Here is a 57,671-nt window from a genome sequence, read left to right on the forward strand (position 1 = left end):
CCACACGCGGCGCTTCCGTGCCGACTGCATGCGGGTGTTCCGCTTCGAAAAGTTTCTGGTCCAGCCGGAGCTGTACGAGCTGTCGCGCCGCGACTTCGTGCCGGGTGCCGACGAGATGGCCGTCAAGCGTGTGCAGGCCGTGCTTCAGTACTTCGGCCCGGTGCCCCAAGAGGTGTTCACGGGGGCGCTGGCGCCGCGTCACTCGCGCCGGCGGGCGAACCTCTCGGCCGAGGAGCGACAGTTGCTGGCCACTGTCGCCGCGCAGATCGAGGCGGAGGCCCAGGCGCAGGCCGACGCCGGTCCGGATGAGGACGCCGAGGGTGGGGAGGAACTGTTGTGATGGAAATGGCGCAACGCGAGCTCGGTCTGGCGGGTGAAGCAATGGTGGGAGCGTCCGGTCGTGGGCCAGTGGGTGGGAACGCGTCCGGTGGTGAAACAAGGGGTTGTCAAAGCATGAGTGAACCAAAGGCCTTTACGGGTAGGGGAGGCGGCGATGGCGGTGTCGATGCGCCCCCGACCGAGGAGAGGCGGTTACTCGCCGCGCTCGATCGGGCGCATCGCGCCCAGCGCCAGTTGGTGGAGCAGACCAAGCGGGTGGTGGGGCGGCGGTTCTACCTGGCGTTGCACAAGCGCGACTCAGGGGCCCGCTTCGTGCGTTGGCGCGATACCGGTCGCGAGGGCTCGAACGTGCCGTGGTACGAGGTGCCGGAGTTCATCAAGCGCGAGCCGGCGAGCCTGCACGACTGGTATCGGCGCATCAATGAGCATGCGCTGCGTCTGAACGACGAGGAGCAGCTGCGCCGCACGGAGCTGACGCTGTTCGCGCGTCGCCAGGCGCGGCTGCGCGGAGACGACAGCCTAGAGCGACCGGGAGCAAGGCGGCGAGGAGGCGGTGATGCTGGCAACAGGCGCTGAGACAGGCACCGGGGGCGCGGACTGCGCCGTGGGGCCGGCGCTGCCCTACCACGGCGGCAAGTGTCGCCTTGCGCAGTGGATCGTAAGCCACTTCCCCGAGCGTCGCACCTACGTGGAGCCGTTCGGCGGTGCGGCCGATCCGGCAGGAACTGCGGCCGTCACCAACAAATCTTGGGCGTGAGGCCCGAAGGAGAATAGGAATGAGCGAGTTCCAGCGTGAACACCGCTACTACGTTGCGAAAGTGAGCGATGTGAAGAAGTACCTGACGGATTGCGAGCGAAGCATCCTCGCGGCTCTGCTCGGGAAGCTTACCGCAGGGCGCGTGCAAGACGACAAAGACCCGCTGATCTGCGCTGTCGTCGAGCGTGACTGGCCGGAGTACGAGCCGACATGGGCTGCGATTGAAACCAGGATGACGTCTTACCGCGAAGCTGTGTGGCCGGTAAGCCGTGCAGCGGATTGAGGGTCCGGAAGCTTCTTTCTCGCGAGCGCACGGCGCCGGCGACGCGAGGTTTCTTGTGAGGCGCCAAGGAGAGTGAAATGCCGAATCGATTCGAAGGGAAGGGGAACGTGGGCAGTGCGCCGACGCTCAAGACGGTGACGGTGCGCGGCGAGGATCGCCAGGTCGCCGAGATGCGGGTGTTCTTCGACGAGTACAGCCGCGGCGAGGACGGTGAGTTCGAGCAGACCGGCGGGATCTGGCTAGCCGTGTCGGTGTGGGGCCGGCGTGCCGAGCAGGTGGCTCGTCTGCTGCGCAAGGGCGCGCGAGTGATGGTCCAGGGGGAACTGCGGACGTTCGAGTACACCCCCGATGGCACGGATGTGAAGGTGCCGGGCTTCCAGGTCGTGGCTGACGACGTGCTGCTCACGCTCGCGCGCGTGGAGTCCGTGGTCTTCGCCGCGAAACGGGAGGAGGCTGCCGCCGCCTGATCGCGCACCTCGGGCTCGCCAGCGCACCGGCCAGTCACAACCGATGAACTGCTGGAGAGACCGATGAGCATGACTGCTGAAACAGCGTATCCGCGCTTCGAGGATGCTACCGCCGCGCTTCTGACCGAGCGCTCTCGCCTGGACGCCCAGGCGATCGTCAGAGCGCTGAAACACTGCCATGCGTGCAGCGCCCACGACAAGGCGCTTGAATTGCTACACCGTGTCGAAGATCAAGTTTCGGCCTGCTCGGGCCGCATCGACCTGACCGATCCGTGGGATCCGTCCGGCTTCGATGACATCGAGCACTACAACCGGGCGCGCGGCGCCAAGCGCGACGCGCTCGTGGCGATCGCGGCCGCTGCTCTCGCGCCTGCGCGCGCTGGGCTATTTCATTTGTCACGAGTTCATGTCGCCATGGCAGGGCTGAGGCAGGTGTGCGCCGGCGCGAGAGCAGCGGCGCTGGCGTCTGTTCGGATTCGAGGATGAAGCGATCGAGGACTACATGCGTACGGATTGAGGCGGGAGCGCAATTGACATCGTGTGATGGTGATGGCATTTTTTAAGTGCTTTGGAGAGCCCCTCGCTAGCTCTCGACCTCCGCCTCTGAAGCGCTTCACTACTACCCAAGGAGATCATCATGACTAGCGAGACAGTCATTGCCTTCGCCTCTCATCCGAAGATTTTCCCCATCGGTGCCATCGCGCGCCATCGGGAGCATGGTGTCGTTGACATCATCGCGCGCACCGGCGCTCAGCGCTTCGTGCGCTGGTTCGAGCACATCCCACTGCCGCTGTCCGCGGACGACCCTGAGGCGTTGTTCGAGGAGGAGATCATCGAGCACGAAGCGTGGGCGGACGTTACCGAGTTGCGGCCGATGTCGCCGTACAAGGATGTGGGGCGCGACATGATCAAGGCTGTGTTCGACGAGGCGCGCGAGAATGCCTTGCGCATCACCAGCGGCGAGCTGCGCCTGGTCGATTGGAGGCCGGAGCAATGAGCGCGATCGGAATCCTGCGCATCTGCGCCGACGTGGATCTGATCGAAGTGTGTCGGCAAAAAAATGCAAATCGGGCGCTGAGGTGCATGCGATGATTTCGATCCTCGTGACCATGGTGATGTTCGGCGGGTGGTGGGCCGTGCGGTGGTACGCGCACGGCAGTGGCCCCGATCAGTTCCCGGTTGGGGCCGCCCACAGTCTTGCGCTGGCCGACGGTGCCGCCCGAGGCGTGTTGTTCACGCCGCCACCGACTTTTCAGGGCTGTCTCGCCCTTGCGACGTTACTTGTGCTAGCCGTGGTCAGAACGAGAAGGTGGCGCACTCAAACCTATGACGTTGGCCTGGGAGCTTGACATTTCAGGTGTCGAGGAATAGAAAGTCGTCATGAATTCGCTTCGGCGATTCTGATCCGGTCAGCCTCTTTAACCGGAAGAGCCCTTCGGCTCCGAGGCATCGTAGTTGTAACCCGTATGGGAGATCCACTCCCGTACGGGGTGCGATCTCCCTTTTTTTGTCTGAAAGGAGATCGCATCATGACTACCACCGAAACCCGTAATCCGACCGACGACCAGGGTCAGAAGGAATACTTCGACTTGCACACGTCTGGAATCGGCTACCTCTCGCGTATCCGAACCGTCACGCCGAAGGGCAGTGGACGCAAGTCCGAACCCATGCTGTGCTGCGCCATCAACGCCATGCGTGGCGAGGTTGGGGATCCTCAGTATTCCTACTTCGACCTTCGGGTCACCGAGCTGGAGGCGCAACGCCTCGTGCTGCGCTGCGAGGATGCCGTCAAGGCCGGCAAGAAGGTCATCGTGGCCTTCATGATCGGCGACGTCTACATCCACCCCTACGTCAAGCGCGTGGAGGGCAAGGATGAGCACCGCGCCATCCTCAAGGGGCGTCTGTTTCGCATCAGCTATATCAAGGTCGATGGACAAGTCGTCTATCGTCGTGATGATGCCGCTGCGGGCTCCGAGGCCGACAGCCAGGGTGGCAGTGCCGTCCACGGGAGCGGCGAGGCAGGCTGACCGTGGCGAGATTCATCCGGACGTTCGTGCTCAGTGGCCATCTTTGTTGCCTTGGAACTCGTTGCCCTTCGCGTCCTCAAAAACGTCGATGGCAACGAACCAACGAAGGAGCGATGATGAAACTGCTCGAGTATGAACTGGTCTTCGCTGCGACCGTGTTCCCCATCGGCCTGGCTGACGTGTGGCTGGTGCGGCAGAGCGAGAAGCACGAAGATCTGGCGAAGCACGGCGATGGCAGTTCCCGCCACGCAACGTAAGTAGCCCTCCCGAGAGCCCGTTTCGACGGGCTCTTTTCTTACCGCACGTGAGTCGCAACACTACCGCCGCGAAGCAGTGATAAAGTAGCCACGTTCGTCCGTTTCGACGGGCGCTTTTCCGAGCACCGAGGCTCGGAAAAGCGCCTTCAACAGGTTTCCGCCGTTTTGCATGTTTCGGTCGAAAAACATGCATCCGACCAGGTCGGTCAGCCCTGTAACCGACCCCAGGGGCATCGTATCGCGGAGAAACTGCTACTCAGATTCCGACCCTGCTGGCAGTAAGTACCTGCGTGACGTGTGGAAAGCGGCACATCGTTTCAAAGCCATGTGCCGGCGCCGCGTGCCTCGTGCTCGCAGCGCCGGCCTCAACCCCGGGTTTCAGCCCTCTTCAATCTCACGCCCGCCGGCTAGATCATCTGTCCCGCGGTGTCGTTGATTTACTCCACCCGCCGGGGCTTTCGCCCGGCGCGGCGGCCTCCGGCATTTCCTTGCCAACCATGGAGGCCATCATGACCGTGACCGTCAACGGCACACTCACAATCAAGATCATCAACGGGCGCAATGGCGATTTCGCTGTCGGCGACCTGTCCACAAGCATCGGGCAGTTCTCGGTGAAGGACGCGGTGCTCGAGCAGTTCGCTGCCGGTACCTATACGGGCCAGTTTGTCATCGAGGAGATCTACCCGTGGTCGTACTCGACCCGCGGGCGCTCGGTGATCGAAGTGCGCGCCAGGCTTGCCGATCTGCTGATCGACGACGAAGGCGATGCAAAAGAACTCGAGCGCGATGCCGAGCCCGATCCGGCAGACGAACGCCCGCTGGGTATGGCGCCGGCACCTGCGCCAGACTTGGTGCAGCCCGCCGACCCCATGCCGACACCGGCAAGCGCCGACGTGGCGGATGAGGCGGATCGTCCCGACGGCGAAGTGCCACCGGCGCTGATCAATGTGTTCGGCGACGAACTCGCCGGCATGATTGCCGGTCGCCATCCGGTCAAGCTGGACTCCACCGCCGATCGCCTGCGCTTCCGGGCGCAGCGCGATCGGCTCAAGGCCGAGCTCGACTACGGCTTCGTGCCCGACGATCAGACCTGGTATCCGAAGGAGTCGGAGACCTATCTCAGCTACCTTGAGCGCCGCGGCAGCAGTCGCTAAGCGCAACCCTTCCCAACCAGCCCGCTCACGCGGGCTGCCCTGAGCGCTGCCGGCGCGTTGAGGGCAGCCCGCGTCTCCGGGTGACGTCCAAGCATGGACGGCCGCGCGTCCGAGGCGCGGCGGCATTTGCGGTGCGATCGCGTCGATCGCCCTGAATCGGCACCTGGCCTCCATCGACGGTGCCTCGCTGCGGCCCTACGGCCGCAGCGTCGGAGGCGATGTATCCAAGCCCTTCTTCAAGCCATGTGGAACCGATGCGGTTCCCCAAGCGGATGGTCTTCGTCCGCTTGGGGAACGGGCATTGGAGCGGCGCGTAAGCGCGTCACCGATGCGGCCTGTCAATCCCTGAAACAGGCACCGGGGCAACCCGCGGGATTCCCGTACCCATCACCTGGAGACCTACCATGTCCACCACCTACTTGGCGAACATCACCACGCGCCAGCACGGCCCGCTAATCGTACTCGCCAGCGCACGCGACGGATTCCCCGTCATCGACCTCTACAGCGACGATCCGCTCAACGAGCCGGTTGCACGCTTGACGATCCGCGTGGCAGGCACCGACGTGCTCGGTACCGACGAGTTCTACCTCGATCCCGACAAGAGCGCCCTGCAGGACGATCTGATCGCCTCCGGGCTGTTCGAGCCGACCGGGCGTCTCATCCATGACGCGCACAGCAGATGCCCCGTGCCGGTCTGGCGTATCCGTCGCAACTGACCTCGATTTTCCTTACCACCCTGGCGGGATCCTCCCGTCAGGGAAGGGCCGCCGCCTCCATGGAGACACAGATGGCTCTCATCTTCCAGCGCTTGGCGCGCAATTTCATCAAAGCCGGATACTTCCCGACCGACGAGGCCACCCTGGCCGGCATCCTGCGGCTGCTCGACACCGACGCCGCGCAGCTGCGCATCATCGATCCGTGCTGCGGGGAGGGCGTCGCCCTGGCCGAGGCCAAGGCCCACCTCGAGGACCTGGGCGCGCGCGTCGAGGCCCTCGGCGTCGAGTTCGACCGAGAGCGGGCCTGGCATGCCAAGGAACTGCTCGATGCGGTGATACACAGCGACATCCACGACGTGGTGATCGGCCCGCGCACGGGCTCACTGCTGTTCCTCAATCCGCCGTACGGCGATGCAGTCAGTGACAAGGCGCAGACCGGCGATCGGGCGAAGGCTGATCGGCTCGAGAAGATTTTCTTCCGCTCGACCATCCGCTCGCTGCAGTACGGCGGCGTGCTGGTGCTGATCGTGCCGCACTACGTGATCGACGAGGAGTTCGCCACGGTGATCGCACGGGGCTTCGAGCAGGTGCGCTACTACCGGGCGCCCGAGCAGCGTTTCCGCCAGTGCGTGATCTTCGGTGTGAGGCGTCGCTCGGATCGTCCCGACCAAGGCATCAAGGCGGCGATGCTGGCCGCCGCCCGAGGCGAGGCCGATGTCACCACACTCGACGAGAACTGCGCCGATGTGCCGTACCTGGTGCCACAAGCGCCGGCCGACGCGAAGCGCAAGTTCCACGCGGTGCGGATCGATGCGCCGCAGTTGATCGCGGAGTTGCGGCGGCTGCAACGCCACACGCTGTGGTCACAGTTCGCCACCCAGTTCGGTCAAACCGGCCTGTCGGTCAGGCCTCCACTCAAGGCGCTGCGTCAGTGGCACCTGGCGCTGGCGCTGGCCGCCGGCCAGATCAGCGGCATCGTCACCGCGAAGAGCGGACGTACCTTGCTGGTCAAGGGCGACACGATCAAGTCGCAACAGCGATCCGTGAAGTTCATCGAGGAGGCCGACGGTGGCATCACCGAGGAGACCACGATGACCGACATTTTCGTGCCGGCCATCCGTGGCATCGACCTCACCCCAGGGCCGGACTACGGCGCCATCGTCACCATTCGGTAGGAGGGCAGGGCATGAAGACGCAACAGCTCTACCGCGTGCGCTTTCTGCGTTACGGCTACAGCGCTCGGGGTGTGTTCCACCCGGCCGCCTGGACGGTGCGCATTTTTGCGGCAGCCAACCCCCGTCAGGCCATCGAACTGGCCCGGCGGCGTTACCAGCGTGCCGAGCAGTTCACAGTCGTTACATAACGTAACCATTTATCATCCGTGCTCCCGCGGGGACTGTCCCCCTGCGGGAGACCCGCGGCAGCACACCACGCAAGAAGGAGAGAGATGATCGACGAAGATTCAATCTGGACGCTGGTGTGCGACCGGGATGTGATCGACATGTCCGAGGCGGTGGGCAAGCCCTATGCCCTGGATCAGTTCGTGCGGTTGCGCCTCGCCATGCTCGGCAGCGGCAGTGTTCTGGCCGTCGAGCCGGCGCGGCGTATCAATGCCTGGGTCGATCGGCGCGGCTTTGCCGCGCAGATCGAGGTGTTGCGGGATCATCAGTACCACCAGATCGCGCAAGGGCTCGCCCAGATGCAGGTCTATGTGGGGCTGGAGCCCGGGGCGCCCCCGGCGGCAGAGGACCACCGCGGTATCTTGCGTTCAGGCGCTGCGCTGTTGCGCGCTGCCGAGGCGCGCCTGGCCGCCGGCGGGCAAGAGGCAGACCGGCTGGCCGGCGAGGCATTTCGGCGAACGGTGGCCGACCTGTCGCAGATCCTCAGTGGTGCGGTAACGCCCCAGAGTGTATTTGCCGACATCACCCAGCCGGTGCCTTCGGCGCAGTTGCCCGATCGTGAAGCAGTTGATGAGGCGGTCGCGGGGCGCTGTTTCCTCGTACCCGTCAGGCTCAAGCGTCAATAGCCTGCACGTGCCGGTGTCGGGTGCCACAGAAGATGCATCCGAGCGACTACTTCTCTCCGAAACCTGCCGGATAGCCAATTCACACAACTCGGCCAATGCCGACCTTGGGCCTGCGGGCTCTGTCGGTCGGCAACACTTCGGTTACCTGTCATTCTTTCGGTGCCTAAGAGAATGCGCCTACGGTTACGTCACCAGGCCCAGTTCGCTGTGCCAGGCCGCAAGGCGAGAGGGGTCCTGCAAGGCTGCCGCCAATGTCTGATGTACTTCGTGGTGGGGTTCGCTGGGCACCAGGTCTGCCTGCCATTGCTGAACGTAGGACTGAATCTCGGCCAGGGTATGCCGCGCTTGTGCGTTCTGGATTCGACGCTGTTCCCGACGACTCATCACATCTTGATGCCTGGCGTATTCAGCCTTGAATTCGCGCGTCCACCGGCTGGCCAGGTTGAGTAGTGCATCCAGATTGGCTGCTTTGGGCTGATCAGCGGGAGGAGCGGCTGAGCACTGCACGGAGAGCTCGGGCAGTACGTAGTCTAGTTGCAAGGCCCCATTGCCCGGACGCAGATAAGGGTGAAACCAATCCGCAAAGCTGCCAGCGGAATGCACGGGCTTGTCGCCCTTGTTCGGCGCCTCGTTGCAGGTGCCGCAGATCAATTGCAGGTTGTCCGCGCACACGCTGAGTAGCGGAAAGGCGCTCTTGATGATCCAGTGGTCAACGTGCGGCGTGTCGCCGAGCGGACCGCCGCACAGCACGCAAACCTCGCGGGCATCGGGGGTGGGGTTCAGGCGGTGCGCATTGCGGAAAGCGCTCACGTAGTCGGCGTAGTTGACGCCACCTGCAGCCGTGGGTGTGCCATTGGGCAGGTAGGGCAACCCGCCGCGAAATCCCTTTTCGTAAAACGCCTCCATCAGCACCTTGAACGCCTTCCAGTCCGACTCGCTCGCAACGGGTCTGTTGACCGGCCACAGGGCAGGCGCGGGCTGAAACTGCGTCGGTAGCGCCGAGACTGTCTGCACCCAGGCGGCCAACGCAGCCTTCTGCGCAGCAGGCATGGCCGCCAGTGCCTGTGCTCGACTCAACAATGATTGCCCGGCATCAACGCGCTGAAGAAATTTCCACAACCAATTCGCTTCGATCCCACTCGCTAAAACTGGCGGCTGTAAGCCTTGCTGATTGAGGTGGGCATCTGCGGTGGCAGGATCGCACAACCACAGCGCAAAACGCTGCATCAACCGCTGGCAGGCGGCCAACGCCGGAGAACAAGCAACGCGATGGATGGGTTTAAGCATTGCCACCCCGCCAAGTATTGAGCAATGTGCGCAGCTCGCTGCGATAGAAGCCCGATCCCATCCGGGCGATCAGGCGCTCTAGATCGGCGATTTCGGCTGGTGTGCCGGTGGCTTGCCGAAGCTTGTCCTCAATGAACTCCTGGGCACGTTTGCCAATGCTGTCCTCGGCGCCGAACACCGTCATCATCAGTGCGCTGGGGTCGGTGGCAAAGGTGGGTTCGTCCACACTGCGCACGGTCGAGCCATCCTGCGTTTTCTGCACCATCACGATCTCGTTGTTGAAGACATCCGAGAGAACGATGGCAGAGTGGGTGGAAATCAGCACGTCGTTGGTCGTCTCGCGAATGGCATCGTCGATGATATCGACGATCTCGCGTTTCCACTTGTCGTTGAAATGGGTCTCTGGCTCATCGAGCAGCAGCAAGGCGTCCTGCTGCCCTTGCAACAAGTGAAACAACGCCATGCGGCCCAGCACCATTTGCTCGCCGTCCGAAAGTTCCTCGTAGCGCAACACGCCGATGTCGGCTGAACCGGGTTCGGCGCTCTTGGCAGGCACGGGCTCGCGGCGCAAGCGCAGCAGCACATCGTCAAACAGGCCAGCCTGGTTCAGCTCCAGCAGGCGGGAGAAGAGATCAAAGGCACTGGCGTCCTTGGCTCCGCCCAGCAAGGCCCACAAGGCTTCGCCTTGGCTGCCACAAGTTTGCAATTCGTCGCGAGCGGATGAGGCGAAGGACGGGCCTTGCGCATCGAAAGGGCCTTTGAGATCAAACAGCAGGGTGCGGCGCGACTCCACCGGGTGGGGCTCTGCAACCACCTCGCTGGCGCACAGCCACCAGTCGTGCGCGGTTTCACGGAGCTTTTGGTCCCATTGGGCCATTTGCAGGCGCGAGCGGAAGGCCACCGACACCAAGTGGTGCCAGCCGCCACGTTCCAGCAGTTCTTGCAGCGCGTTCTTGTTGTTGTCGCGGCGGCGGAAATTTGCCATCGCGGCATCAACCTCGGCGCGCCCGGGGTATTCGCTTGTCTCGACAAAGGCTTGCGGCAGGGCTACGGCCAACAGCGCGCACTTGAGCAGCGTGGCGTCCAGCAGCACCGGGCGACGAAAGCTGTCGCCCTCAGCAACGGCACCGCGCACGTTTGGCCGGGGGGGCTCAATGCCTGCTTGCAGGGCCGCCTGCAAGGCGTTTTCCTGAGCGGCGGTCCAACCCGCCGGGCGTTCGTCGCCTTGGGCATCGTCGCCGGTTTCCAGCAAGCCATCGGCCTGCTGGTTGCGGCTCCACACCGAACGCCAGGGGCGCTGGTCGCCCGTGGTGTAGGCCAGCACCGCCGAGGGCAGCGCAATGATCTGTGGGGTCACGGAGCCGGATGGCCACTCTCCCTTGCGAATCAGCGGATGGAACTCCGCAGGAATATCGCTGGATTCAGTTGAAAAGCAAAGCAATACCTGCTCAAACTGGTCTGCCGTGAAATTGTCTGGGAATAGATACCTCTCTCCGATCCACAAGCTCGCAGATTGCCGGCTTCCAGACCAGTCCAGCACCAGCGTTCTTGAACTGGACGAATCGCGGTGACCAAGTTCATAGACGAGTTGGACGGGAAAAGCGGCGCGGCGCCCATCGGCCAGCGCTAGGAACACCTCGGCGACCGCGCGCAGCAGGTTGGATTTGCCACTGCCGTTCACACCCACCACAAAACGGATGGCGCATTCGCGTGCCAGCGGAGAGCCACTGGCGAAGCACACCTTGATATCCGAAATCGGCGGGTAGTTCTGTAGGTGTAAATAACGCAGGCGCATTACACAACCTCCAGATCAACTTGCCCCGCCTCTACCTTGAGCGCACTGGCTATGTCGTCTTTGAGCTCGTCGAGAGAAGCGTAATGCAGGCCTTGATCGACAAGGTGGGTGAAATCCTTGCCGTCCTCATCTTCAAGCGAAATGACCTGGAACATCCCACCCGCGCCAGCGCGCTCGGAAGTCTCGTAATCCAAGTGCACCTTGAAGTAGTAATGCCGTTGATCGCCCCCTGCCGACAATGCCTTACGCAGCGCCTGAACATCGGTCATGCGGGTGAACTCATCGGGCCGCAGCGGACGGAAGGCCTTGAGGTAGTCGCGCTCGCCACTCTCGGGGTCTTGCTTGGGCAAGGTGACCTTGGCGATCAGGCCCAGGGCTGCCAACTGGCTGAGCGAGCGGCGAACGCGGTTGCCATGCGACAGGCCGAAGGCCTGCAGGCTGTCGGTCACGGCCGCATCGTCGCAAAAGCGGGCGAACTCCTCCGGGTCTTCGACCAGCAAGGGCTGGCCACTTTGCTGGCAATACTCGGTGAAGGCCGCCAACACCTGACGCTGGAATTCGCTGAGCTCGCCCAGCAGCCAATGGCGGGCGGGGCGCACCGTGAGATCGGCTTGTGTCGTGGCGGTGGCCACCACGCTGGAACTCTGAGTGAGCTTGGCGCCGCGTTCGCGCAGAAGGGCATCGCGTGCGCGGGCTGCTTCGGCAATTTCGGCGGAATGCATTTCGCGCCAAGCTGCTGTCGCATCGCCTGTCAGCCCTTCTATCTGCAACACTTCCAGCATTGCAGAATACTGCTCACTAGCCGCCCGAGACTTTTTTAACAATTCCAGCAGGCCGGCTAGGCGCCTAGCGAACTCCTGCTGGAGTGGAACGGGCGGTTTCGGAAGCTGTATGCCGCGGACGATGTCCAGGTTAAGGTTCTCTTGCTGCCCCCCGCGTCCAAGTGCCCGTACGGCTTCGTAAGAAAGCTGCAGCCAAATCCAAAGATAGTCCGGAAGCAATTCATCACTTGGTAGCAGTGCGGCACACGCCTGATTGCACGCGGCATCGATCAACAGCTTCCCTGTGCGTCCTCGCGTCTGCCCCTGCCCATACATCGCCAACATGACCGTCTGTTTCGGGTAAAGCTTTGCGTTGCTGCGCTGAATGCCAAGCTCTGACACCCGCTCCTCGGTAGCGACGATCACGTTGTCTTTGAGATCCGTGGATTTCACCCAGGCATGGGCAGTCCCATAACTGTCCGCTTGCTCGCGGGATGGCGTTCCACCCGTCGCGACAGTGACAAACTTTCCGAGCTTTACTACCGGCCAGCGCGCATTGATCTTGGGGTTTGGATCGCCAAACATTTCGATGAACAATTGACGCTTGGTTCTCGCGAGCAACTCATCGAATAGGTTCCGCAGTTCCGCCACCACATCTGCCTGCCGCAGCACATCGACGATGCGCTGCTGTTCGGGGAGTGTGGGGAGTGGCAACTTGAATGAAGCCAGGGTGTCGCTTTCAATGCCGGCCTGACTGACCCAGCGCTTTGCGCGGGTCTTGGCGTACCCCATGGACCAAAGCAGTTGAAGATAGCCCGCGAGATACTCAGGACAGACCAAATCGCGATGTGCGCGCAATCGCGTCATGTGATTGGAAAAAACATATTCGCCTTCTTGGTCAAAGACGGCTGTTTTACCTACCCACTCCTCGCTGTTGGTATTGTTGAAAACGACGTCACCCACTGCAAGTGAGTAGCGTGCCAGCTCCTTTTCACTGGCGGTGATGTGCTTAATGCCCTCCAGGCTGATCTTGCCATCCGGCGTCACGTTGTGAGTGCGAATCTGGGGCGTTGTGCCTTCGTCCTCCTCGCCTGGCTTCTGCGCAAAGCCGGGCTGCAAGTCTATGACAACGGAGCGAACCGTGGTCTCGATCCAACTCTCAGGAAGCCTCATTCCCGCCCCTCCAACATTGCCAGCAGCTTGTCCAGGCCTTGGATGATGTCCTGCTCGGTGGTTTTGAGCGCCCCGATCAGCTCGGCCACGCTCTTGTCGCTCTTAAGCTGGGTGAAGTCGAAGGGCTTGTATTGGCCGGCGGACAGATTCCACTCTCGGGCCTCGATGCAATCGGGGTCGAGCAGCCCGTCTTTGAGCGCGCCCTTGTCGTCATAGAGGCCGGCGTCCAGCATGGCACGCACATAGGCCGGGCGCACCAGGCCGTCGGCATCATGCGAGCCGACCGGTTCGCCATCATCGCCTTGCCATTCATCGTCGCGCGCCCAGGCGCGCACCGGTACTACCCAGTGCTTGGCGGCCTTGAGGTCGGAGGGCTGGTCGACGGCGAGGCTGCGCAAAGTGACGTCGAAGCCGTCCAGCTTGGCGACTTCGCGGGCAATAGCTTCCAGTGCCGAGTTTAGGTCGGCTACCGGCTCACGGGCGGTGAACTGGACGGTGGGCGCTTGCGTGGCAGCGCGTTCATGGAACGATAGCCCGGCGTTGAGCGCATCCTTGACCATCTCCTTCCAAAGCGGGAGCGCCGAGCCATCCTCTGGCTCAAAAAAGCGCTGCACATCTCGGGTGGCGCGGTTGAACTCCTGCTGCGCTACCTTGATGGCTTTTTTCCACTCGGCCAGCGCTTTGTCGCTGTCCATCTGTTTGGCGGCGGTGCCTGCGTCTTTCCATTTCGCCCACACCGCTTGGGTCGGTTCGGCAAAGAACTGGATCACCAGGTCGTAAAGCATCGAGCTGGCGACGTTACGTACTTGTATCTCTGCTGCTTTTGGATCACTGGGAATATCTCGGAAAAGCTCATGCATTCCCCAGACGTGCCCGTCCCACATGCTGGTGTCGGGCAAGGAGGAAAAGGCTTCACCGGCGGGTGTGAGCTTGTCGGCTGTGTCGCGCATCAGCGCTTGCCGCCAACGCTCAGGCCAATAGCTCGGCCGTAGCAGAGTCTTCTCGTTGCGCGTGGCGCCGTCACGGCCATGAGCTAGCCAAGCTTTGAATTTCTCCAGTGCATCCCACAGGTCGTTTTGCTGGCCAGGCAGCGGGTTGCGTTTGGCATTGTCCGAGTAGCCGTCCTTCTCTACCTCGTAGAACCAGACATATTCAGTGCGCGGGGCTGCGGTGCCGGTGAAGGATTGCTTGTCGTCGCGCCGGGTTTCCTTGCGGAAGATAAGAATGGACGTCTTGACGCCAGTGTAGGGCTGGAACACGCCACCGGGTAAGGAAATGACGCCTTCCACCACATGCTCGGTGAGCAGCTCCCGGCGCAAGCGGGCGTGGGCGTCGGTGTTGCCGAACAGCACGCCCTCGGGAATGATCACGGCGCAGCGCCCACCGACGCGCAGCAGGTCGAGCATCAGCCACAGGAACAGCAGTTCGCTCTTGTTGGTGATGGAGTTGTCTTTCTTTTTTCCGCCACCGCCAACGCGGGGGAACAGCAGCGAATCGGGCTCGAGGTCGCCGCTGTCTACCGTGCCGGTGAATGGCGGATTGGCCAGCACGAAGTCGTAGCTTTCCGATTCGAGCAATTGCTGGAGTTGCTCTTTGCCTTCGCGTTTGCTGAGAGAATCGCCCTGTAGCAAATGCGGGTTGGTCACGTCGTGCAGCACCAGGTTCATCCAGCCGATGCGGGCCATGGTGCGGTCGTTGTCGAGGCCGACGAAGTTGGCACCGTTGTGGATCGCAGCGTATTGCTCGGGCGTGGCGGCGGCTCCATCGGTGCGGTGCGGGGTGCCGTCCCATTCCAGCCTCAGGTTGTCTTGCGCCGAGAATTTGCGCATCAGGTACTGCTGGGTGCTGAACAGAAAACCACCGGTGCCGGCTGCGGGGTCGATGACGCGCTGGCCGGGCTCGGGGTCGAGCAGCTCGACCATGAAGCGAATCAGATGACGAGGGGTTCGGAACTGGCCGTTCTTACCGGCCGTGGCCACTTCGCTGAGCAGATACTCGAAGGTATCGCCCATGATGTCCTGGGCGGCCGAGCCTTCGCCGGCACGGGCGAAGAGCTGGTCAATGGCATCGATGGCGTCGGACAGTACCTTGCCCTTGTTGGGGTCGAGCTGAAAGTAGGCATCGGCCATGCGGTTATTTAGGCTGGCCAGTTCCGTGCCGTCGGCGCTGGCTGGGGTGAAGTGCTTGTCGAGTTCACGCAGCCAGGGAAACACCACTTCGATCAGGTGGCCAGGATTGGTCTTCTCCTGCCGGATGTAGCTCCACTTGCAGGACTCGTAGCCCGCATAGATCGAAGGGAAACCGCGTTGCTGGCGCTTGAGGTCGATGTCTTCCAGGCGCTTGAGGAAGAGCAGATAGGTGATCTGCTCAACCGCCACCAAGGGGTTGGTGAGGCCTGCAGCCCAGAAGCGGTTCCAGAGTTCGTCGACTTTTTTCTTGATATGAGGGGCAAGCATTCAGTGGTGTCCTTGATGGATCAGGCGGCCTCGTCCAACAACTGATTGGCGAGGTCGATGAGTTCGTCGATGTCCTGCGACGGAAACAGCGTTTCGACGCGGCCCACGCGCGAAAGCGGCGGTTCGCTGAGCGCGGCGCGGGTAATGCGGCCGTGGCGCAGGACGGCGGCCTTTACTGCCCGCAGAAAGTTAAGTTGGTTGGCGCGCAAATAGCCGTGTGCGGCAATGAAGGCGTCGAATGCGGCGTTAATGCGCTCTTCGCGGTTGGGCAGGTGCGCGCCCTCACACAGCATGTGGCGCAGAAAGTCGGCCAGCGATGCGGCCGGGGCTTCGAAGGCTTTGCGCAGAGTGTCCTCGGTAACAAACAGGTCAGCTTGGTTTAGCGTGTCGCTGATACGTTCCAGCTCTTCACCGGCCAGGCCTACGCCATTCTTGAGTTTGGCCAGCTCGGGAAGCTGGTCGGCCAGCCGGCGCACCAAGGCTTCCACTTGTTCGCGGTAGCTTTCGGCAAAGGCGCCTTCGCCCGTGGGGCCGTAGATGATCCAGCTGCGTTGGGTAATGCTGTCGGGCAGATTAACTTCCACGGTGTGGCCCGGCGTGCTGGTGCGATAGCGCATCAGCGGGGCGAACACGGTTTGCAGGGTGGCCAGGCGGGCCATATCCAGGTGCTGCCAGAAACCGGCCGCCTGCACCCAGGCGCGTTGCTCAGCCACGCGTTGTACCTGAGGGATGTTCTCAGCCAGGCTGCCCACTGCTTCCTGGATACGCTCGCGCACCTTCGCCAGTTCAGCCGCATCGCCTTTGAGCCAGGCCACGGTGAGCCGCTCGCACCAGATGCGGAACTGGAGCTCGTCCAGGCCTGCCAGCGGGGCCAAGCGCATCAGGGGCGCAATGGTTTGGGATAGGTGTTCGATTGCGCTTTGACTGGGCGCCGGCCATTGCTGCGCCAGTGCGTCGAGTTCATCCCAATGGGGTCGCACGTTGATGCTGCCCCGTGGCAATGCCTGCAGCATGGCGCGCAGGTCGGCGATGGCAGTTTGCGTGTCTTGTTGCTGGGCGTGCAGCAGTTGCCATTTTTCGAGCCGCAGGCGGAACAGGCGCACGGGTAGCGGCTCGCTGGGGTGATCGACCTCGCCATCCGGCTTGAGTTTGAAGTAAGCGAAATTCTTCCAGTGATCGATGATCAGGAAGTCTTTCTTGCTCTCGCCGGTGGCTTTGTCGGTATGCAGGCGCGTACCCCGCCCGATCATCTGCCAGAACTTGACCTTGCTGAAGACGGGCTTAGCGAACACCAGATTCTGGATGGCAGGAACGTCCACGCCGGTGTCGAGCATGTCGACCGAGATGGCGACACGCGGCATGGCGCGATACTTGAAATCATCCAGTGTGGCGTCGGCGCGCTCCATGTGGCTGTCGATGATTTCAGCCATGCCTTGGCGCTGCAGCTCCGGGTACAGGCGGTTGAAGCTTTCGTACAGCCGCTTGGCGTGGGCATGGCTGACCCCAAAGATGATGGACTTATGCGGCAGGCCGCGGACATCCTTGCGACTCTTGTCCATGAACTCGCGGACCATGGCATCGTTGGTGCCTTGGTTGATGACACCTTTTTCGATATCGCTGCCATCGAAGTTGAGTTCGTCGAGTTCGACGCCTTGATCGCGGGCCATCTGCTTCAAAGGTTCGGGTAGCGCGTCGCCTTGAATCCCCTGGAGTTGGAAGTTGGTTTGCGCATCCAGCACGCGGTAGTTCACCAGATTCTGGTCGGCAATGGCCTGCTCGTAGCTGTAGTAGTAACTGGGTGCACCGTCGCCGCAGTCGAACAGCTCGAAGGTGTTGTGGTCGATGTAGTCAGTTGGGGTCGCGGTCAGTCCGAGTTGGATGGCATCGAAGTGATCGAAGATGGCCTTGTAGCGCTGGTAGATGGAACGGTGGCTTTCATCGGCGACGATCAGATCGTAGTAGCCCACCGACAGGCGCGAATACACCTGCATCATGCTGGGGTAGGTGGAGAACTGGATGCGCGCACCCGAGGTTTCGCCGGACTCGATACGCGCCAGGCTTTCGTTCGGCAGATGGGTCTTGAACTCCGACATAGCCTGGCGCACCAACTCCCGACGGTCGGCCAGGAACAGCACGCGCTGCACCCGTTTTGAACGCAGCAGGGTGTCAACAAGCGCGATGGTCGTTCGCGTCTTGCCGGTACCAGTGGCCATCACCAACAGAAACTTGCGCTTGGCGGCGTCCACCCCTTCCGTGACACGGCGTATGGCTTCGTTTTGATAGTCGCGGCCGGCGATGTCGGCGTTGATGGAAACACCACCCAGCGGTTCAGCGAACCGGCGCTGATGCCGCAGTCGCTCTAGATCATCCCGCGTGTAAAAGCCGGAGACCTTTCGGGGCGCGTAGCGTTCGCGATCCCAAAACTGAATCTCCTTGCCGTTGGTAAGGAAGACAAATGGATCGGTTCCAAATTTTGCTTTGATTGCATCCGCGTAATCCGCAGCCTGGCGCTTCCCTGCGAGTTCATCGCGGGAGGAACGTTTGGCCTCTACTACGGAAATTGGTTTGCCATCTGAACCTAGAAGGACGTAATCAGCAAACTGCTCACCACCGTAGCCGTCATCGGGTTCGCTAGCTTTGAGGAGGAACTCTTCAAGGAGGGAGCGCCGATTTCGGGACCAGCCTGAGTGAGCAAGCTGCGCATCGATGACCTCACTGCGTGTCTGCGCTTCATTGCGACTTGAGGTCATGCGGAGCTGTCTCCATCCTCATGTTCATCCGCGCCACCCGCACGCACCCATTCATCGACCTCGGACAGCTGAAATTTCCACAGCCGTCCGATCTTGTGCGCAGGTAAGCCTTTTCGCTCTCGCCAGCGATAGACGGTGTCCTTCACTACGCCCAAGTGCTGCGCAACTTCGCTTGCGGTGACCCACGGTTCAGTATTCATCGAAATGGCACCCGGTTCGCGATATTAAAGTAGTCTTAAATCGTTTTTAGTCTAACAGGTTGATGCAAAACCCAGTGAACGAACTGAATCGTTGTTTGTCATAGAAGCGCTCCCCAAACTCTTGCCCTGACAGCGATGCGCGGCCACCTCAATCCCCAGTCCTCGATGTTTCACTACTTCTCACCCGAGTCGCGCGTGCCGACCGATCATCCGCTTCGGGGCGTCAAGCAACTGGCCGACCGAGCGCTCGGCGCAATTTCGGCGGAACTCGATGCGCTGTATTCGAACGTCGGCCGCCCGTCGATTCCGCCCGAGCGTCTGCTCAAGGGCCAATTGCTGATCGCGCTGTACTCGATTCGCTCTGACCGACAGTTTTGCGAGCAGCTCGACTACAACATTCTCTTTCGCTGGTTTCTCGACATGGGGCTGGAGAGCGCCAGCCTCGATCAATCGAATTTCAGCCGCCTGCGCGAACGGCTGGTCGCCACGGATGTGGCACGCCGATTCTTCGACGAGGTGGTGAGCCTTGCCCGGCGCGAACGCCTGCTCTCTTCGGATCACTTCACCGTCGACGGCACGCTGATCGACGCCTGGGCCTCGTTCAAGAGCTTCAAACGCAAGGACGGGGAGCCGCCCAAGGATGGCGGCGACGGCACCGGTATGGTCGACTTCAAGGGCGAGAAACGTTCGAACGCGACGCACCAAAGCTCGACCGATCCGGACTCGCGCCTCATGAGAAAGGGCAACGGCCAGCCGGCCAAGCTCAGCTATGGCGGCCATGTGCTCATGGAGAACCGCAACGGCTTGTGCGTGGACATTCTGGTGACCGAATCGACGCAGGCCGAGCACCGCGCTGCGCGCTCGATGCTCACCCGCGCCCGCCGGCGCCGTATCCACCCCAAGACACTGGCGGCGGACAAGGGCTATCACGTGAAGGATTTCGTCGCGCACCTGCGCGAACACGGTGTTCGGCCACACATCGCGCGTATCGACAAGCGGAACACGCCTGGGCTCGATGGGCGAACAACACGCACCGAAGGCTACCGAATCAGCCAACGGAAACGAAAACGGGTCGAAGAGATCTTCGGCTGGCTCAAAATGGTGGGTGGTCTGCGAAAGACCCGATTCATTGGCCAGGCGAAGACGCAGATGGCGGCCTTCATTTCCGGTGCGGCGTACAACCTGCTCCGAATTGCGAAATTGAGCAATTCGGGGGTGGCGGTATGAAGCGGTCGTGGAAATGGGCCGTTGCGGCATATGCCGATACCCGCTTCGGCAAATCAAAGCGGATTGAAAATCGATATTTCGCGGTGAAGTCGCCGTGGAGTTCAATCACAACCTCTTGGCTGGTGCGGTATCGAGCGGTTTTTGCATCGCCCTGCTAACAGCAGGCCACTTTGTCGACCAGTTCAGCCCCCTAGGGAAGCACTGATTTATTCGCCCACGTCTGGCGCACGAACGTGATGCACTTGAGACAATGACGGCATTCGATGTATGACGAGACAAGATGCGATGCAATCGAGTTTTTCCGACCTTGAGTACGCAGCCAAGAAGAAGCTGACGCGACGCGATCGCTTCCTGGGCGAGATCGAATCGATCACGCCGTGGGCGGCGCTCGAAGCGCAGATCGCACCGTTCTACCCGAAGGGCGATGGCCGTGGTCGGCCGCCGATTGGATTGAATCGGATGCTGCGCATGTATGTCGCGCAGCAATGCTTCGGCCTCTCCGACGAAGGCATTGAAGATGCGCTCTACGACAGTCAGTCGATCCGCCGCTTCGTCGGCATTGACCTGGCACGGGAGGCGGCGCCGGACGCGACGACCTTGCTCAAGTTCCGCCACCTGCTCGAGCAGCACGCGCTCACTCGCGCAATCTTCGAGACGATCAACGCCCATCTGGCCGAGCGCGGCCTGATCATGCGTGAAGGCACCATCGTCGATGCCACCTTTATCGCCGCACCGCCGTCGACCAAGAACAAAGCCAAGGCCCGCGACCCCGAGATGCGCCAAGCGAAGAAAGGCAACAACTGGCACTTCGGCATGAAGGCGCACATTGGCGTTGATTCAAAGTCCGGGCTGGTGCACACGGTCGTTGGCACGCCGGCCAACATCAGCGATGTCAGTCAGGCACATGCGCTGGTGCATGGCCAGGAGCACGTGGTCTTCGGTGATGCCGGCTACCAGGGCGCCGACAAGCGCCCGGAGAATCAGAACTCGACGGCCGACTGGCACATCGCCATGAAACGGGGCAAGCGCAAGGCGCTGGGGCAGGACGCGATGGGAACGCTGCGGGAACGATTCGAGCAGCTCAAGGCCAGCATCCGGGCGAAGGTCGAGCACCCGTTTCATGTGCTGAAGAACCTCTTCAAGCACCGCAAGACGCGTTACCGGGGGCTGGCCAAGAACGAGGCGCAATTGTTCTCGCTGTTCGGCTTGGCGAACCTGGTGCTTGCGCGCAAACGATTGATGCCGCTCTACGCCCGAGGTGCGTCCTGATGCAGAAATTCGAGGCGAAAACCGCTGGCAAACGCCTTTGCGCGGCGACTCGAAGGCAGCCAAGTGCAGAGAGTTGCCGTGGATTTGATTCCAACGTGCTGGTTCCGCAGAAGAGCGCGGTATCGGTGATTACTTCAGTGTTTCCCTAGCATGCAGCGACAAGAGCTTGGGAAAACTGGCGTTCGTTAATATGGAAAGCTGCCGTTCGTGGCCTCGCAAGGCTGAACGACAGGTAACCGGCGCATTGCCGCCTGATTATGCGCGCCGGACCAAGGGAAGCTCCGGCCGAGGAGCACTCGGTCAGTCGTCAACCTGTACGGCTGCTCGGCTCAGAAACCTGCCGCTGATCCTTCGAGACAGTGAATGTCTCTTGAGGGGCTACGGCGCGTGATTGCATGTTTTGACAGTTGTCGTATCATTTGGATCGCAGTTTGCATCCGGTCAGCCCTTGGAACCGGAACCACCCCTCGGGGTGCAGGGCATAGTTCGTAGTACTCACTTCCCGTGCGGGGTTCTCCCGCACCGGAGGCCTCGCGACTCATCTGGAGGCCTCCATGGAAACCCAACCGCAGTTCTCGCGCCGGCACTACCGGCGCTTCTATCAGCTCGCGCGCCGCTACTGGCATGACGGCCGGCACTCCGGTCTTGTCTGGGTGTCGCGCCGCAAATGCTACCAGGCGGCGGCCGATCGCCTCGGCATGCCGTGGGAGGTGTTCGACCGCCTTTTCGATACGTGCTTCGCCGATCGGCCCGATCCTTTGCTCGCCCTGAACGACCTGATCACCTGCGGCCCATGGTCGGCCGCCGCATTCAAAGGAGAACCCAATGCCCGACAACACGCGTGAGTTGCACGTCCGGCTCGACGCCGGTGTGCTCAAGGAACTGGAATACATCGTTCAGTTGCACCAGGAGTCCGGTGCGCCCAACCCGATGGGCTCGGTCGACGAGCTGGTCACCTTCGTTCTGGGATGCGTCGCCGACGGATCGCGCCGTCCCGGTTCGTGGGAGCGCTAGTTGCTCGAGCCGATGGGTCTGGTGTCCGGTTCGCCCATGCACCAGGTGTATCGCGCCGGCTACGGCGCCTCTTCCGAGTAAGTGGGTGGTGTGATGTCCGATCCGAAGACGATTCAGATCATCGTTTCGATGCCCGAGCAGTTCGCCTGGGAACTAGCGCAGTTCATCAAGCGCTCGACGTTCGACATGTACCTCGAGATGACTGAGACCCATCTGCCCTACGAGGAACGCAAGGAGAGGGCCTGCATGATGATCGCCGGCATCGAGGCGGTCGGTGGTGCCCTGGCGGAGGCTAGTGTCAGTCCACGGTGACAGCAGGCTTATATCACCGGCGCAAGAGGTGACGTTTCATTCACCCCACGGGAGATATCGACTCCCGTCGGGGCCGGTCTCCTCTTTTCGACAGGAGTATCTACGATGGCCTCGACATGCATCCCGCGCGGCTTCCTGGCAGCGCAATGCGGGTACCGCCTGCCGCTGCGAATCCTGAAATCGGCAGCCGGGTATTACGTCGGCACAGTCAGCGACGAGTTCGGACCAGTTTCTCGCGAGAGCGTCGAATACTGGCCGACGGCAGCCGAAGCTCAAGCAGCATTCGAGCTCGGTCAGTGGACCCAGCGAAGCAATCCTTGAGGAACGCGAGCCGCGTCGTCCGAGAGCAAATCCAAGCCTTCCCCCTCTCACGAGGGGGCTTTTCCGAGTAGCGGGGCCGCCACTCGGAAAAGCCATCGAATTGTCGGCCATTGGCCACAACACATCCGGTCAGCCCTTGGAACCGGAATCCCCCTTCGGGGGCAGGGCATCGTTCGCATCATCCACCCCTCGGGAGATATCGCTCCCGTCGGGGCGATCTCCCATTCTTGTCAGGAGATCGCCATGAATCACTCTCAACCCGCCACGTCCCAGCTCAAGCAGCTGGACGTCGAGCAACTGCATTCCCTGGTCGCACAAGTGCGCAACCCGGACACCGCACGCGTGGTCGTCGACTTCTTCGAGGCGCACCCACATCTGCGCGAGCGCTACAGCGCGCTCTACCTCGCAGCCCGCAAAGAGCTGATCGTCAATCCGGTCGAGGCGGCCGCTTTTGCCGTTGGACGGTCCGTCCGTGGCTTCGTCGACGGCTTGCTTCTCAAGGGCGACCGGCCCAAGACCGAGGTCCGTCCGGCGCTGGCATGGCCGACCCTGTTCGTGGACGAGCCGGCCGGACGCTAAGCCCCGCTCGAAACCACATTTTCATCAACCTGCCGTGGGCGGCCTTCGCTGTGTGAAGGCCGCCGCGGCGCCATGAAGAGGAGCACTCCGATGCCAAATGACATCGACACCATCGACCTGAGCCTGAGTTGGAGCCAATTCGGCGTGATGTACGCGCGCTTTGCCGAGTCCGGCGAGTGCGCCGTGGTGGCTGCGATGCGCAACGATCTTGCCAAGGCCATGGCCGCGGCACAGGCGTTGCGCGAACTCAGTGCATCGCTGACGGCCGAGCAACTGGCCAAGCGCGACATGGTGTTCCAGCACGAGTTGGCCAACCAACTGGCGGCCTTTGGTGCGCGGGGGTAATCCCCTGGCCAATTGACGCACACATCTTCATAGCCCGCGGGGTGCTCCCCGCCGGGGACGCTCCGCCGATTTTCATCAGGAGCGTCCCATGAAAGACATCAAGCAACTGATCCGTGAAGCGACCGGCATCGCCGATGCCAGCCGTATCGAGGCCATCGAGCGCTGCATGCGCGCGGAGGTCTTCGTCTCCACCCTGGAGTGGATCCCCGAGGAGCGCCTCGTGCGCGGGGCCACGCAGGCCTGCGCCCTGGTGCGCGAGCGCGACGCGGCCCACTTCATCTGTATGGAGTTCAAGGGGAAGGGCGATCCGTTCTTTGGCGGCAACGCCGATGATCGGGCGCTGCTCACCGATGGCTTCTTCGGTCACAGCGATGAGCGCAACCCAGCGGCGCGCTACCTGACGGCACGCGATGCGATCGCTGCCGGAGAACGGGCGCCAAACCGGCGTTCTGGCGCCGTGGTCGGCGCCGTTCCTCTGCAGGCCATACCCGTGGTCCGCCATTGAGTGCTTTCAACAGCGTTTTCAACCGCATTTTCAACTCCTCGCCCGTGCGTCTCGCGACAGTCGCACGGGCACCATTTTCGAGGTGATCATCATGCTTCTGACCATTCAGAACTTTGCCGATCTGTTCGTCGACGCCTGCCTGCGCGACGACAAGTCGGAATTGCTGTTCCTGTCCCTGTTCGGGCGGGACACGTCCATCCTGCAGTTCTTTTCCGCCTTCAGCCTCAAGCGCAGTGAAGGCGGGCTGATCGAAGGTGCGAACGCCCAGTTCGTGCTTCATGACGACGCGATGCGTCCGCACACCGTCGTGGTTTCGGATGTCGATCGGCTGGAGAAACTCACTGGCCGGCTCCCGTCCGAAAACCTCTTCGGCCCGCTCACGCATGCATGGCTCTTCGATCCGTGCCTGACCCGCTGCGATCGAGGGAAACGCGAGGCCTGGGTGCTCGACGAGGGCACCGGGGTGCGCGATGCGCACAAGCTGTGGCGGCGGATCACCGAGCTGAGCCCCGTGCCGCTGCTCGAGCACTGGCGCGAGGCCATCATCGACGGTCTCGGCTCGCGCTTGGTACGACCACTGGTCGAAAGCAACGCGGTACCGCTCGGTGCGATCGGCGGATACCGCGTGCATTTGCCAACAGCCTTCGAGGCCTTCGTGTCTACCGCGGTGGCCCGGGGGCTGCTGTTGCCCTCGGGCGAGGCACCGCGGGCCGCGGAGCGTATCGTCGCGATGGCATCCGAGTTTGTGTGGAATGCACCGTCATCGCTCGACGCGCAGGCACAGGCCAACGGCCTGGCAGCGCAATTCGACCAGGACCCGGATGCGCTGTTTGCGTTGGGCAAGCTGGTCATGACCTCGGGCGTCGATGCATTGCTCGGGCGCCATCCGCTGCTGATCGAACGCTGCCTGTCGCGCCACCGTGTGGGCGATTGGGGAGACGTGCCGGCCGGCGACTGGCAAGCCAACGATCACGCCGTAAAAACGGCGGACCGGCTGGTTTCGTCATATCCGGTCGATCCCGATGCGCCCGACGCCGAGAAGGTATGGGTCATCACAGAGTGGGACCGCAGTGTGACCACCGTGCTGCTGCCCAGCGAGTACTGAAACCTCACTTTCACCACCCCCGCGGGGCATCCCCGCGAGGGGGTGCCCCGCAATCTCCAGGAGATTGCGATGCAAACAGTTCAAACTTCGGCCGATACGGCCGCTCAGGTTCACACCGAAGCGGACGCACCCGTACCGGTCGAGCTCGGCCTGGCGCAGTTCATCGACGACTTCGGCGATTCGCTGCTCGACGCCGTACGCGAGCAGTGTGCGCCGGTTTATGACGGGATGGCTGACACGACACGCGAGAAGCGAATGGACGCACTACTGCGCAGTCCGTTCCCGGCCCAGCACGACGTGGTGCAGTCGGTGCTTCGTCTGCTTGTCGATCGCGGCCAGCCGGCAGCGATCATCAACGCCGAGATGGGCACGGGCAAGACGATGATGGCCATCGCCGCGGCCGCGCTCATGCATCACGAGGGCTACCGGCGCACGCTGGTCATCGCGCCGCCGCACCTTGTCTACAAGTGGCGCCGGGAGATTCGCGAGACGGTGCCGGGCGCGCAGGTGTGGATCCTCAACGGACCGGACACGCTGCGCAAGCTGCTCGTGATGCGGTCGATGCGCGCGGCGCCGTCGGTGCCCGAGTTCTTCGTGCTCGGCCGTGTGCGCATGCGCATGGGCTACCACTGGCGGCCGGCCTTCGCCAGCCGCACGGTGGTGTGGAGCGACGAGTTGGGTGCACGCCATGCGTCGCGCTACGCCAGTTGCTGCGACTGCGGCGCCTACGTCACCCGCAAGGGGGAGGAGGGCGACGATCTGCCCTTGTCCTTTGAGCGGGCCGGTCTCGATCTGGCCGAGGAGCGCTGCTGCTGCAGCGCCTGCGGCGCACCATTGTGGACGCTGGCCCGTAAGGGTCGGCCGATGCGTTCGCGCCGGGAGTTGGTGATCGACGCGCTCCGGCAGATGCCCACCATCGGTCCGAAGACGGCCGAGAAGCTGGTGGCCACCTTCGGCGAGGATCTGCTCTCAGGAATGCTTGAGGACAATCTCTACGACTTCGTCAATCTGATGGACGAGGAGGGCGAACTGGTTTTCTCCGACCGGCAGGCGCGGCGCATCGAGCGCGCGCTGGCCAACACCGAGATCGCTTTCGGGCAGGGGGACTACCAGGCCACCGAGTTCATCAAGCGGTATCTGCCACAGGGCTACTTCGGCCTGCTGGTGGTCGATGAAGGGCATGAGTACAAGAACGAGAGTTCTGCGCAGGGGCAGGCCATGGGAGTGCTGGCTCGCAAGTGCCGCAAGACCCTGCTGCTCACCGGCACGCTGATGGGCGGCTATGCCGATGATTTGTTCCACCTGCTGTGGCGGATCAACCCCGCCGCGATGATCGAGGACGGATACGCGGTCAACGCCCGCGGCCGGCTTGGCACGGCGCAGCTGGCCTTCATGCGCGAGCATGGTGTGCTCAAGGACATCTACCGTGAGGGGGCGTCCGAGGCGCACAAGACGGCGAAGGGCTCGAAACGATCGCATCGTACGTCCAAGGGACCGGGTTTCGGCCCCAAGGGCATCATGCGCTACGTGCTGCCCATCACCGCCTTCCTGAAACTCAAGGACATCGGCGGCGATGTACTGCCGCCGTACGACGAGGTGTTCGAGCAGATCGCCCAGGGTGACGAGATGCGAGAGGCCTACAGCCGCCTGGCGGCTACCTTGACCACGGAGCTGAAACAGGCCCTGGTGCGCGGTGACAACTCGCTCCTGGGCGTAGTGCTCAACGTGCTGCTCGCGTGGCCGGACTGCGCGTTTCGCGACGAGTTGGTCAAACATCCGCGCACTCGTGCGCAACTGGTCTTCCAGCGAGCCGTACTGGACGACGCGCCATCGCCGAAGGAGGCGGCGCTGATCCAGTGGTGCGCACAAGAGCAGGCGAACGGGCGCCGGGTGTTGGTCTACACCACCTACAGTGGCAAGCGTGACACGACCGCGCGTCTTCGGGTGTTGCTCGAAGCGCGTGGTTTCAAGGTCGCGGTGCTGCGCGCAAGTGTGGATGCGGCTAAACGTGAGGACTGGGTGGCCGACCAGGTGGAGCGTGGCATTGATGCGCTGATCTGCAATCCCGATCTGGTCAAGACCGGCCTCGATCTTTTGGAGTTTCCGACCATCGTCTTCATGCAGTCGGGCTACAACGTATTCACCTTGCAGCAGGCCGCCCGCCGTTCATGGCGGATCGGCCAGAAGCAGGCGGTCAAGGTGGTGTTCCTCGGCTACGCCGACACCGCGCAGATGCAGTGCCTCGAGCTGATGGCCAAGAAGATCGCGGTCGCGCAATCGACCAGCGGCGACATGCCCGAATCGGGCCTCGATGTGTTGAACCAATCCGGCGACTCGATCGAGGTCGCGCTGGCCAGGCAGTTGGTGGCCTGACCCATCCCTTTCGCTTCGCCGGGACGCCCGTAAGGGCGCCCGGCGGGCGGCTTCTTTCGCACTGGCGATTCCCGAAAGCCGCCTGACGCAGGATGCTTTCGGGAGTGTGCCGGCCCAGCCGGACGTTCAAGGGCAGTCAACCGCTGAAACTGCCCGGCCTCGTGCCTGCGGTCCTGTAGTTCTCAACCCCAGGGGGAGTGTGCCCCTGTGGGGACACCTCCGCCGCCCAATTGATGGAGGTTCCCATGCCAACACCTGTCAATGTATTGACGACCAGCCTGGCCGATGCGGCCCTGCTGGAACCGTTCTTCGGTCGTGAGGCCGAGGATGTGCTGGAATCCTGCGAGGGCTCGTTCCAGCGCTTGTTCCACGAAGCGAGGAATTTGCGCACCCCTGGCGGGGTGGCGCTGGCTTGCGCCCTTGAGATCGTCCGCCGCGCCTTCGCCGAGGAACTGGCCGATCGCTGCGAACTGGGCAATCCGCAAGCCGTCGTGGATTACCTGAGAACCTTCTTCGTCGGTAGGACGCACGAGGTCTTCGTGGTGTTGTACGTGGACGCTCAAAACCGTTTGCTGAAGACCGAAGAGGCCTTCACGGGCACCTTGACGCAGTGCTCCGTATACCCGCGCGAGATCATCTGCCGGGCACTCGAGTTGGGCGCCGCGGGCGTGATCTTTTCGCACAATCATCCGTCCGGCGTGGCCGAACCGTCGCAAGGCGACCAGATGCTCACCGACAACCTTCGGCGCGCGCTGGCCATGGTGGATGTGCGCGTGCTCGATCACATCGTCATCGCCTCCGGCGACGCCGTGTCCTTTGCCGAACGCGGCCTGATCTGACCATTTCACCACCACCCCGGCGGGGCATCCCCGCCGGGGACGCCTCCGTCTTTGCACAGGAGGATATTCCGATGTTGCACTATCAAGTCCAGTCCATCGGCCGCAATCGCGGCACGCCCCGCGTGTGGCTGCTGGGGCTCGTGCTCGCACGGGCCGGCTTCGAGGTTGGCGCTGTTTTCACGGTGGCGGTCGCTGCACTGCGTATCGAGCTGGTGTTCGATGGGCAGGGGGGATGCGCGAAAGCGTTGGCAGCAACGGCCCCCAGGCTGGTGCCGCCGAACATTGTGTCGCCCCCCGTTCGGACTATTCCGCCGTACCTTGTCACGTCATAGTCAGGGGCCACACTCGGCGCTTCTCGTCGATTGTGCTGGCCGTCATGATTCGTTTCCGCTCTTCCGTATTCGCTCTCGGTGTGTTCTCCGCCATCGTGCCGGGCTGGGCAGGGGCTTCGACCTCGGGCGTTGTCATCAGCCAGGTGTATGGGGGCAACGGCAGCGTCTACAGTGCTGACTACGTCGAATTATTCAACGCCGGCAGCGTGCCGGTCGTGCTCGACAACTGGTCGATCCAGTACGCGAGCGCCACCGGGACGGGATCGTTCAGCAACAACGGTATCACCACGATCAACACCACCTTGCAGCCGGGCCAGTACTTTCTGGTGCAACTGGCCTCGGGCGCGGGTGGCGCGGTCTTGTCGCCGGATCTGGTGGGGGCGGGCACCAACCTGTCGTCCTCGAAGGGCAAGGTGGTGCTGGTGGACAACAACGCCGGGCTGGCCTGCAACGGCGGTAGTGCCGTGTGCGATGTCGGGCAGCTGGCGCAGATCGTGGACCTGGTCGGGTACGGCAGCGCCAATTTCCACGAAGGTAGTGCCGCGGCGCCTACGCTCAACAGTTCGCTGGCCGCGCTGCGTGGCGGCGCCGGTTGTGTGGATACCAATGCCAACAATGCCGATTTCAGTGCGGCGACACCGACGCCACGCAACAGTATGAGCGCATTCAATGTGTGTTCGGGCGGGAGCGGCCAGCCCGTGGTGCCGGTGTGTCCGGCAAGTGTGAGCGTGGCGAGCGGGACGGCGCTGAGCGTCGGTTTGTCCGCGAGTGATGCCGACAGTATCGTCAATGGCGTGTCCTTGCTTTCGGTTGTGCCGGCCAGTGCCGCGCTTTCGTTGGGTGCGCTCACTCCGGCAGGTGCGGATGGCGGTTCGGCAACGGCGAGCCTCGACGTGGCCGGTAGCGCGTTTGTGGGCAGCTATGCCGCGACGGTGGAATTCACCAACGATGATGGTCAGAGCGCGACCTGCGCGGTCGGCATCACGGTGACGACGGCCGGCGGCAGCTATACGCCGATTTTCACGATTCAGGGCAGCGGTTCGCTCAGCGCCTACGATGGCCAGGTGGTGACCACCCGGGGCGTGGTGACCAAGCTGACCAATGCCGGTTTCTTCATGCAGGATGCCACTGGCGACGGCAATACCGCCACCTCCGACGGCATCTACGTCTATACCTCGACGGCGCCGACGGTCACGCTCGGGCAGGAAGTGGAGGTGACCGCCACGGTGGACGAATACGATGCCAGCAACGGCGCGAGTGCGCTGGCCTCGGCCAACCCGATCACCGAGTTGAAGAACGTTACCCAGAGCGTGGTGATCGGCACGGGCAGCATCGCCCCGCGCGTGATCAACTTGCCCGAAGCCTTCGATGGCGAACTGGAACAGGTCGAGGGCATGCTGGTGACCATCGGCACGCCCATGACCGCCTCGCAGAACTATTTCCAGGGCCGCTACGGTCAGGTCACGCTGGGGGCCGGCGACCGCCTCTACAAGCCGACCATGCAGTACCGTCCCGGCACCCCCGATGCCATCGCTGCACAGGATTTCAACAACCGATCGAGCATTCTGATCGATGACGGCAGCAGCCTGCAGAACCCCAATCCGATCCCCTACATCGGCGCCGACAACACCTTGCGCGCCGGCGACACGGCAAGCACGATCACTGGCGTGATCGACTACGGCCTCGCCACCAGTTCGACCAATGGCATTGCCGACTGGCGCATTCAGCCGACCACGGCAATCACCTTCGCCCGTGCCAATGTCCGCCCAGCGGCGGCGCCGGCGGTGGGCGGCAACGTCAAGGTGGCCAGCTTCAACGTGCTCAACTACTTCAACGGCGACGGGCTTGGCGGCGGTTTTCCGACCTCGCGTGGGGCCACTACGGCCATCGAATTCACCCGCCAGCGCGACAAGATCATTGCTGCTATCGACACCCTGAATGCCGATGTGGTCGGGCTTGAGGAAATCGAGAATGATGGCACGGGCAGCACCAGTGCCATTCAGGATCTGGTCAACGGGCTCAATGCCGTCGCCGGAGCCGGCACTTACGCCGTCGCGCCGCAAGCGCCGACCGGTACCGGCAGCGACGAAATCAAGGTGGCCATTATCTACAAGCCGGCCGTGGTCGACCTGATCGCCGGCACCAACCTGTCGGACACCAGCGCCATTCATGACCGCCCGCCGGTGGCACAGGGCTTCTCGCTCAAGGCCAATGGCGAGAAATTCTCGGTGGTGATGAACCACTTCAAGTCCAAGCGCTGCAATTCGCCGACCGGTGGCGATGTCGATGCCGGCGATGGTCAGGGGTGCTACAACCACCGTCGCACACTGCAGGCGACTGAACTGCTCAACTTCATTGCGACTGTGCAGGCGGCCTCGGCCGACAACGACGTGCTGGTGATGGGCGACCTGAATGCCTATGGCAAGGAAGACCCGGTCTACACCCTCGAAACCGGTGGCCTGGTCAACGAGTTGGCCCGCTTCGAAACTCATCCATACTCATACGTGTTCGATGGCGAGGCCGGCTCGCTCGATCAGGCGCTGACCACCACGACGCTTTCGGCTCAGGTCAGTGGCGTCTCGTCCTGGCATATCAACGCCGACGAGCCCTCGGTGATCGACTACAACACCGAGTTCAAGCCGCAAGACTTCTACGCGCCCGATATGTACCGCTCGTCCGACCACGATCCTATCCTTGTTGGCTTGACGCTCGGGCCGTTGGACGTGCAGAGCATCAGCTTCGCGTCGCCGGGCGATCAGCTCCTTGGCACCGGGTCGCTCAATCTGGTGGCGACGGCCAACTCCGGTCTGCCGGTGAGCTTCACCAGCCAGAGCGCCGGCGTGTGTGCCGTCAATGGCAACACGGTCACCCTGATTTCCGTTGGTGAGTGCAGTGTTGCGGCCAACCAGAGCGGCGGCTCGGGCTACGCGCCGGCGGCCGACGTGGTGCACACCTTCGCCGTGCGCAACGCACAGAGCATTGACTTTGCTGCGCTTGGCGATGCGACGCTCGACACCGCGTCGCTGACGCTGGTGGCATCGGCCACATCCGGCCTGCCGGTCAGTTTCGCGAGTACGACACCGTCGGTGTGCAGCATTGCGGGCACGACGCTGACCCTGCTTGCCCAGGGCAACTGCAGCGTCACGGCCACGCAGGTGGGCAACAGCAGCTATGCCGCCGCGACGCCGGTCAGCCAGAGCTTTGCCATTGCTGCCGGTGGCGTGGGGGGCGGGGAGGATGGTGATGTGCCGATCCCGCTCTGGGCGCTGGGCTTGCTTGCCGCCGGTTTGCTCGGCGCGACGCGCCGTACGGCTTGATATCTGCTGAACCTGCACGCGCCGGGTCGGCGATGGACGCTTGAGCCGTCATGCACCGGACAGGGGGACCAACTTGCGTAGCGTTTGCGAATTCCCGATGCCGCGTAGGGTCGGCTTTAGCCGACCATGGCGGGTTGAAACCCGCCCTACAAGGGACGCGACAATTGCAAAGCAGACCATTGGTGGTCTGCTTTGCAAGTGAAGAAACGGAATGAAAACGGCGGATTTCCGTTCGTGGCAAGGCGCGAAGCGCAGCAATATCGCCCCGGGGGCAAGCATATTGCGTTGGTTGTTGATGACACTGCTGATCGCCAGCATGCCCGCACGCTCCGCATCCCTGGACGACCCCCGTGTTGCCGCCGAACTCGAGGCGGGGCGCGCGCAGGGGGTGGTGGTGCAGTTCCGCGAGTTGCCTGCTACCGCGCGCACCTTGCGCGATGCCCGCGCAGTGGTGGCCAACCGGGTATTGGCCCGTCTGCCTGAGTCCCGGTTTGTGGTGCGGCGCAGCTATCGTGAACTTCCCATGCGGGCGCTCACCCTGCACGACAGTGCCGCGCTCGCCCAGTTGCTGGCGGATCCCGACGTTGAAGCGGTGTTCGCCGACAAACCCTTGCACGCGCATCTGCTCCAGTCGCTACCGCAGATCGGCCAGAGCGACGTGGTCGACATCATGGGGCGGCAAGGGGCCGGCAGCGCGATTGCCGTGATTGATACCGGGGTGGACTACACGCAGAGTGAACTTGGGCGTTGCAGTGCTCCCGGTGCGGGGGGCGCGTGCCGCGTGGTTGCCGCCTACGAAGCCGCGCCCGATGACGGTGCGGCGGACGCCAATGGCCACGGAACGAAGGTCGCTCTCACGGCTGCAGCCACCGCCCCACAGGCGGACATCGTCGCCATTGACGTTTTCGACGACGCCACCGCACTGAGTTCCGACATCATCGACGGTATCGACTGGGCGATCGCCAACCGAAGCGCCTACAACATCGTCGCCATCAACATGAGTCTGGGTGATGGGGTCGAGCACGGCACACCCTGTAGCAACCGCTTCCTCGACCCGTTCGTGACACCTGTACGCAACGCCCGCAATGCGGGCATTGTGGTCGTGGCCTCGTCGGGCAACGACGGTTTCACGGCAGGCATTGCCAGCCCGGCCTGTGTGGGCGAGGCCGTGTCGGTGGGTGCCGTCTATGATCGCACCGGCGGGCAGGTGGCGTGGTCGGGCTGTACCGACGCGTCGACGACGGTTGATCAGGTGACCTGCTTCTCCAACAGCGGCGCGCCGCTCGACCTGCTCGCACCCGGCGCGATGATCACCGTGGGCGGCTCGACCGTGGGCGGCACCTCTTTCTCTGCGCCTTTCGTGTCGGGGGCCGTCGCCGTGCTCAAGGCGCAGTTTCCTGCCGAGACGCCGGCGCAGATCGAAGCGCGCATCGTCAATGGTGGCGTGCCGGTGATCGACGGGCGCAATGCGCTGGTGCGCCCCCGGCTCGACCTGCTCACGGCCCAAGGGGCGCCGGACAACGATGACTTCGCCGCCGCGGCCGCACTCACCGGCACGGCGGGCAGCGCAAGTGGATGGAACTTCAACGCCACGGCACAGAATGGCGAGCCGCTACATGCCAGCGCGACCGGCGCCACCTCGGTGTGGTGGACCTGGAGCGCGCCGGCCGACGGCTCGCTGGCGGTCGACACCGCCGGCAGTGCGCTCGACACCTTGCTGGGCGTCTATCAAGGTGTCGCGGTGAGCGCGCTTACCGAGGTCGGCAGCGACGACGATGGCGGCAGCGAAGGGACGAGCGCATTGTCGATCGACGTATACGCCGGAGAGGTCTATCGCATCGCCGTGGATGGCAAGAACGGTGCGCAGGGGGCGCTGGCACTCACCTATGCTTACACCGTTGCACCGCCCAAGGCAGATGTTGCCGTTACGCTGAGCGCCGCGCCGGACGCGGTGGCGGTCGGCGATGCCGTCACTTTGACGGCGACGGTGTCGAACGGTGGGCCGCAGGGGGGCGCCGACGTCTTGCTCACCGTCACACTGCCCGCTGAACTGACTTTTGTCGGTGCACCGACAGGCTGTACGCATGCCGCAAGTGTGGTCGATTGCGTTGTGGGCACCCTTGCCATTGGTGCCGTGCAGGAAGTCGTTGTCAGCACGAGGGCGGTGACTGCGGGCCGTGTGCAAACCGCTGCTGCGGTGGGTTCGGCCACGACGGACCCCGTCGTATCGAACAACACGGCGAGCGTCGACACGAGCATCGCTATTGTCGGCGCCGCCGACGATGCGGACGTGCCGTTGCCTGCATGGGCGCTGTGGGCACTTGGAATGGCTTTGCTGGCGGGCGCCCGGCGCGGCCGATGACGCAGACCGACCACAGCGGCACTGTCGTTCTGCCTGTCATCATCCTGTGATCAAATGCCGGGAGCATTCGTTGTTCCCATTCACTGAAGACGACGAACTCATGGAACAGGCTTCGGCAAACCCGGAAGTTCGGTCGGCCGACCGGAAACGCGACATCCCGCCCGCACGCCCGCTGTGGCAGGTTCTGGTGATCTTCGTTCTCGTATTCGCGCTCGCGCAGTTCGCGTGGCGCGAAGCGAGAGGTGGAGCCGTGGAACGGTTGGTGGTGCACACGGCGACGGTCACCCCCGCCGTGGCGGCCGTCAATTTCATCACGCCGCAAGCCGATGCCCGCGCTGAGGGCGCACGCATCAAGGCCGCGGGCGGCGGCCTGAACATCCTCAACGGCTGCGAAGGCACCGAGGTGATGTTTCTGCTCATCGCCGCCTTTGTCGCGGTGCGCATGAGATGGCGGGCGAGGGCGGCCGGCCTGGCGCTCGGGCTGGGCCTCGTCTTCGTGCTCAATCAAGGCCGCATCCTGGCCTTGTTCTACGCGTTCCGCTCGAATCGGGAACTGTTCGATCTGCTGCACACGACTATTCTGCCGGTGGTGCTGGTCGCCCTGGTCGCACTCTACTTCTATGCCTTTCTCCATGGCCGCCGCCCCCGTCTGGCCTAGGCCTTGGCGGGTCGCCATCGGCCTGTCGCTCGGCTTTGCAGCGGCGTTGGCCATGGCGGCCGTGTGGGGTGCCGGGTTCATCGAACTGCTGCTGCCGGTGATCGGCAAACTCATCGTATGGCTCGACGAGCGCTTCGCCATCCTCGTCCTGTCCATCGACCATACGAGTCAGGATACCGTGGTGCGCCTGCGGGTCACCTTGACGCAGATCGTCGTCGTCGGCGGCATCCCGACCCGACCGGACCCGAAAGGTTGGCTGGAGGTCACCACCACCACCGGCGCCATGCTGCAGCCGCTGGCGATTGCCTGTGGCCTTGCCGTCGGGTGGCCGGGTGCGCTGCGCATGCGCGCCGCCCGCCTGGGCATTGCATCCCTTGCCGCGCTCGCCTTTCTGTTTGTCGATCTGCCGATCACTCTGCATGCCTACATCTGGGACATGTTCGTCGACAACTACGAACCGGGCCGATTTTCGCCCATTCTGATCTGGCATAAAGCGATGCACGACGGCGGGCGGCTCGGAGCGGGGGTGCTGCTTGGGGCGTTCGCGATCGCCGTTGCTGGGCATGCGAAGCACAGGATTTCGGACATGCCGGACGATTGCACCCAAACGCCCGCCGTTCGGGCATCTGCGCCGGAATAAATCTCACGAAGGGTATAGCACTAACGACATAGGCATAGTCCGATCGACTCAACGAACCCACCTGCAGCATCGTGCGGGCGTAATGACGGGAGGCTAGCGTTGCGAGGTTTCCGACATCCCGGACCGCCACCATGTCCTCGCTGCACAGGCCCCGCATCGCCGCCACGTCGAATGCCCCCATCGGGCTGCTCGGCGCCACCTCGAAAGGCCTCTCAGATGGCTGCGCCATTGGAATGACGCATCCGGGCATTGGCCAGATTCGGTGCTCGGCCGACCGTTTCCTCCCACGTGCGAACTCAAGGATGTGTTCATGAAGTCCAAGCCCGCGGCGAGTGACTCGCCGACCAGCCGGCAGCGACGCGCCTGCCGCACGGTAGGCCACTCGGTGCTGACGCTGGCCGCTGCGCTGACGGCGCTAGCCGTCGGCGGCCCGGCGCTCGCCGGCACCTACGCCGCGCCCGCGCAGCGCGCCGCCGACTGGCTGGAAGCCCAGCAGGACGCGAGCGACGGCAGCTGGCGAGATAGCGCCGAGGTGCGCACCTTTTTGCAGAGCACCGAAGCGGTGCTGGCCTTGCATCAGGCCAACCGCCGCCGCGGTCCCTACTACGCTGGCCAGACCTGGATCGAGAACCACGACCCGCAGAACCTAGACGCCCTTGCCCGCCGGCTCCTGGTACTGCGGGCCACCCAGTCGAGCGCCCAGCAGGATATCGACGCACTGCTGGCCGCGGTATCGACACCCGCGGCCGGCCAGTCGGGTTGGGGTCTGGCCAAGCGCTACCGCGCTTCGCCGCTGGATACTGCCTTGGCGCTGGACGCGCTTCGCACCGTCGGCGCAACCTTCTCCAGTACCCAGGCCATCGCCTACCTCAAGGCGACCCAATTGACTCCGGCAGGCGATCAGGGCTGGCCCACGGCAGCAGACAGCACCACGGATGCCTACACCACCGCCCGCGTGGTGCAGGCCCTGGCGGCCTACAAGGGCTCGGACCCGTCCCTTGCGGCACCGCTCGCCAATGCGGTGGCCACGCTCAAGGCCAAGGTCACCACGTCCTCGGCGCCGCACGTGCGCGCCGCCGCCGCCTTGGCTTACCTGCGCATGGACCCGGCTTCGAGCGATACTGCGGTTCTTCTCGACTCGCTGAGTGCCGTCCAGCGCGCGGACGGCGGCTTCGATGCGGGCGTCTTCGCCACCGGGCTGATCGCCCAGGCTTTCTCGGCCGCCGAGGGGGTGGGCGCGACCGTGAGCCGCGAACGTGTCGACGTGACCGACGCCGCATTGCGCACGGCCATCAACGACGCGCTCGGGCGCGGCGCGATGGATCAGCTCAACCAGGGCGAGTTGTCGCAACTGACCACGCTGGACATCTCGAACCTCGGCGTGACCAGCCTCGAGGGCCTGCAGTACGCGGCCAACCTCACCACACTCTACGCGGCCAACAACGCCATCAGCGACACAGGCCCGATCGACGGGCTCGCCAGCCTCACCACCACCGACCTGAACGGCAACCCCTGCGCGGGCTGCACGCCGGTCGCCTCCGACGACGGCGACGTGCCCATCCCGCTGTGGGCGCTGGGAATGCTCGGCGCGGCGCTGATGGGCGCGGTCGGCCGAGCGGGGCGACCCGGCCAATCGGGCCGCTCGGACGCATAAGGGAGATCGCACATGCACCCCCCCCCTCGGTACCCGGTCCTGACCGCGCTGCTGGCCTTGTTGAGCCTGGCGGCCACCTCGGCGTACGCAGCCGAGCGCCCCGCACAAGCACCTGCCGCGGCCCGCGAGGCGGCCGTGCGCACCCTGAGCCCGGCGCAGATAACAGCCATTCGCGCCGTCGGCCGCAACGTGCTGGCCGCCAAGAAGAGCGCCGCCGAGGATGGTGCGGACGCCGCCCAGCTGTCCAGGCTGCGCGCCAGCCTCGATGCCGTGATCGCCGCCGATCTCGACCCGCGGAACCGCACGCCAATTACCGTGCAGGGCGAGGAAAGCGGCGCGCAACGCAAGGCCCGCCAGAGAGTCGCCAGCCTGCGCGAATCGGCCCGGGCCGACGCCCGCGCCGTGGCCGCGCAACTGCGCAGCCGTGGCGAACTCAAGGCCGCCCACGCACGCAGCGCGCCGGAGCAGGACACCCGCTCGGCGGGCCTGCCCATCGGCGAGCAGCGCGCACGCCTGTTCGAACGCTGGACGCAGAAACTCGATGCAGCGCTCGCCGATGACGGCGCGCAGCGTGTCGTGCAATTGCGTGAATTGCAGGAGCAGCTTCGCCCCACCAAGGGCCGTGTCAGCGAAGCCCCGCTCACCCACGGCACCCCCACGCTGCAAGCCATGCCGGCAGGCTTTATGCCGCCGGGCAACAGTGGCGACAACGGCGCAGCCAAGGAATAAGGCAGATGAAGATGCCCACCCATCCCATCCAGATCTTGCGCTGCATGCGGGGATCACTCGTCTCGCTCGCCTGCCTGAGCCTGCTGGCGGTGAGCGTGAACGTTCAGGCCCAGGTCGTCACCGAGTCCCCTGAAGTCGTGTACTCCGGCTCCGACGCCCAACCGCTTCTCGACAAGGCCACTCAGCTCGGCACCGCCGTGGCGATCTACGAATACGTCCACAACACCATCGAGCACTCGCCCTACCACGGCTCGCGCTCCGGCTCGGTCAACACCTTCCTCGGCCAGCGCGGCAGCGACGTGGACATCGCCACCGCCTTGATCGCCATGCTGCGCTCGCAGAACATCCCGGCGCGCTACGCCGTGGGCACGGTGCGCATCCCGGCCGCGCAACTGACCAACTGGCTGGGTATCCCGCAGCTCGACACCGCCGTCGAGGTGCTCAAGTCCCAGGGCATCCAGGGCGTCACGCTCGCGGCCGATCGCAGCACGGTGGACCTCGAGCACGCCTGGGCCGAGGCGTTCGTCCCCTTCGACCAGTATCGCGGCATCGACACCGTGAGCCCCGCCATCGACTGCAGCCAGGCTGCCTCCGCCTCCCGCTGCACCTGGGTGGCACTGGATGCGAGCTTCAAGCAGAAGACCTACAACAATCTCAACCTCGACCCCTACGACGCGGTGAGCTTCGACTACACGGCCTACTACAACGCCATCAAGAACGATGACGCCGCGCGTCGCGACAAGAACCCGCTGACGATTCTCGAAGATCAGATCGGCGAATGGTTGCGCACCAACCACTCGGGGATGACGCTCGAAGATGTGGAGGACGCGGGCACGATCATGGAGCTACGCGAAGGGCTCCTGCCTGCCTCACTACCGTACCAAGTCGTCGGCGGCATCCGGCGCTACGACACGGTAGCCACTCACGACGCTACGGTGCCGGGCACCGAGCCTGAGAAGTGGGGCAAGACTTTGCAGGTTCGCGTCTCATTTATCGTCCCCACTTCGGGCGGCGGAAACATTGAGCTTTCTTCTTCTGCCCCACCGACCTTGCTGGCGGAGCTTGCAACCAAGAGGCTGACGCTGACTACCGAATTTGTAGGTGCCAGCAATACGCCGAATATGGTGATTCGATTGGGCGGCGTGGAGGTTGCCCGACCGATCAGCGGTGTCGGCACCATAGGTGGCTACATCCCCTATATCGGTGACCCTTTCACCATGACGGTCTCCATGGATGGCGCTCCGGGAGTAAGCGGAGGCGCCGATCGCAACATCACCGCAACTTACTCGGGCATCATCGGCGGCTACTACCTGCTGGCAACGGGCGGCGAATCCTCCAACTGGTCGCAGGTACATCGGGCGGCAGACCAACTCCTGGCCGCCAACGCTCAATACAAGATCGTCTTCAACCCGGGTGAGGCGGCCTGCCAAGCCGATGGCGTCAACTGCACGCCCTACGTCGATGCCAACGACAACGGCTGGGATGCGTCCGATACGGTGCTGCTCGAAGACAAGCCTGCGCTCGATGCCCTGACCGGTGGCTTGCTGTACGTGGGTGCCACCCAGTATTACGCGAAAATGCTTGAGCAATTCGACCGTGCCGACCGCGTGATGAAGACCCGGACGCCGGTGATCGGCTTTCTGGGCGTGGTCAGCTCGGTGTACGAGGCCGAGTACATCGACGGCACGGCCTTCTCGATCCTGCCCGGCGGGCTGCTCATCGACATGAAGGGCATCACCACCGGCGGCTCGTATCGCACCAACGAATCGGCCGTCACGTACTCGAACCGCCAGTTCGAGTTCCTCGCTCACATCGGCTCGTCGCTGGAGCACGAGATCTGGCAGGAGATTACCGGCTACGACGCAGTATCAACCGTGCGCGGTATTCAGATGGCCCTGGCGAACGGCGCAAGCCTGCTCAACCCGAAGAAGATCGCCTCCAGCGACACCTTGCCGGGGCTCTATCCGTCTTTCGGGTTCAGCACCACGGCCCCGCCCGGCTTCAACTACACGCCGCTGACCGTTTATTCGACGGCGCCCTCGACCTGGACTCATTCGACCAGCGGCAGTGCCTTCGACACCTTCCTCTCCACCGTCGACACCGGCACCGGTGCCACCCAGAAGCTGTTGGCCACCTACAGTTATTCGCCAAGCACCGGCCTGTACGCATGGTCGGAATGCGCCGATTATTGGGAAGGGCAGTTGCAGGCTTTCTACAACGCCAACGGCAACATCTCTATCTCGCCAATCGACCTGTGCAACCAGACTTTCTCCGGCCCAGTGCTCACGGTGATCAGTCAATTCCAGAGCTACTGGAACAATACGATCATTCCGAGCCAAATCGGTCAGACCTATTTTGACTACTTCGACCGCAACAAGGGGTTCACGACCACCGGCCGAGTTTATCGCACCACCCCAGCAGCTAACGATGCTCACGATACGCTGACTGTCGTCAGCATCCGCAACGACCTCAATCTGCGCGATATCGCCCAGTCCTGGATCGAATACCTGATCCCCTCCAAGCTGACGACAGGCGCCACTTATCGCTTCTCGGTCATGATCCGCAAGAGGTATGACGCCGCGAGCAACGATCTCGTCAGCATGAGCATGGAGATCGCCAACCGCAGCCTGAGCGCGGGCGGCGGCTATGTGGGCCTCCCCGGCGCCGCGGCTGCGGCCGACAACACCAAGCAAGGGAACTGACATCATGCGCCGATCCCATCACCTCGCCGCCAACCCATGGGCTCCCTTCCCGGTGCGCCACCGCCGCAGCCTCGCGGCCATCACGCTGGCCTGCTTTGTGCTCACCAGCATCAGCCCGGCGTTCGCTGGCGGCTACGTCGACGGCAACGTGGTGCTCAACCCCGCCCGCGCCATCAACACCGGTGCGGTGTCGGTCACACCCACCTTCAACAACGACCAGTTCAACGACCAGCTGCTGGTGGGCACCGTGAACAACGACCCGGTGCGCACCCCCAGCACCGCCGACCCCATCTCCACGGTCAGCGGCAACAACTACCACGACGAAACCGACTTCGTGATCCGCGGACGCAACGGGCTGAACACCGTGTTCACCCGCACCTACAACAGCGCGCCAAGTTCGACCAAGGCGGACCGGGGTCTGGGCTACGGCTGGGTGCATAGCTACATGATGCGTCTGGTCGCCAACGACTTCGGCAATTGCCCCAACTGCACCAGCGCGCAAGCGGCCGAGAACGGCAACACGAAGACCAGCTCGATCACCTACACCGACGAGCGCGGCGGCGAACAGAACTACCTGGTGGACGAGACCACCTACGCCGTCACCGCGCCCAAGGGCGTCTATGACACCCTGACGCTGGACAGCCCGGCGGCCGGCCAGCACACGCTTGCCTTCCGCAATGGCGTCAAATACATCTTCGAGACCCCCTCGGGCACCCTCAAGACCACGCCCGACGTGGTGGCGCGCCTGAAATACATCGACAACGCCTGGGGCGACCGGCTCACGCTCGCCTACGACGCCAACGGGCGCCTGTCGTCCGTCACCGACAACCTCGGCATCGCCGGGCGCACCGGCATCGCCTTCACCTACGACACCAACGGCCGCCTGAAGGATGTCAGCGACTGGACAGCCCGCAAGTGGAGTTTCGCCTACGACAGCTCGGGCAACCTGCAAAGCCTGACCAACCCGCTCTCGCAGGTGCTCACCTACGGCTACGACGCACCCAGGCATCTGCTCACCAGCATCGCCAAACCCCTGCAGCGCGACGGCAAGACGGTACAGACGAAGTTCAGCTACTACCAGAACGGCCGCACCTTCCAGCAGACCAACAGCTTCGACGTGGGCGACACGCTCGACTACGACCTCTACCGCAAGAGCACCCGCGTGACCGACGCGCGCGGCTACGTGCGCGAATACCACTACGACGACAACGGCCGCATGACCAAGCTGGTCGAGCCCGATGGTGGCGTGCTCCTCTTCGACAACCAGGGCGACGCGATCCGCAGCAAGAAGTACGACGCCCTGGGCTACGCCACCAGCTACAGCTACCGGCTCGACCGCGCCTTCACCGGCACGTCCGATGTCTTCGGTAACGTCACCCGCGAGCAGGACGCCTTGAACCGCACCGTGGACATGAGCTACGGCCCGCTCGACCAGGTGGTAACCACCAAGGACAAGCGTGGGACCACCAGCACCACGACGTTTGCCGCCGCGACCTCCGGCTGCGACTACACCAACCGCCCCAAGGAAACGCGCATCAGCGCCTTGTCGGGCAGCAGCAACGTGCTGCTGGCCAGCCTGTGCTGGAACGGCAACGCCACGCTCAACACCTCGCGCCAGTACCTGGATGCCACCCGCTACCGCGAAACCCGCCTCTCCTACACCGACAACGGCCTGAACGTCAGCCAGGCGCAGATCGTCGGCATGCCCTCGGGTGTCACGGTCACCAGGACCACCACCTACGACAGCCTCGGCCGGGTCAAGACCGAGACCCTGAAGCGCCGTACCAGCCCGACCAACGCCGCGCTGATCGACCTGACCACCCGCTACGACTACGACGCGCTGGACCGCGTCATCAAGGCCACCGACAGCCTCGGCAACGAGGTCATCAACAGCTTCGATGCCAACGGCCAGCTGTGGAAGGTGACGCATCAGTTCAAGAAGCCCGACGCCACCTTCGAGGTGCGCGACGTGCTCACGCGCACCTTCGACGCCGCCGACCGCGTCAAGACCGAGACCGACGCCGAAGGCAACACCACCACCTACAGCTACGACGAGGCCGGCAACGTGATCGCCGTGCTGGACGCCGAAGGCCACACCACGCGCTTCGAATACGACGCGATGAACCGGCGCACGGCCGTGATCGACGCCACCGGCTACCGCACCGAGACCAAATACTCCCAGCGCGGAGACGTGGTGGGCATCACCAACGCCAACGGCGAGACGGTGCGCTTCGAGGTCGACGCCCTCGGCCGCAAGACCGCCACGGTGGACGCCAAGGGACATCGCAGCGAGTACCGGTACGACGAGAACGGCAACCTCACCTGCGTGATCGACGCCAACGCGCAGGCCGCTCTGCAACCAAAGAACAGCGACGGCTGCACCGAATCCCGCCAGTACGACGAGTTGAACCGCGTCACCCGCATCCTCGACGCGCTGAACGGCGAGACCCGTTTCACCTACGACCTCACCGGCAACCGCCTCACCGTCACCGATGCCGAGAACAAGACCTGGTCCTTCGCCTACGACGACCTGGGCCGGCTGAAGAGCGAGACCGACCACAGCGGCAAGAGCATCGCTTACAAGGCCGACGAGGCCGGCAGCGTCTTTGAAAAGACCGACCGCCTCGGCGAGGTGACCCGCTACAGCTTCGATGCGGCCAACCGCCTCATGCGGGTCGACTACCTCGTCGACGCCAGCGCCGAGACCTATGCGTACGACGCCGCCGGCAACCGCAGCGCGGCGGCCAACGGATCGGTCAGCTACAGCTTCCAGTACGACCGCCTGAACCGGCTGACGAGCAAGACCGACAGCCGCGGCCGGAGCTTGAGCTTCACCTACGACGCGGTGGGCAACATCCTCACCAAGACCACCTACCAGGGCAGCACTACGGCCTACGTCTACAACGCCGCCAACCGGCTGGTGATGCTCAGGAACCCCGACTACACGCAGGTCGACTACCAGTACGACCCGGCCGGGCGGCTGCTGAGCCGGGTCACGGCCAACGGCGCGCGCGAGACGCGCACCTTCGATGCCAACGGCTGGCTCGAATCGCAAAGCCAGTTCGACGCAGCCGGCTCCACCGTCTCGGCGACTACCTACACCCGCGACCGCGTGGGCAACATCCTCACCACCGACGACGGCGCGGGCACCGCCAGCTACGCCTACGACGCGCTCTACCGCCTCGAGACCGCCGACCATCCCGGCACGGCCGATGACGAAGCCTTCGGCTACGACAAGGTGGGCAACCGCAAGACGGCGACGCGCGGCAGCCTGACGCCGAACGCCAGCACCCGCTACTACAGCTACACGGCCGGCACCAACCGGCTGGCCAACGTCCGCATTGGCAGCACGAGCGGCACGGTCGAGGCGAGCTTCACCCACGACTTCGAAGGCCGGCTCACCAGTCAGAGCGGGGTGGGCGCCAAGACGCTCACCTGGGATGCCAAGGGCCGGCTGTGGACGCTCACCGACGGCAACGGCACCGAGGTCTACGAGTACGACCCGATGGACTACCGCATCGGCAGGAGCGGCGGCGTCCTGGGCAACCGCGACTACTTCCTCGAAGGCGAGCACCTCGAATCGGTCTATGCCGGCGGCGTGCTCAAGGAGAAGTACTTCCGCGGCAGCTCCATCGACGAGCTGGTGGCCGCGTGGATGGAGGACACGGACGGCAAGACGAAGCCCTATCTGTTCCATCACGACAACGTGAACAACGTGACGGCGGTGACTGGGCACAACGGCGGCACCTCGCAGGCGATCGCTTACAGCGCCTTCGGAAAAACCGTCTCCAGCACCGGCGCCAGCCCGAACCGGTTGAAATACACCGGCCGCGAGGATGACGGCTCGGGCTTGTACTACTACCGGGCGCGGTACTACGATCCGGTGATCGGGCGGTTCATCTCGGAAGACCCGATCGGCTTCGCCTCCGGGGACATGAGCTTCTATGTCTACGCGGGGAACAATCCGGTCAATGCGAATGATCCGACGGGGTACGTCAGATGGGGCGATGCTCTCAGTTCTGGCCTAGGGATGCTCTCGGGTGGCGCCGGAGTGATAGTTGGAGGCGCAACGACACTCGGTGGGGGTGCGTTGCTCGCAGCCCCAGAACCCACATTTCTGACAAAAGTTGCTGGGGTAGGCGCAGTTGGCTTTGGCACCGCATTGGTGGGTAAGTCTTCGGCAGATTTTACTCTTAATGCACAGAATTTCATTAGCGCCTTACGCGATCAGCAACCAAGTGTGCCATCAAGCCTGTTTGAGCTAGGTGCAGGATTGGCCTATCCGGGCAATAGGGATGCACAGCTATTGGCAGTGGCGGGCAACCTCACGATTGACCTTGCAAGCGGAAGAATTCCTGTCGGCGTCATTCCTGATTTGGCGACTGTAGGTAGCGCGCTTCAGTCAAACAAGCTCGCAAGCTTCTCCGAGCTAACCAACTTTCGGGCTGCCTGGCAAGGCACCGAGTACCTACCAGTGAGTGTGGGAGCCCATGGCTCGTCGCTTATCACCAACGCTGTCGACGCTTTGCAACTTTCTGCTACGGCGCAAACAGCTATGGCAAACTACGATTCAGTACTCGAAAACGTATCGTCAAGCTGGGCTGGAGGCGGGTTTCTTTTGTACCCCAACAAGGCAAATTCTAATATGACGCAATCAGTATATGCAAAATAGTGATGCTTGATTTCTTCAGAGGCGTGCATGATTCAACAAGTCTTCTTGCAGCGGGATGGGCGCTTATTGCCGTCGGTATCGCTTTTTTCTTGCTAGGGAAATCCGATCATCTGCATTCGATTCTAGACATTCAAGCCCGAATCTACAGAAAACATTCTAAGTCCGGCTTAGAGGCTGCAAGCAAGGTAAAGTTGCTTCGAAATAGTGCGTCGCAGAGATTGCCAGTATACGGCCTAGCCATGGTTGCGCTCGGCTTGATTATCCTGTTGAGCCAGTACTTCTGATCTGAGATTGTCAGTAGCAGTTTCGCGGCGGGGGTTGCGGGCGGTGGAGTTCTGCTCTACCCCAACAAGGCGAACACCAGCATGATGCAATCGGGATACTCAAAATAGTGGGCCACTCTCTATCCTTGCTTGCGATTAAGTGCACTGATCCCGATAGCGCTCTTTCCGAGTTCGATATGGTCCGTACAGGGCAATCTTGTCATTGCGCATGTGCGCCCCTGTCTGGATATGCGTTGCCCGGTGGTTGGTACCTCGTGGTTGCCACAAGATGTAACCACCGTTTTCTCAAACCGCGTGAGCTTGAGCGCGTGTCAACAAAGTACCCAGTAGTTGCCTGCTCGATTGAAGAACATGTCATGTTTAGCTCAGCTGAGCAATGGGCTGACGGAACTTTGTTATGGCGCGCCGAACACGTCGGTGAAAATGCAGGGCGATTGCACCTACTTGGCATATTTATAAGTCCTCGAGCAACAAAGGACTTGTGCACAGCGTAAAAATCCCGTCCACTCTCGTCTTTTGGGCGACCGATGGGAAAGACGCTGGTGGAACACCTTGCCGTAATCGAAGACCCGCGCCGCGGGCGCGTAGCGTATGACTTGACGGAGATACTGGTGATCGTCACCTGTGCGATGTTGTCCCGTCCAACCGTCCAAATAGCCTCTCGCGTCGCCCGCCGAGAATCGCGAGCGGCGGATTTCACCTCCGCGTCATCGTTTGAACATCATCCCGTCATCGCACCGTCACCCCACTGACATTTCAAGCCATCCCGAACACCGGCGACCCAAGCTGCCGCCCCGTCCGCGCGCACCGAGACGAGCAAACCCCTGGACACCTCGCGCCCCTGTCCGATCCGCGACCTCGGCAACCCGCTACAACAAATAGCGCTCCCCCAGCAACAAACCATCCCAGGCGCTGAACCACCGCCGCAGACGAACGCGCCGTTTGAGCGGATCGACCCCGCGCCACACCTCCGACGGCGTGCACCCGTCCAGATTCTGATGCGGACGCACGCGGTTGTACCAGAAGCGGAAGGTCGCCAAGTCTTTGTCCAGTTGCGCGCCGTCGAGCACAGGGCGTAGATCGAGCCGATCCTTGAGCGTGCCGAAGAAGCGCTCAATGCGTCCGTTCTGCCATGGGCAGTGCAGTTCGGTGCGCGTAAGCCGCAACCTGTAGGGCGTCACAAGCGAAGCGCATCGCGCCGCATGTCGTAGCAACGCCAATTCGAGCAGCGCCTGCAGCCTCGATGGCCTCAACGTCAAACGCCAGTTCCAGGCCAGTTTCGACGACTTCGGCCGCAAGCTGACCGAAACCGACGCCCTGGGCAACACCTGGCGCTGGAGCTGGAACGCACACAACGAACTGATCAGCAGCCAAAGCCCGGAACAGGCGCTCGCGAGCCAGAGCACCGGCTACAGCTACGGCGCGGCCGGCATCGATGGCGAAACGCAAGGCCTCATCAAGCAGCGTGTCGTGCCCGGCGCGCAGAGCGGCAGCTACCGCCGCGATGCGCTCGGGCGCATCACCCAAGTCGATACCAAAGACGGCGCGGGCCTCGGCATCATCCGCTACGACTATACCTACGATGCCGCCCACCGCATCCAGACAGTCACCGACAGCCGCGCTGGCAAAACCCTCACCTACACCTGGAGCCCCGGCGGGCGCCTGTCAAAAGTCGAGGACTCGGACGGCCACAGCACCAGCTACGCCTACGACGCCGTCGGGCGCCTGGCCACCCTCACCGCCCCCAACGGCCAGAACATCGGTTTTACCTTCGACGCCGGCGGACGCCTGATCGAACAGAAGCTCGACGCGGGGCTACGCACCACGCAAAGCTGGTACGAGGACGGCAGCCTCGAGAACAGAAGCAATCTCCACGGCACGACGACAAAGTCCAGCCACAGCTACACCCTGGACGCCCAGGGCCGCCGCGCCACTCAATCGGAAAACGTCGCCGGCAGCATCAAGGTGTCCCGTCCAACCGTCCAAATAGCAATCAGCGTCGCCCGCCGAGAATCGCGAGCATCGGATTTCACCTCTGCGTCATCGTTTGAACATCATCCCGTCATCGCATCGTCACCCCGCTGACATTTCAAGCCTTCAAAACAGCGCCCGCCACGCCAATCATCTCGCCGCAGTAGCGCCAGACGACCGAAACCTTGGACACCCGGTGCCCATCACCAACACACGCTTCGGCAACCCGCTACAACAAATGGGCACCTCGAATAACCCGAGATTTTCAGTGAATCCCGCCGCACAACGATGATCGCGACCGAACTCGGCTCAATTTCTTTGGCAAATCGCCGCCTTTCGCAGCCGCGTTGCCCCGTTTTCGCTTCGAATCGCCTCAGGCATCGGCGATTCGGCCCATTTCGGGCGTCAGTAGGCCTCGATTCCGGCCTTGCTGAAGTACACCAGCCGCTTCAAGTTGTAGCAGGCCGCCATCATCGTCATCGCAAAGTTCGCCCGCGCCTGACCGATGGTGCGCAGCAGCTTGCCACCCATCTGCTCCATGGCGCCGAACACGTGCTCGACCCGCGCGCGCGTCTTGGCGATGCGCCGGTTGCGCTGCTGCTGGCACTCGGACAGCGGTTTGTTGCGCCGGCCCTTCCTCTGAATCCGGTTCCGAAAGCCGTTCTCCTTCAGCCATGCGTCACGCGCTTCGGACGGGTAGCCCCGGTCGGCATAGACGTCGCGGCTCGTGTTGTTCGTGTCGAAGACATTGTCAAAGTGCTGGCTGTCGTGCGTGCTGGCCGTGTCGGTCTCGATCCGGCGGATGATCTTGTATTTCTTGTCGACGTTGATCGACAGTTTGTAGCCGAAATGGCTCTTGCCGTGCTTCTTGGTCCAGGTGGCGTCGATGTCTTTCTGCCGGCGCTTCGCAGGCTTCCAATCGGCGGGCATCGCGCCTGGCTCGATCAGCTCCTTCTCGCCCCGGCGGTTGTGCTGCTTGGGGGCGGGCACCAGCGTGGCGTCCACGATCTGACCGCCTCGTGCGATGAACCCCTTCTTGAGCAACTGCGCCGAGACGCCGTCGAACACAAGCTTCGCGCCGGCTACACCGATCCGGTTCTCGAAGGTCCACACGGTGGTGCGATCTGGCACGTTCGTCGCGCTGGCCAGAGCACAAAAGCGCTTGTAGCTCATGCGGTCGAGCAGTTGGTATTCCATCTGCTCATCCGAGAGGTTGTACAGGCGCTTCAACACCAGGATGCGAACCATCGTCTCGGTCGGGTACGGCGGACGCCCGCCTTGCGCACTGATCGGGCGCGGCGCAACTCGATCCACTTCCGCGGCCAACGCCGCAAAGTCGATGTGCGACTCAATCTCGGTCAGCGGATCGCCCAGCGAGTCGATCTTCCGGCGGTGGTGCTCGTCGGCGAACAGGTCTGTCTTGATGGCGGTACGTGCTTTCATGGGATTCAGGGGAGGCAAGATTCAGGACAAAGTAATTTTACGAAGGGCGGGCGAGTCGAGGTTTTTCGAGGTGCCCAATGGACGCCACGAGTGGAGCTATTCGTACTTGATTTACGTTCAAACAATCGCTAGATTGTTGTTATGAATGAGCGAGCGTTGAAAGATCTGCTCTACGAGCAAGTCGCCCGGATTGGCAAATCCCTGTCCAGCCCGAAACGGCTGGAGTTGATCGAATTGCTGGCGCAAGGGGAGAAGAGCGTCGAAACGCTGGCGGCCCAGGCCGGCGTCGATGTGCGCTTGGTCAGTGCCCATCTCAAGGCCTTGCGGGAGGCGCGGCTCGTCGAGACCCGGCGCGAAGGGAAATACATCCATTACCGGCTGAGCGGCCAAGATGTGGCCCAACTGTGGGTCGTGCTTCGGGAAACCGCCGAGGAGCACCTGGTCGAGCTGCGTGTCGCGCTTGAACAGATGACAAGTGAGCCGGGCACCCTGGTTTCGGAATGCCGGGAAAGTCTGCTGGAGAAGGCGCGGCAAGGGGAAATCGTCGTGATCGACGTACGTCCTGCCAGCGAGTTCCACGCCAGCCATCTGCCGTTTGCCCGCTCCCTACCCCTGGTCGAACTGGAAATGCGCTTGGCCGACCTGCCGGCGGATCGCATGATCGTCGCCTACTGCCGTGGGCCGTTTTGCCTCATGTCCGACGAAGCAGTGCAGCTGTTGCGCGCCCGGGGCTTTGTCGCCGGGAAAATTAGCGACGGCGTGAGCGAATGGGCCGCTGGCGGCCTCCCGCTCGAGACGTCGAGCGAGTAGGGGACCGGGCGGTCCGAACAGAACGTCAACTTCAACGACACGGGAACTTCGCCATGCAGACACTCTTCATCCTCAATGACGCTCCCTACGGGAGCGAACGCAGCTACAACGCCCTTCGCCTCGCCCGCGCGCTGGCCAAGCGCGACGGCGAGTCGGTTCGCCTGTTCCTGATGGGCGACGCCGTGGCCTGCGCCAAGGCGGGCCAGAAGGTGCCCGAGGGCTACTACAATGCGGGTGACATGGTGCGCATGGCCGGCGGCGAGGTGGGGCTGTGCGGCACCTGCCTGGATGCCCGCGGCATCAAGGCGGACGAGCTGGTCGAGGGCGCGCGCCGCAGCACCTTGAGCGAACTGGCCGCCTGGACGGCGGCAGCCGACAAGGTGCTGGTCTTCTGAACGTTCGCTGCCCCTTCCGGCGGTCACAATACCGAACCGATAGAACACCTCTGGAGCGTTCATACAACATGAAAAACAACGAGCACGGTATGTCCACCCGCAGCATCCACGGCAGCGGTTTCAAGGATGCCCACGGCTGTCCGCACACGCCGATCTACAACACCACCACATTCGCCTTTCCGTCCACCGCCGATCTCCTCGACGTCGTCGACGGCAGGAAACCGGGCGCCCTCTACACCCGCTACGGCCTGAACCCCAGCATCTTTTCCCTGGAGCAAACGCTGTCCGGCCTGGAAGGCGCCGAGGCGGCCTGGGCCTTCTGCTCCGGCATGGCGGCGGAAACGGCGCTTTTCCTGACCCATGGCCGCGAGGGCATCGTCTGCATCGGCGATGCCTACGGCGGCACCCTGGAACTGCTCGCGACCCAACTGCCGCTGCTGGGCATCAAGACCCATCTCATCCTTGGCAGTGAGATCGACCGTCTCGACGCGTTGCTGGCCGGTGGCGCGAAACTCGTCTTCTTCGAGACGCCCGCCAACCCGACTCTGGAACTGGTCGATATCCGGGCCATCGCCGCCAGGGCGCATGCCCGCGGCGCGCGGGTCGCGGTCGACAACACCTTCGCATCGCCGGTCAATCAGCGCCCCCTCGAACTCGGTGCCGATTTCGTCGTGCATAGCGCCACCAAGTATCTCGGCGGGCACAGCGACCTGACCGCCGGCGCCATCATGGGATCCAGTGAACTGCTCCTGCCGATCTGGAACTGGCGCAAGAACCTCGGTTCCATGATCGCGCCGGAGACGGCCTCTTTGCTCGCCCGCAGCCTGCGCACCCTGGTGGTTCGGGTGCGCCAGCAGAACGCCTCGGCCCAGGCCGTGGCCGAAGCCATGGCCCGGCATCCCCGGATCTCCCGAGTGTTCTATCCAGGCCTGCCGGGGTTCCCGGGCCATGCCCTTGCCAAGGCGCAGATGCACGGCTTCGGGGGCATGCTGAGCATCGAGGTGAAGGGCGACGGCGCCGTCGCCACCCGGGTCGCCGACCGTCTGCGCCTGTTCGCCCTGGCACCTAGTCTGGGCGGTGCCGAGAGTCTGGTAACGCAGCCGTGCACCACCACCCACCATGGCCTCACGCCCGAGGAGCGGACCCGGCGCGGCATCCCGGACGCCATGCTGCGGCTGTCCGTGGGCCTGGAAGAGGCCGCCGACCTGATCGCCGATCTGGAACAGGCCTTGCGGTCATGAAAGGGCGTGAAAGCGGCATGCCGGACGAAGCCTACTGGGCGACGTTTTTCGACCCCGAGGCGATGCTCGATCGCCTGCTCCCCGACGACGGGCGGGCCGGCGATGTGGTCGAGTTCGGCTGCGGCTACGGCAGCTTCACCCTCCCCGCCGCCCGCCGGGTGTCCGGCATCGTCACTGCGCTCGACATCGAGCCGCAGATGGTGGTGATCGTCGCCCGGAAGGCGGAAGCCGGGCGAGTGGGCAACATCCGGGTCGCTATGCGCGATTTCGTGGCCGCGGGTTCGGGCCTGGCCGATGCGTCGCAAAGTCATGCCATGATTTACAACCTGCTTCATCTCGAAGAGCCCGTTGCGCTGCTGCGCGAAGCGCGCCGCGTGTTGGGCGAAGGCGGCAGCCTCTCGGTCGTTCACTGGCGCAGCGACATCGCGACGCCCCGTGGCCCGTCGCTGGCCATTCGTCCGTCCCCCGAACAATGCCGGACCTGGATGGCGCAAGCCGGCTTCGAGCGTATCGCGGACGTCGATCTTCAGGACTGCAGCCCGTATCACTTTGGCTTGCTGGGCCGCATGTAGTCCGAGCACCCGGACGGAGGGACGGGTATCCGTGTTGCAAGGTGAGAAGAACCATCCGGCAGGTGTGCAGAAGGGCGCCGAGAAGGGAGAAAGCGTCCGAGACCGTCGCGGCGCGCTTCGCGCGCAAGTCGATGGGTCGGCGGCGGCAGCCTGAGCGGTGTCCGCCTTCATCGCGTCTGCTGCCTCCATTTATGGACGCGGTTGTTGCTGAAGTCGACCGCGAAGACGGTCCCGTCGTCCGCCACCGCGACGGCGATGGCGTAACTGAATCGACCCGGGCCGCTGCCCTTCGCGCCGAAAGCGGTGAGAAACGTGCCGTTCGCGGCGAACTTCTGGATGCGGTGGTTGTAGAAGTCGGCGGCGAACACGTGGCCAACCACCAGCGCGCGAACGAAGGCGTCGGCGACGCCGGTGGCGGCGAGCGTGACCACGATGGTCGCCATGGCGCTCCACTCGGTCAGCGCCTCGCCCTCGAGCACGATGAGCAGGGCAAGAACGATGATCGCGCCGTTCACCAGCTTGTGAATCCGGAAACTCTTCTCCTCCGCGCTGCCGCTAGGCATGGCCGCCTCCTTCGCCCGAACGGCATTCATTGGCTGGCCGCCAGCGCCTGCGTCGACTCGTACAGCACGTAGCCGGATCGTTCGGCCGCGTGCAGTGCCCGGACGAGAGTCTCGCGGCCCTTGACGACGCCGGGCTGGCGCAGCGTCGTGCGGTAGAACGCGGCGTAGAAGGCGTCGGGCTCGACGCGGATGCGCGTGTGCAGGCCGGCGGCGCGAGGGTGCCGTGGGCGGTCGTAGCCGTAGCGGCGCAGCTCGTCGGGCAGGATGCGCGTATCGGCGCGCTCGAGAGTGAGATCCAGGCTTACGTCGCGGGCGATCAGGTGGCGCTCGACAGTGTCCGGGATGAATTCGCCGTTCGCCTCAGTCTGGCCGATTTCGACGATTACGTGCGGTGTGACATAGGTCGGGAAGGCATGGCCCACACCGTGATTGGTGATACGCAGCTCGGCCTCGATACGCCCTGCTGCGCCGGCGGGCGCCGTGGTGTCGATGGAGATGCCCGACCGGACCATGTCGGGATCGTGGATGCCGCGCCACAGGTGGCGCCGATCGGGCATGTGACAGGACTGGCAGGGGCGATTTTCCCGCGCGTGGCGGCTCGCGCGCCATTCCTCGTAGGTGTTCTCCAGCAGCTTGCCCTCGAGGGCGTAGCCGTCGGGCTCGAATTGGTGACAGGCGGTGCAGAAGCGTGCGTCCTCGAAGGCGGCGCTGGTCTGCCAGCCGTCGTGGGGTAGGGCGTCGTCGGCGGCGGGGGCGCTGCCGTCGCGGCGCGGCGGGCCGAAGCGCCGGTGGCCGCGCACGTGGCAAGCGGCGCAGGTAAGGCCATGGGAGAAGGCGGCGCCGTCGGTGAGCGATGCCACGGTGCCGGCGAGGGAGTGTTGCAGGTCCTCGGCCTGCTCGGCAAGTGGCGCATGGCAGCGCAGGCAGCTCTGGTGCTCGTCGACGGCGTCGGGGTCCATCTCCTGCAACTGCCCGAGCAGGCCCGGCCCCATCGCCCGGCTGTGCAGGGAGGTTTGCCAGTCGGCGAACTGCTGCGTGTGGCAGTTGCCGCACGCGGCGGGGTCGAGGGACGCTTCCTGCGTGCCGAACCTGGATGGTGCCTCACCTTGGGGAGCGAGCGGCCGTTGCCAGTGGTGGTCGAGAAAGAGGGAGGGATTCTCCGGCGCCGCCGCCGGAGGAGGGGACGGCGGCGTGTCAGGATCGCAGGCGGCGAGGGCAAGCGTCAGCGCAAGATACGACAGCGCCCGCGCGGCCACCCGTACCGTCCCCCTCCCAAGCGACATGACGGTCTATTTCTTCACGGCGCAGGGGTTGGCGGCCTTGGCGGCACACGGGTTTTTCGCCGCACACGGATTCTTGGCCGCACACGGATTCTTGGCCGCGCACGGATTCTTCGCCGCGCACGGATTCTTCGCCGCACATGGATTGGCCGCGGCGGTGGGCTTGAACCCCTTCTGCACCTCTTCGACGTACGCCACCAGTGCGCCGAGCTCCTTCGACTTCCACGGCAGCGGCTTGGCGGCCATCGGCTTGACCATGCACAGCTGGACCATCTCGTCGAGATGGATCTGATTCAGCCCGACGTCGCTTGTTGCCATTGCGACCTTGTGGGGATAGGGCTTGGCGAAGGTCGCCTGGTAGGCGTTGTTGCCCACGTGGCAGGTGTTGCACGACATCCCGTTGGTGGACAGGCTGGCGTCCTTGAACAGGCGCTCGCCTTCGGCAACCAGGCTCGCCCGGTTGCCGCGGTAGGGCGTGTAGCCGGCAGGGCGGACGATGTCCTTCGGATCGATCCCGGCGCCGGCAGCGCACGGATTCTTCGCAGCGCACGGGTTTTTGGCCGCACAGGGGTTCTTTGCGGCACATGGATTCTTCGCCGCGCAGGGATTGGCGGCGCGCGGCGCACAGGGATTGCGCGGTGCGCAGGGATTGGCGAGTGCGGGGCCGCCGAGGGCGGTGGCCAGCAGGCCGGTAGAGATCAGGGTGGCGATTCGGCCGTTGCGGGCCTTGGTGGGTCGGTTCATCGGATTCTCCCAAGTGGCGTCTGAGTTGGCGAGACCGCTTGCGCCGCCTCGTGCTGCGAGGATTAGTCGTATCTCATGGCAATTTCCTTACGCGAGCGCACCACAATTTTCTCGTCGGCGCGCAATGCCCCGCCGTAGCTACCCGCTGCGCCCCGAAACGTAGGCCGCGGTCAGGCTGTGCTTGGGAGCGTCGAACAGCGTGCGCGACTGGCCGAACTCGACGAGCTTGCCGACCTGCTCGGTCATCCAGAAAAAGGCCGCGTAATTGGCGATGCGCCGCGCCTGCGCAAGATTGTGGGTGACTATGACAATAGTATGTCGGCCAGCGAGACGCAAGATGAGTTCCTCGACCACCGCCGAGGCGAGCGGATCGAGCGCGCTGCACGGCTCGTCCATGAGCAGGATTTCCGGTTGCAGCACCAGCGCGCGGGCGATGCACAGGCGCTGCTGCTGGCCGCCCGACAGCCCCAGCGCAGGGGCATCGAGGCGCTCGCGCACCTCGTCCCACAGGCCGACCCCGCGCAGCGCCGCCTCGATCCGGTCCTCGCGCTCGTCGCGGCGCCTCACGCCGTGCTCCCTGAGCGGCATGTCGAGGTTGCGGCGGATCGACAGCGGGAACGGGTTGGGGCGCTGGAAGATCATGCCGATGCGCCGGCGCAGCGCGAGCGTATCGACCTGCGCATCGAACACGTCCCCTCCGTCGAGGCGAACAATGCCGCGCACCGTGCAGCCCGGAATGAGATCGGTGAGGCGGTTGAGCGCCGACAGGAAGCTGGTCTTGCCGCAGCCCGAGGGGCCGATGAGGGCGGTGATGCAGCCGCGCGGGATGTCGAGGCCGACCCCGGCGAGCACCGGCTGGCCGCCGTAGGCGATCGACAGGTCGCGGATCTCGAGGTGGGGCTGCGGCACGCAGCAGGGCGTGCCCTCGGCCAGATCGCCGAGGGTGTAGGGCGCGCAGGGTGCGGTTCCGGTCATGACGTAACGATCCTCCGGCCCAGCCAGCGCTCGGCGAGCAGCGCGGCCAGGCCGTTGATGACGAGCAGCAGGGCGATCAGCACCAGCGCCGAGGCGTAGGCGTTGGCGTCGCCGCCGGTGACGTTCATCGACAGCTCGTAGATGTGCACCGCCAGCGCGCGCCCGGAGTCCATGAGCGAGCCGGGCAGGCGGTCCACGTAGCCGCTGGTGAAGATCAGCGCGGCGGTCTCGGCCATCGCCCGGCCGATGCCCAGCATCAGGCCGGCGGACAGGGCCGGTGCGGCGGCGGGCAGGATGACGTGCCACAGCGCGGCGGCGCGCGACAGGCCGAGCGCCGCGGCGCCGCGGCGCCAGTCCTCGGGCACCGCGGCGAGCCCCATCTCGGTGCTGCGGATGAGGATGGGCAGCACCATACAGGCGAGGGTCAGGCCGCCCGAGAGGATGGAGAAACCCAGCCCCAGCCAGACGCTGAACAGCGCGTTGCCGAACAGGCCGAAGACGATGGACGGCACGCCGGCGAGCACGTCGAGCGCCAGGCGCACGCGCCGCGCGGCGCGGCTGCCGCGGCGGGCGAACTCGGCCAGCCACACCGCGGTGCCCAGGCCCAGCGGCAGGGCGGCGGCGATCGCCACCGCGAGGATCAGCAGGGTCGACACCAGAATGGGGCCGATGCCGCCCGCGCGTCCGGCGCTGGCCGGCGCGTCGACGAGGAAGGACCACGACAGCCGCGCCGCGCCCGCAGCGACGAGGTCCGCCAGCATCCAGGCGAACACCGCCGCGACGGCGCCGGCGGCCGCCCACACGGCGACGGTGAACAGGCGCTCGGCGGGGCGCGTCGCTGCGCTACGCATTCGTGCGCTCTCCGACGCGCGCGGCGCTCCAGGCGAGCAGCGCCACCAGGGCGGTGAGCAGCAGCCCGGAGGCGAACAGGGCGGCACGATGGGTGCCGGCGGCGTAGGCCATCTCCAGCGCGATGTTGGCAGTGAGCACGCGCACCGGCTCGAACAGGCCGGTGGGCGTCTGCACCACGTTGCCGGCGACCATCAGCACGGCCATGGTCTCGCCCAGCGCACGCGCGGCGGCGAGCAGCGCGCCGCCGGCGATGCCGGCCCGCGCCGCCGGCAGGGCCACCCGCAGCACCGTGGCGCTGCGCGTCAGGCCCAGGGCATGCGCCCCGGCGAGCCAGTCCGGCGGCACTGCCGCCAGGGCTGAGTCGGCGGTGAGCGCCACCGTGGGCAGCACCATCAGCGCGAGGATCAGGATGGCGGCGGCGAGGCTCGTGCCGGGCGGCTGCCAGCGTGCAAGGATGGGCACCAGCACGGTGAGCCCCCACAGCCCGAAGACCACCGAGGGGATGCCGGCGAGCAGGCCGAGCAGGCGCCGGAACGCCGCGGCGAGGGGCGGCGGGGCGTAGAAGCGCGTGAAGATCGCGCCGCCGACGCCCAGCGGCAGGGCGATCGCGAGCGCGCCGGTGGCGGCGGCGAGCGTCGCCCAGGCCATCGGCCACAGGTCGAAGTCGCCGCTGGCCGGATACCAGCCGTCGCTCGCGAGAAAGCGCCGCCAGCCGCCCTCGGCCAGCGCCGGCCAGGATTCGCCGGCGAGGAACAGCAGCACCAGCGCGAGCAGCGCCGCCGAGGCCGTGGCCAGGGCGAACAGCGCCGGCCGCAACGCCGCGTCAACGCGCGAGCGGGACGAAGAACTGTTCGCGGACGAGATCACGGACCCGCTCCGAACGGGCGAAGGCGATGAAGCGGCGGACGAGTGGCCCCGGCGTGCCTGTCGTCACCAGGTTGAGCGGGCGCGCCAGCGGGAAGCGGCCGCTCGCCACGTTGTCCACCGTGGCGGCGATGCCGCCCATGGGCAGCAGGCGGATCGGCACGCCCTGGGCCTGGTCGAACTCGGCGGTGCCGATGGACACGTAGCCGATCGCGCCGGGATTGCCGGCGACGGTCTTGATGCCCTGCTCGTTGTCGCCGATCACCACCTGGGC

At 64.0% G+C, this 57,671-nt stretch carries 55 protein-coding genes (2 of these 55 running past the window's edge); 40 read left to right on the forward strand and 15 right to left on the reverse strand.

The genetic code is table 11. The features are described from left to right. From I8J34_RS03440 to I8J34_RS03505, 14 genes are all read left to right on the forward strand, one after another. On the forward strand, positions 1-340 hold the end of the coding sequence (locus I8J34_RS03440) for a PFL_4669 family integrating conjugative element protein (RefSeq protein ID WP_214359972.1). The gene continues 806 nt to the left of window position 1, outside the view; 340 of the gene's 1,146 nt are visible here — the last part of the coding sequence; the start codon falls outside the window, past its left edge; the stop codon is at positions 338-340. A gap of 113 nt (positions 341-453) precedes the next feature. Further along, the gene (locus tag I8J34_RS03445; RefSeq protein WP_214359973.1) at positions 454-915 is read left to right on the forward strand and encodes a hypothetical protein; all 462 of its coding nucleotides are present in this window, start codon (positions 454-456) and stop codon (positions 913-915) included. Then, complete coding sequence (locus I8J34_RS25080) at positions 896-1,096, forward strand: DNA adenine methylase (protein ID WP_214359974.1); 201 nt, start codon at positions 896-898, stop codon at positions 1,094-1,096. The genes I8J34_RS03445 and I8J34_RS25080 overlap by 20 nt, the downstream gene beginning before the upstream one ends. Positions 1,097-1,115: 19 nt before the next feature. Further along, on the forward strand, positions 1,116-1,379 hold the full coding sequence (locus I8J34_RS03455) for a hypothetical protein (protein ID WP_214359975.1): 264 nt from the start codon (positions 1,116-1,118) through the stop codon (positions 1,377-1,379). A gap of 77 nt (positions 1,380-1,456) precedes the next feature. Then, positions 1,457-1,846, forward strand: coding sequence for a single-stranded DNA-binding protein (locus I8J34_RS03460; RefSeq protein WP_214359976.1), 390 nt, complete (start codon positions 1,457-1,459; stop codon positions 1,844-1,846). A gap of 63 nt (positions 1,847-1,909) precedes the next feature. Then, entirely contained in the window at positions 1,910-2,332 is a 423-nt protein-coding gene (locus I8J34_RS03465) for a hypothetical protein (RefSeq protein ID WP_214359977.1), read from the forward strand. Between the two features lie 151 nt (positions 2,333-2,483). Then, the gene (locus tag I8J34_RS03470; RefSeq protein WP_214359978.1) at positions 2,484-2,843 is read left to right on the forward strand and encodes a hypothetical protein; all 360 of its coding nucleotides are present in this window, start codon (positions 2,484-2,486) and stop codon (positions 2,841-2,843) included. A gap of 532 nt (positions 2,844-3,375) precedes the next feature. Next, a complete protein-coding gene (locus I8J34_RS03475) occupies positions 3,376-3,873 on the forward strand; it encodes a DUF3577 domain-containing protein (protein ID WP_214359979.1) in 498 nt (165 codons plus the stop codon). 113 nt (positions 3,874-3,986) lie between these two features. Beyond that, the gene (locus tag I8J34_RS03480; protein ID WP_214359980.1) at positions 3,987-4,130 is read left to right on the forward strand and encodes a hypothetical protein; all 144 of its coding nucleotides are present in this window, start codon (positions 3,987-3,989) and stop codon (positions 4,128-4,130) included. 347 nt (positions 4,131-4,477) lie between these two features. Then, positions 4,478-5,284, forward strand: coding sequence for a DUF3275 family protein (locus I8J34_RS03485; RefSeq protein WP_214359981.1), 807 nt, complete (start codon positions 4,478-4,480; stop codon positions 5,282-5,284). Between the two features lie 404 nt (positions 5,285-5,688). After that, entirely contained in the window at positions 5,689-6,000 is a 312-nt protein-coding gene (locus tag I8J34_RS03490; protein WP_214359982.1) for a hypothetical protein, read from the forward strand. After that, positions 5,964-7,175 carry a DUF6094 domain-containing protein gene (locus tag I8J34_RS03495; RefSeq protein WP_230411694.1) on the forward strand — a complete coding sequence of 404 codons (1,212 nt, stop codon included), beginning with the start codon at positions 5,964-5,966 and terminating at the stop codon, positions 7,173-7,175. Before I8J34_RS03490 ends, I8J34_RS03495 begins: the two co-directional genes overlap by 37 nt. A gap of 11 nt (positions 7,176-7,186) precedes the next feature. Further along, a complete protein-coding gene (locus I8J34_RS03500) occupies positions 7,187-7,363 on the forward strand; it encodes a hypothetical protein (protein ID WP_214359983.1) in 177 nt (58 codons plus the stop codon). Between the two features lie 84 nt (positions 7,364-7,447). Continuing rightward, positions 7,448-8,026: a hypothetical protein gene (locus I8J34_RS03505; protein ID WP_214359984.1), complete on the forward strand. Its 579-nt coding sequence runs from the start codon at positions 7,448-7,450 to the stop codon at positions 8,024-8,026. 183 nt (positions 8,027-8,209) lie between these two features. Here I8J34_RS03505 and I8J34_RS03510 read toward each other — a convergent pair whose 3' ends face one another. The 6 genes from I8J34_RS03510 to I8J34_RS03535 are packed head-to-tail and all read right to left on the reverse strand — an operon-like array spanning position 8,210 to position 18,448. After that, positions 8,210-9,313 carry a hypothetical protein gene (locus I8J34_RS03510; RefSeq protein ID WP_214359985.1) on the reverse strand — a complete coding sequence of 368 codons (1,104 nt, stop codon included), beginning with the start codon at positions 9,311-9,313 and terminating at the stop codon, positions 8,210-8,212. After that, positions 9,306-11,108, reverse strand: a complete 1,803-nt coding sequence (locus I8J34_RS03515) for an AAA family ATPase (RefSeq protein ID WP_214359986.1) — start codon at positions 11,106-11,108, stop codon at positions 9,306-9,308. Before I8J34_RS03515 ends, I8J34_RS03510 begins: the two co-directional genes overlap by 8 nt. Next, positions 11,108-13,042, reverse strand: coding sequence for a restriction endonuclease subunit S (locus I8J34_RS03520; protein WP_214359987.1), 1,935 nt, complete (start codon positions 13,040-13,042; stop codon positions 11,108-11,110). Before I8J34_RS03520 ends, I8J34_RS03515 begins: the two co-directional genes overlap by 1 nt. Continuing rightward, complete coding sequence (locus tag I8J34_RS03525; protein WP_214359988.1) at positions 13,039-15,498, reverse strand: type I restriction-modification system subunit M; 2,460 nt, start codon at positions 15,496-15,498, stop codon at positions 13,039-13,041. The genes I8J34_RS03520 and I8J34_RS03525 overlap by 4 nt, the downstream gene beginning before the upstream one ends. A gap of 20 nt (positions 15,499-15,518) precedes the next feature. Then, on the reverse strand, positions 15,519-18,248 hold the full coding sequence (locus I8J34_RS03530; protein WP_214359989.1) for a type I restriction endonuclease subunit R: 2,730 nt from the start codon (positions 18,246-18,248) through the stop codon (positions 15,519-15,521). Further along, positions 18,245-18,448 (reverse strand): helix-turn-helix domain-containing protein, encoded by a 204-nt coding sequence (locus I8J34_RS03535; RefSeq protein ID WP_214359990.1) that lies wholly within the window; start codon positions 18,446-18,448, stop codon positions 18,245-18,247. The genes I8J34_RS03530 and I8J34_RS03535 overlap by 4 nt, the downstream gene beginning before the upstream one ends. Positions 18,449-18,583: 135 nt before the next feature. On the opposite strand from I8J34_RS03535, the gene I8J34_RS03540 reads away from it, so the two are divergent. The 21 genes from I8J34_RS03540 (at position 18,584) to I8J34_RS03640 (ending at position 45,687) form a co-directional block, all read left to right on the forward strand. Beyond that, entirely contained in the window at positions 18,584-19,675 is a 1,092-nt protein-coding gene (locus I8J34_RS03540) for an IS5 family transposase (protein ID WP_214359991.1), read from the forward strand. A 285-nt stretch (positions 19,676-19,960) separates the two neighbouring features. Next, entirely contained in the window at positions 19,961-20,944 is a 984-nt protein-coding gene (locus tag I8J34_RS03545; RefSeq protein WP_214359992.1) for an IS5 family transposase, read from the forward strand. A gap of 554 nt (positions 20,945-21,498) precedes the next feature. Next, positions 21,499-21,789 carry a hypothetical protein gene (locus tag I8J34_RS03550; protein ID WP_214359993.1) on the forward strand — a complete coding sequence of 97 codons (291 nt, stop codon included), beginning with the start codon at positions 21,499-21,501 and terminating at the stop codon, positions 21,787-21,789. Then, positions 21,770-21,958, forward strand: a complete 189-nt coding sequence (locus tag I8J34_RS03555; protein WP_214359994.1) for a hypothetical protein — start codon at positions 21,770-21,772, stop codon at positions 21,956-21,958. The genes I8J34_RS03550 and I8J34_RS03555 overlap by 20 nt, the downstream gene beginning before the upstream one ends. A 93-nt stretch (positions 21,959-22,051) precedes the next feature. Next, positions 22,052-22,270, forward strand: a complete 219-nt coding sequence (locus I8J34_RS03560) for a DUF7706 family protein (RefSeq protein ID WP_214359995.1) — start codon at positions 22,052-22,054, stop codon at positions 22,268-22,270. Positions 22,271-22,834: 564 nt separating this feature from the next. Next, complete coding sequence (locus I8J34_RS03565; protein WP_214359996.1) at positions 22,835-23,170, forward strand: hypothetical protein; 336 nt, start codon at positions 22,835-22,837, stop codon at positions 23,168-23,170. Positions 23,171-23,260: 90 nt separating this feature from the next. After that, a complete protein-coding gene (locus tag I8J34_RS03570) occupies positions 23,261-23,515 on the forward strand; it encodes a hypothetical protein (protein ID WP_214359997.1) in 255 nt (84 codons plus the stop codon). Between the two features lie 88 nt (positions 23,516-23,603). Beyond that, on the forward strand, positions 23,604-24,020 hold the full coding sequence (locus tag I8J34_RS03575) for a hypothetical protein (RefSeq protein ID WP_214359998.1): 417 nt from the start codon (positions 23,604-23,606) through the stop codon (positions 24,018-24,020). After that, positions 23,926-25,125 carry a hypothetical protein gene (locus I8J34_RS25320; protein ID WP_431193973.1) on the forward strand — a complete coding sequence of 400 codons (1,200 nt, stop codon included), beginning with the start codon at positions 23,926-23,928 and terminating at the stop codon, positions 25,123-25,125. Before I8J34_RS03575 ends, I8J34_RS25320 begins: the two co-directional genes overlap by 95 nt. Positions 25,126-25,194: 69 nt before the next feature. After that, positions 25,195-27,498: an SNF2-related protein gene (locus I8J34_RS03585; protein ID WP_214359999.1), complete on the forward strand. Its 2,304-nt coding sequence runs from the start codon at positions 25,195-25,197 to the stop codon at positions 27,496-27,498. Between the two features lie 245 nt (positions 27,499-27,743). After that, on the forward strand, positions 27,744-28,337 hold the full coding sequence (gene radC / locus I8J34_RS03590) for a RadC family protein (protein WP_214360000.1): 594 nt from the start codon (positions 27,744-27,746) through the stop codon (positions 28,335-28,337). A gap of 71 nt (positions 28,338-28,408) precedes the next feature. Continuing rightward, positions 28,409-28,669 (forward strand): hypothetical protein, encoded by a 261-nt coding sequence (locus I8J34_RS03595; protein WP_214360001.1) that lies wholly within the window; start codon positions 28,409-28,411, stop codon positions 28,667-28,669. 44 nt (positions 28,670-28,713) lie between these two features. Then, positions 28,714-31,986, forward strand: coding sequence for an ExeM/NucH family extracellular endonuclease (locus tag I8J34_RS03600; RefSeq protein ID WP_214360002.1), 3,273 nt, complete (start codon positions 28,714-28,716; stop codon positions 31,984-31,986). Positions 31,987-32,197: 211 nt separating this feature from the next. Next, positions 32,198-34,348: a S8 family serine peptidase gene (locus tag I8J34_RS03605; protein WP_214360003.1), complete on the forward strand. Its 2,151-nt coding sequence runs from the start codon at positions 32,198-32,200 to the stop codon at positions 34,346-34,348. Between the two features lie 70 nt (positions 34,349-34,418). Then, a complete protein-coding gene (locus I8J34_RS03610; protein WP_214360004.1) occupies positions 34,419-35,006 on the forward strand; it encodes an archaeosortase/exosortase family protein in 588 nt (195 codons plus the stop codon). Continuing rightward, positions 34,981-35,646: a hypothetical protein gene (locus tag I8J34_RS03615; protein WP_214360005.1), complete on the forward strand. Its 666-nt coding sequence runs from the start codon at positions 34,981-34,983 to the stop codon at positions 35,644-35,646. Before I8J34_RS03610 ends, I8J34_RS03615 begins: the two co-directional genes overlap by 26 nt. 310 nt (positions 35,647-35,956) lie before the next feature. After that, complete coding sequence (locus I8J34_RS03620) at positions 35,957-37,300, forward strand: prenyltransferase/squalene oxidase repeat-containing protein (protein WP_214360006.1); 1,344 nt, start codon at positions 35,957-35,959, stop codon at positions 37,298-37,300. Between the two features lie 12 nt (positions 37,301-37,312). Continuing rightward, positions 37,313-38,029 carry a hypothetical protein gene (locus tag I8J34_RS03625; RefSeq protein WP_214360007.1) on the forward strand — a complete coding sequence of 239 codons (717 nt, stop codon included), beginning with the start codon at positions 37,313-37,315 and terminating at the stop codon, positions 38,027-38,029. 5 nt (positions 38,030-38,034) lie between these two features. Next, positions 38,035-40,731: a transglutaminase-like domain-containing protein gene (locus I8J34_RS03630; RefSeq protein ID WP_214360008.1), complete on the forward strand. Its 2,697-nt coding sequence runs from the start codon at positions 38,035-38,037 to the stop codon at positions 40,729-40,731. A 4-nt stretch (positions 40,732-40,735) separates the two neighbouring features. Then, positions 40,736-45,403 (forward strand): RHS repeat-associated core domain-containing protein, encoded by a 4,668-nt coding sequence (locus I8J34_RS03635; RefSeq protein ID WP_214360009.1) that lies wholly within the window; start codon positions 40,736-40,738, stop codon positions 45,401-45,403. Positions 45,404-45,405: 2 nt separating this feature from the next. Further along, positions 45,406-45,687, forward strand: a complete 282-nt coding sequence (locus I8J34_RS03640; RefSeq protein WP_214360010.1) for a hypothetical protein — start codon at positions 45,406-45,408, stop codon at positions 45,685-45,687. Positions 45,688-46,556: 869 nt separating this feature from the next. Here the strand turns inward: I8J34_RS03640 and I8J34_RS03645 are convergent. Then, entirely contained in the window at positions 46,557-47,093 is a 537-nt protein-coding gene (locus tag I8J34_RS03645) for an integrase core domain-containing protein (RefSeq protein WP_214360011.1), read from the reverse strand. Positions 47,094-47,157: 64 nt separating this feature from the next. Here I8J34_RS03645 and I8J34_RS03650 point away from each other — a divergent pair, with 64 nt between their 5' ends. Continuing rightward, positions 47,158-47,772, forward strand: a complete 615-nt coding sequence (locus I8J34_RS03650; protein ID WP_214360012.1) for an RHS repeat domain-containing protein — start codon at positions 47,158-47,160, stop codon at positions 47,770-47,772. A gap of 291 nt (positions 47,773-48,063) precedes the next feature. On the opposite strand, the gene I8J34_RS03655 is transcribed toward I8J34_RS03650, so the two are convergent. Beyond that, entirely contained in the window at positions 48,064-49,101 is a 1,038-nt protein-coding gene (locus tag I8J34_RS03655; protein ID WP_214360013.1) for an IS5 family transposase, read from the reverse strand. 156 nt (positions 49,102-49,257) lie between these two features. Here I8J34_RS03655 and I8J34_RS03660 point away from each other — a divergent pair, with 156 nt between their 5' ends. The 4 genes from I8J34_RS03660 to I8J34_RS03675 all read left to right on the forward strand — a co-directional run bounded on the left by I8J34_RS03660 (position 49,258) and on the right by I8J34_RS03675 (position 52,119). Then, entirely contained in the window at positions 49,258-49,911 is a 654-nt protein-coding gene (locus I8J34_RS03660) for an ArsR/SmtB family transcription factor (protein ID WP_214360014.1), read from the forward strand. 53 nt (positions 49,912-49,964) lie between these two features. After that, positions 49,965-50,306 (forward strand): DsrE/DsrF/TusD sulfur relay family protein, encoded by a 342-nt coding sequence (locus I8J34_RS03665; RefSeq protein WP_214360015.1) that lies wholly within the window; start codon positions 49,965-49,967, stop codon positions 50,304-50,306. Positions 50,307-50,374: 68 nt separating this feature from the next. After that, positions 50,375-51,547 carry a trans-sulfuration enzyme family protein gene (locus I8J34_RS03670; RefSeq protein ID WP_214360016.1) on the forward strand — a complete coding sequence of 391 codons (1,173 nt, stop codon included), beginning with the start codon at positions 50,375-50,377 and terminating at the stop codon, positions 51,545-51,547. A 17-nt stretch (positions 51,548-51,564) separates the two neighbouring features. Continuing rightward, positions 51,565-52,119, forward strand: a complete 555-nt coding sequence (locus tag I8J34_RS03675; protein ID WP_214360017.1) for a class I SAM-dependent methyltransferase — start codon at positions 51,565-51,567, stop codon at positions 52,117-52,119. Positions 52,120-52,286: 167 nt separating this feature from the next. Here the strand turns inward: I8J34_RS03675 and I8J34_RS24595 are convergent, their stop codons facing one another. The 7 genes from I8J34_RS24595 to I8J34_RS03710 all read right to left on the reverse strand — a co-directional run. Next, positions 52,287-52,682, reverse strand: coding sequence for an NHL repeat-containing protein (locus tag I8J34_RS24595; protein WP_230411696.1), 396 nt, complete (start codon positions 52,680-52,682; stop codon positions 52,287-52,289). A gap of 26 nt (positions 52,683-52,708) precedes the next feature. Further along, complete coding sequence (locus tag I8J34_RS03685) at positions 52,709-53,938, reverse strand: multiheme c-type cytochrome (RefSeq protein WP_214360018.1); 1,230 nt, start codon at positions 53,936-53,938, stop codon at positions 52,709-52,711. A 33-nt stretch (positions 53,939-53,971) separates the two neighbouring features. Beyond that, entirely contained in the window at positions 53,972-54,706 is a 735-nt protein-coding gene (locus tag I8J34_RS03690) for a c-type cytochrome (protein ID WP_214360019.1), read from the reverse strand. Between the two features lie 138 nt (positions 54,707-54,844). Further along, positions 54,845-55,681 carry a phosphate ABC transporter ATP-binding protein gene (locus I8J34_RS03695; RefSeq protein WP_214360020.1) on the reverse strand — a complete coding sequence of 279 codons (837 nt, stop codon included), beginning with the start codon at positions 55,679-55,681 and terminating at the stop codon, positions 54,845-54,847. Next, complete coding sequence (gene pstA, locus I8J34_RS03700) at positions 55,678-56,532, reverse strand: phosphate ABC transporter permease PstA (RefSeq protein ID WP_214360021.1); 855 nt, start codon at positions 56,530-56,532, stop codon at positions 55,678-55,680. The genes I8J34_RS03695 and pstA overlap by 4 nt, the downstream gene beginning before the upstream one ends. Beyond that, positions 56,525-57,400, reverse strand: coding sequence for a phosphate ABC transporter permease subunit PstC (gene pstC, locus I8J34_RS03705; RefSeq protein ID WP_214360022.1), 876 nt, complete (start codon positions 57,398-57,400; stop codon positions 56,525-56,527). Before pstC ends, pstA begins: the two co-directional genes overlap by 8 nt. Next, positions 57,357-57,671: the end of a phosphate ABC transporter substrate-binding protein gene (locus tag I8J34_RS03710; protein ID WP_214360023.1), read on the reverse strand. Its footprint extends 501 nt past the window's final position; only the last 315 of its 816 coding nucleotides appear in the window; its start codon lies beyond the right edge, outside the window; its stop codon occupies positions 57,357-57,359. Before I8J34_RS03710 ends, pstC begins: the two co-directional genes overlap by 44 nt.

Source organism: Denitromonas iodatirespirans, assembly GCF_018524365.1.
Lineage (GTDB): Bacteria > Pseudomonadota > Gammaproteobacteria > Burkholderiales > Rhodocyclaceae > Nitrogeniibacter > Nitrogeniibacter iodatirespirans.

Coding starts and splice junctions, on each gene's coding strand:
- I8J34_RS03675 (WP_214360017.1), top strand. CDS start 51,565: ATGCCGGACGAAGCCTACTGGGCGACGTTTTTCGACCCCGAGGCGATG.
- I8J34_RS03690 (WP_214360019.1), bottom strand. CDS start 54,706: ATGAACCGACCCACCAAGGCCCGCAACGGCCGAATCGCCACCCTGATC.
- I8J34_RS03630 (WP_214360008.1), top strand. CDS start 38,035: ATGAAGATGCCCACCCATCCCATCCAGATCTTGCGCTGCATGCGGGGA.
- I8J34_RS03695 (WP_214360020.1), bottom strand. CDS start 55,681: ATGACCGGAACCGCACCCTGCGCGCCCTACACCCTCGGCGATCTGGCC.
- I8J34_RS03555 (WP_214359994.1), top strand. CDS start 21,770: ATGCCCGACAACACGCGTGAGTTGCACGTCCGGCTCGACGCCGGTGTG.
- I8J34_RS03515 (WP_214359986.1), bottom strand. CDS start 11,108: ATGCGCCTGCGTTATTTACACCTACAGAACTACCCGCCGATTTCGGAT.
- I8J34_RS03575 (WP_214359998.1), top strand. CDS start 23,604: ATGAAAGACATCAAGCAACTGATCCGTGAAGCGACCGGCATCGCCGAT.
- I8J34_RS25320 (WP_431193973.1), top strand. CDS start 23,926: ATGCGATCGCTGCCGGAGAACGGGCGCCAAACCGGCGTTCTGGCGCCG.
- I8J34_RS03530 (WP_214359989.1), bottom strand. CDS start 18,248: ATGACCTCAAGTCGCAATGAAGCGCAGACACGCAGTGAGGTCATCGAT.
- radC (WP_214360000.1), top strand. CDS start 27,744: ATGCCAACACCTGTCAATGTATTGACGACCAGCCTGGCCGATGCGGCC.
- I8J34_RS03535 (WP_214359990.1), bottom strand. CDS start 18,448: ATGAATACTGAACCGTGGGTCACCGCAAGCGAAGTTGCGCAGCACTTG.
- I8J34_RS03550 (WP_214359993.1), top strand. CDS start 21,499: ATGGAAACCCAACCGCAGTTCTCGCGCCGGCACTACCGGCGCTTCTAT.
- I8J34_RS03540 (WP_214359991.1), top strand. CDS start 18,584: ATGCGCGGCCACCTCAATCCCCAGTCCTCGATGTTTCACTACTTCTCA.
- I8J34_RS03605 (WP_214360003.1), top strand. CDS start 32,198: ATGAAAACGGCGGATTTCCGTTCGTGGCAAGGCGCGAAGCGCAGCAAT.
- I8J34_RS03620 (WP_214360006.1), top strand. CDS start 35,957: ATGAAGTCCAAGCCCGCGGCGAGTGACTCGCCGACCAGCCGGCAGCGA.
- I8J34_RS03445 (WP_214359973.1), top strand. CDS start 454: ATGAGTGAACCAAAGGCCTTTACGGGTAGGGGAGGCGGCGATGGCGGT.
- I8J34_RS03500 (WP_214359983.1), top strand. CDS start 7,187: ATGAAGACGCAACAGCTCTACCGCGTGCGCTTTCTGCGTTACGGCTAC.
- I8J34_RS03670 (WP_214360016.1), top strand. CDS start 50,375: ATGAAAAACAACGAGCACGGTATGTCCACCCGCAGCATCCACGGCAGC.
- I8J34_RS03525 (WP_214359988.1), bottom strand. CDS start 15,498: ATGCTTGCCCCTCATATCAAGAAAAAAGTCGACGAACTCTGGAACCGC.
- pstA (WP_214360021.1), bottom strand. CDS start 56,532: ATGCGTAGCGCAGCGACGCGCCCCGCCGAGCGCCTGTTCACCGTCGCC.
- I8J34_RS03600 (WP_214360002.1), top strand. CDS start 28,714: ATGATTCGTTTCCGCTCTTCCGTATTCGCTCTCGGTGTGTTCTCCGCC.
- I8J34_RS03470 (WP_214359978.1), top strand. CDS start 2,484: ATGACTAGCGAGACAGTCATTGCCTTCGCCTCTCATCCGAAGATTTTC.
- I8J34_RS03510 (WP_214359985.1), bottom strand. CDS start 9,313: ATGCTTAAACCCATCCATCGCGTTGCTTGTTCTCCGGCGTTGGCCGCC.
- I8J34_RS03480 (WP_214359980.1), top strand. CDS start 3,987: ATGATGAAACTGCTCGAGTATGAACTGGTCTTCGCTGCGACCGTGTTC.
- I8J34_RS03585 (WP_214359999.1), top strand. CDS start 25,195: ATGCAAACAGTTCAAACTTCGGCCGATACGGCCGCTCAGGTTCACACC.
- I8J34_RS03455 (WP_214359975.1), top strand. CDS start 1,116: ATGAGCGAGTTCCAGCGTGAACACCGCTACTACGTTGCGAAAGTGAGC.
- I8J34_RS03475 (WP_214359979.1), top strand. CDS start 3,376: ATGACTACCACCGAAACCCGTAATCCGACCGACGACCAGGGTCAGAAG.
- I8J34_RS03495 (WP_230411694.1), top strand. CDS start 5,964: ATGCCCCGTGCCGGTCTGGCGTATCCGTCGCAACTGACCTCGATTTTC.
- I8J34_RS03505 (WP_214359984.1), top strand. CDS start 7,448: ATGATCGACGAAGATTCAATCTGGACGCTGGTGTGCGACCGGGATGTG.
- I8J34_RS03595 (WP_214360001.1), top strand. CDS start 28,409: ATGTTGCACTATCAAGTCCAGTCCATCGGCCGCAATCGCGGCACGCCC.
- I8J34_RS03545 (WP_214359992.1), top strand. CDS start 19,961: ATGCAATCGAGTTTTTCCGACCTTGAGTACGCAGCCAAGAAGAAGCTG.
- I8J34_RS03565 (WP_214359996.1), top strand. CDS start 22,835: ATGAATCACTCTCAACCCGCCACGTCCCAGCTCAAGCAGCTGGACGTC.
- I8J34_RS03520 (WP_214359987.1), bottom strand. CDS start 13,042: ATGAGGCTTCCTGAGAGTTGGATCGAGACCACGGTTCGCTCCGTTGTC.
- I8J34_RS03635 (WP_214360009.1), top strand. CDS start 40,736: ATGCGCCGATCCCATCACCTCGCCGCCAACCCATGGGCTCCCTTCCCG.
- I8J34_RS03460 (WP_214359976.1), top strand. CDS start 1,457: ATGCCGAATCGATTCGAAGGGAAGGGGAACGTGGGCAGTGCGCCGACG.
- I8J34_RS03655 (WP_214360013.1), bottom strand. CDS start 49,101: ATGAAAGCACGTACCGCCATCAAGACAGACCTGTTCGCCGACGAGCAC.
- I8J34_RS03615 (WP_214360005.1), top strand. CDS start 34,981: ATGGCCGCCGCCCCCGTCTGGCCTAGGCCTTGGCGGGTCGCCATCGGC.
- I8J34_RS03625 (WP_214360007.1), top strand. CDS start 37,313: ATGCACCCCCCCCCTCGGTACCCGGTCCTGACCGCGCTGCTGGCCTTG.
- I8J34_RS03665 (WP_214360015.1), top strand. CDS start 49,965: ATGCAGACACTCTTCATCCTCAATGACGCTCCCTACGGGAGCGAACGC.
- I8J34_RS25080 (WP_214359974.1), top strand. CDS start 896: ATGCTGGCAACAGGCGCTGAGACAGGCACCGGGGGCGCGGACTGCGCC.
- I8J34_RS03570 (WP_214359997.1), top strand. CDS start 23,261: ATGCCAAATGACATCGACACCATCGACCTGAGCCTGAGTTGGAGCCAA.
- I8J34_RS03490 (WP_214359982.1), top strand. CDS start 5,689: ATGTCCACCACCTACTTGGCGAACATCACCACGCGCCAGCACGGCCCG.
- I8J34_RS03560 (WP_214359995.1), top strand. CDS start 22,052: ATGTCCGATCCGAAGACGATTCAGATCATCGTTTCGATGCCCGAGCAG.
- I8J34_RS03640 (WP_214360010.1), top strand. CDS start 45,406: ATGCTTGATTTCTTCAGAGGCGTGCATGATTCAACAAGTCTTCTTGCA.
- I8J34_RS03465 (WP_214359977.1), top strand. CDS start 1,910: ATGAGCATGACTGCTGAAACAGCGTATCCGCGCTTCGAGGATGCTACC.
- I8J34_RS24595 (WP_230411696.1), bottom strand. CDS start 52,682: ATGCCTAGCGGCAGCGCGGAGGAGAAGAGTTTCCGGATTCACAAGCTG.